Origin of the sequence: Glycomyces sp. NPDC046736 (assembly GCF_040645615.1) — a bacterium.
GTDB lineage: Bacteria > Actinomycetota > Actinomycetes > Mycobacteriales > Micromonosporaceae > Glycomyces.
In genome coordinates this window covers 1-57,671 of sequence record NZ_JBEYYO010000004.1, presented here as the reverse complement: position 1 = coordinate 57,671, position 57,671 = coordinate 1, and the positions used below count along the sequence as shown (strand labels likewise).

Below are 57,671 nucleotides of genomic sequence, written 5' to 3'. Positions count from 1 at the left end.
GCCGCGCTCCACCGACTGAGCAAGACCGAGCGGAAGGCGTGACCATGAGCAGCTGGCGCAGACGACTGGTGGCGGCCATGGGCGACGAACTCGCCCGCGCCCGAGGTGAAGCCCGCCTCCTCGCCGACCGGACCGCGGCCTCCGCCGAAGCCGAGAGGGCCGAAGCCGAACGGGCCATCAGCGAGTCCTCGCGCAAGCGAGTGCAGCTGGAGGGCATCCACGAGAAGATGATGAGCACGCTCACCGCGCGGACCGCAGCGGCGGTCCAGAGCGGACACGAAGCGGCACTGGCCGCGGCGCGGCGCGCCGCCCCGGCGGCGGCCGGGGATGGTTGGGACGACTGGCGACCGGAGTCGGTACTCGGCCGAGGCGCGGCCCCACTGCTGCGGATCGGGACGATCGCGGGCAGCGAACGTGAGAGTCGCTCCGGGGGCCCCCTCCCCCCCGCCCCCCACCCCACCCACCCTGATTTTCGCGGCGTTCCGGAGGCCGCCGCCTTGGCCTCTGGTGGCACTCGGGCGGCCGTCGCCGCCGGTGCTGAGGCTGTTGGCGCTCTTGGTTCCTCCTTTCCGTCTCGCGCTGTTGCCGGTGAGAAGAGTGTGACAGGGGGGTGTGACATTTCGGCACCCTCGGTGACCGCGATCTCACTGCCCGCGCTCGTGCCGTTGCTCGATCGGGCGCATCTGCGCATCGATGCCGATGCGGCGCAAGCACTTCCCGGGCTGCTGCTGCGCGCCGTGGGATCGGTGCCCGCCGGGCTCGTGCGGTTCCACGTGTACGACCCCGAGCGGCTCGGCCGGTCGCTTTCTGCCTTCGCCGCACTCGGGAAGGCTGGACTCCTCTCCTTTGTGGGGCCTTCGGGGTTGCGCGACGAACTCGACTCGCTTGTGGAGACCGTGCGGCGCGTCAACGCCGACGTGCTCGCCGGGGAGCACGACTCGCTCGCCGCCCTCGCCGCCGCGACCGGGCGCAGGCCCGAACCGTGGCGGGTGCTCGTGCTCCAGGGCGCCGACCTCGCCGCCTGGCCCGCCCACGACCAGGCCCAGCTCGCCCGCCTGAGGCGCACCGGGGTCGCCGCCGGGGTGCACCTCGTCATTGTCGGCGACGACACCGCCGGGCCCGCCGACCTCCCTCGCCTCACCGCCGACGCCTACTCGGGCCTGCCCGGGGCCGCGATCGAGCTCGACGGCCCCCCGCCCGCCTCCACCATCACCGCCGCCGCCAAAGCCATCGGCGAGAAGCACAGCGCCGGAAGGGAACCGGCCCGCCTGGTCGACCTCCTCCCGCCCCGGCTGTGGACCGCGTCCTCGGCCACCGGGCTCCGCGCCGCCGTCGGGGAGACCCCCACCGGCGACCTCGCCCGCATCGAACTGGGCGACAACCCGCCCCACGCGCTCGTCGGCGGGCCCTCCGGCTCGGGCAAGACCAACCTCCTCTACGCCTGGATCGCCGCCCTCGCCTCCGACTACAGCCCCGACGAACTCGCGCTGTACCTCCTCGACTTCAAAGAAGGCGTCTCCTTCGCGCGCTTCGCGTCCGGGCGCCGCGACCCCTCCTGGCTCCCGCACGTGCGCCTGGTCGGCGTCAACATCAACGACGACCGCGAATTCGGCCTCGCCCTCCTGCGGCACCTCAAAGAGGAACTGCGCCGCCGCGCCGAAGCGGCCAAAGCCCACGAGGCCACCAAGCTCGAAGAGCTCCGCGCCGCCGACCCCGAAGGGCACTGGCCCCGCATCGTCGCCGTCGTGGACGAGTTCCAAGTGCTCCTCGAAGCGCGCGACGCCGTCACCGAAGAAGCCGTGCAGCTCCTCGACGACCTCGCCCGCCGCGGCCGCAGCCAGGGCATCCACCTCGTCCTCGCCTCCCAGGACATCGCCGGCATCGAAGCGCTCTGGGGCCGCCCCAGCCTGGTCGCCCAGTTCACCCTCCGCATCGCACTCCCCAAGGCCCGCAGGGTCCTCGCCGAGAACAACCACGCCGCCGACACCGTCCCCCGCTTCCACGCCGTCGTCAACGCCGAATCCGGGCACACCGGCGCCAACACCACCGTCGCCGTCCCCAACGCCGGGCACGCCGACGCCTGGGAACCCCTCCAGCAGCGCCTGTGGGAGGCCCGCAAGCCAGGCAGCCCCCCGCCCGCGCTGTTCGACGGCGACCTCGTGCCCGAACTCGCCGACACCGCGCCCGGCCCCGAGACCGCCCTGCTCGGCCAGACCATCGACGTCGCCTCCCGCGGCGCCGAACTGGCCCTCCACCGCGCTCCCGGCCGCAACCTCGCCGTCCTCGGTACCCGCACCACCGAAGCCGCCGACATCCTCGCCACCGCCGCCCTCACCGCCACCGCCGCGGCGCGCGAAGCGGGCCAGCGCATCGGTGTCGACCTGTGCTGCCTCGAACCCGACGCCGCGCCCGCCGCGCTCGCGCTGGCCGCCGCGCTCGAAGCCGACGGGGCCGAGGTCGACTGGCACGACGACCTCGACGCGGCCTGCCGCGACTGGGAGCTGCGCTGCGACGGGACCCTGCGCCTGAACCTCGTGTACGCCGCCGACGCCGCCCGCCTCGACGCGCCCGGGCTGGCCCGCTTGCGCGCCATGCTCATCGACGGCCCCGAACGGCACCTCCACACCCTCGGCTGGTGGCGGTCCGTGCCGCGCCTGCGCGAAGACCTCGGCGGGTTCTCGGCCCGGTTCGACGCGGTCGACGCCTGGCTCGCCCTCGACGTCCAAGGCCCCGAACTCGCGCCGCTCTCCCCGGCGAGCGGCGGCCCGGCCTGGTATCCGCGCACCCGCCGCGGCCTGTATTTCGACCGGGCCCGCCACCGCGTCCCGCAGGTCGTGATCCCCTACCGGACCACCGCCCGCCTGCCCCGGCCCGAAGCCGTGCTCGACCTGCAATAGCACCGGGCCAGGGACGACACGAAGATCGGTGGCAGCCGAACGCGAGCCCGGCCGAGAAACACAGCAGAGGAGACGCCATGGCGACCGACACCGAATACGCCGACGCCGTCGCGGCCTACCTGGCCGAGCGCTCCAGCGCCGAGGAGGAGGTCCGCGCCGCCGAGACCGCCTACCGCGACGAGGCCGAACGCCTCACCGACGCGGTCGCCGCCGCCCGAGCGGCCCGCGACGAGGCCGACCGGGCCTCGGTGTCGGCGTCCACGCTCGTGGCCGAGACCGACAAGACCGTCGCCGCGCTGTGGCGGTCCCTGGGCGACTTCGTGGGCCACCGCCGCACCGGTCCCGCGCCCGAGCCCGGGACGCCCGACCCCGAGCCCGAGGCCGAACGCGTCCGGGCCCGGCTCGAACGCTCCGAGCGGCTCCTGGCCCTCGCCCGGCAGGGGGAACTGCCGATCGAGGCGCCGCGCCACACCGAGGTCACCGCCGCGCTCATCGGGGCGGGGCTCGGCACGCTCGCCGTGGCCGTCGCGCTGTGGATCCTCCGCGACGACTCGGCCGTCGGCCCGGCGTTCGCGGCGTTGACCCTGTTCGGAGGAGTCGGGGCCGGGCCGGTCGCGTTGAGCGTGTGGCTGAGCTGGCAGTACCGGGTCCGCCCGCGGCCGGGCCAGGTCCTCGCGTGCGTGGGCGCATCGGTGGTCGCGGTGTGCGCTCTGGCGGGGGCGTTCATGCGGGGCCTGTGAGCCCGCATTTGCTTCGATGGGGTACACCTGATGCGTCATAGAAACGTGAGGAGACCCGTCGATGGCCGCCAACGACGACACCGGCTCGTGGCATTACGGACCCCTGCCGTCCACTGACGACGCCCCGGCGTGGATCTACGGGATCGTCCCCGACGGCTGGATCTCGGGGCTTCCCGAGGTCACCGTCGACCGCGACGAGATGATCATCATCTGCCCGCTGCCGACCCCCGACCATCCCGCCGACGCCACCGAATCCGACCGCGCCGCGACCGAGGAGGGCCGCATCTCCCGGTTCCGCGAGGCCACGCGGGACATGCGCGTCCAGATCGCGCAGCAGCTCCAGTACCGGTACCACCGCCAGGCCTCGTGGGGGGCGCGTTGCGGGAGCACCACCATGGTGTTCACCCACCAGTCGCTGCCGGTCACGACGCGTCTGCGCCAGCCCGAGCGGCTCGTGCTCGACACGCTGGTCGGGTCGGGCGTGGCCGCGTCGCGCTCGGACGCTCTGGCGTGGTGCGTGCGGCTGGTCGAGCAGCACGCCGAGGACTGGCTCAAGGAGCTGCGCGAGGCGATGGTCAGCGTCGACGAGCTGCGCCGCCGCGGACCCTCCGTCTGACCCGATGTTTTTTTGGCCGCGGCCCTTCGGGGTCGCGGCCGTTCGTCTATCTGGCGACCAGGTAGACGATCACGACCGCCGCGATCACGAGGAGCGGCAGGCCGAGGCTGAACGCGAGGTGCTTCACCCGGCGCGGCTGCGGTTCCGGTTCACGGTGGGCCATCGTCGTCTCCAACGCGCTCATTTCTCGGGGTGACCTGTAGGGCGGGTCCGGGAACCCCCGACGGCCGTTATCCGGCCCATTCGCCCGCTCGCTTCGTTGTCGGCCTCCCGAATACAACACCGGTATTCGGAAGGCCTTCCGCCTCGCGAGCGAACGAATGGACTCGGATACCGACTCGCCGCGAGTTCCCGGACCCGCCCTAGGCATCTTCACCTACAGCACGCCGTTGTGGGCTGATTCACGTCAAATGGGCCTGTCGCTGCCCGCTCTCCGCGCACCGATCTGCTCGTGACCGCGATCTAACGCGCTCGTTTCATGATCGAAACCGATCGCGTTAGTTGAGAGCATGATGCAAATTCGGATTGTGATGCGCGAGGCTGCGCACAAAAGTGGAAACAGCCGGTAGTAGTGCTCGTTTCGAGCTCGAATGCGCAAGCTGTAAAGGATCGTTCACGGAGTGCCTGCTCAAGCCCGGTGCAATCGCGCACGAGTTCCTGCGCGAAGCCCGCCGTTCACGTAGCGTCCGAGGGGCCGGCCGCGGCACGGGCCTCGCGCCCCGCCGCTCGAACGAGCACCAAAGCCGAAGGAGCCAACGTGAGCATCGAAGCCGCCGAACCCTTGACCGGGCTGACCGATCCCCCCACCACCCACGCCGGGCTCATCGCCTGGGTCGGCGAGGTCGCCGCCCTGACCGACCCCGACCAGATCGTGTGGTGCGACGGCACCCAGGCCGAATGGGGCCGGCTCACCGCCGAGCTCGTCGCCTTCGGGACCCTCGTCCCCGTCCCGGCCAAGCCGGACTCGTTCCTCGCCCGCACCGACCCCGACGACGTCGCCCGAGTCGAGGAGCGCACCTTCATCTGCTCGCTCGACCCCGAGGACGCCGGGCCCACCAACAACTGGACCGCGCCCGACTACATGCGCGAGACCATGACCGACCTCTACCGCGGCTCCATGCGCGGGCGCACCATGTACGTCGTCCCCTTCTGCATGGGCTCCCTCGAAGCCGAGCAGCCCATGTTCGGCGTCGAGCTCACCGACTCGGCCTACGTGGCCGCCTCGATGCACATCATGACCCGCATGGGCTCGAACGTGCTCGAAGCGATGGGAGAGGACGCCGACTTCGTGCGCTGCCTCCACTCGGTCGGCGCGCCCCTGGAGCCGGGCCAGGCCGACGTGGCGTGGCCGTGCAACGAGACCAAGTACATCTCCCACTTCCCGGCCGACCGCGAGATCTGGTCCTTCGGTTCGGGCTACGGCGGGAACTCCCTGCTGGGCAAGAAGTGCTACGCGCTGCGCATCGGCTCGGCGATGGGCCGCGACGAGGGCTGGCTCGCCGAGCACATGCTCATCCTGCGCCTGACCAGCCCCGAAGGGAAGGTCTACCACGTGACCGGGGCGTTCCCCTCCGCGTGCGGCAAGACCAACCTCGCCATGCTCGAACCCACGATCCCGGGTTGGAAGGTCGAGACCCTCGGCGACGACATCGCGTGGCTGCGCTTCGGCGACGACGGGCGCCTGTGGGCCTCCAACCCCGAGTACGGGTTCTTCGGCGTCGCGCCCGGCACCGACTACGACACCAACCCCAACGCGATGCGCACCATCGCCAAGGGCCACACGCTGTTCACCAACGTCGCGCTCACCGACGACGGCGACGTGTGGTGGGAGGGCATGGGCGAGGCCCCCGAGCACGCGATCGACTGGAAGGGCCGCGACTGGACCCCTGAGTCCGACGAGCCCTCCAGCCACCCGAACTCGCGCTTCTGCACGCCCATCAAGCAGTGCCCGGTGCTCGCCGAGCAGTACGACGACCCGCGCGGCGTCCCGATCGACGCGATCCTCTTCGGTGGCCGCCGCGCCACCACGATCCCGCTGGTCACCCAGGCCCGCGACTGGGTCCACGGCGTGTACATGGGCGCCACGCTCTCCTCGGAGACCACCGCCGCCGCCAAGGGCAAGGTCGGGGTCGTGCGCCGCGACCCGATGGCGATGCTCCCGTTCATCGGCTACAACGCCGCCGACTACTTCGGCCACTGGATCGCCATGGGCAAGGCCGCCACCGACGAGTCGCTCATGCCCGAGGTCTTCTACGTCAACTGGTTCCGCCGCGGCGAGGACGGCCGCTTCCTGTGGCCCGGGTTCGGCGAGAACGCCCGCGTCCTCAAATGGGTCGTCGAACGCCTCGAAGGAAGCGCCGAAGCCGTCGAGACCCCGATCGGGTACTGCCCGACCCCCGAGGCGATCGACACGGACGGCCTCGACCTCGCCGAAGCCGACCTCAAGGCCGCCCTCGACGTCGACCGCGAGGAATGGGCCGCCGAGATCCCCCTCGTCGAGAGCTGGTTCGCCCGCTTCGGCGACCGCCTCCCCACCGTCCTCTGGAGCGAACTCGACGCGCTGAAGCAGCGCCTCGACAACCCTTAGGGCCCCTTGGGAAACCGCCGCCGACGCTCCTGGCCGGGCGTCGGCGGCGGGGCCCCGCCCGCACCCGTGCGCCCACCTGGGCCGGACCACAGGCCGTCCAGGCCTACAATTGCCGGTTGTGGGAATCTCCAACCTGCTCTACCTGATCTACGAGCGCCGGCTCGCACGCGAACTGACCGGTCAGTCGCTGCCGAGGCACATCGGCGTCATGGTCGACGGCAACCGCCGCTGGGCCCGCGACATGGGGCTCACCGACCCCAACGACGGCCACCGCGCCGGGGCCAAGCACATCGAGCGCTTCCTGGGCTGGTGCGACGAGCTCGGCGTCGAGCACGTGACCATCTGGCTCCTCTCCACCGAGAACCTCTCCCGTCCCAAGGACCAGCTCGACCCCCTCCTCGACATCATCGACGAGCTCGCCGGGGAACTCTCCGAGGACGACCAGCCCTGGCAGCTGCGCATGGTCGGGGCCCTCGACCTGCTCCCCGAAGCCCACCAGGCCGCCCTCAAAGGCGCCCAGCAGCGCACCGCCGACAAGCGCGGGATGCGCGTCAACCTCGCGGTCTGCTACGGTGGCCAGCGCGAGATCGCCGACGCCGTGCGCTCGTTCATGCTCGAACAGGCCGAGACCGGCGCGAGCCTCGAACAGGCCGCTGACGCCATCGACGCCGACTCCATCGCCCGCCACCTCTACATGACCGGCCAGCCCGACCCCGACCTGGTCATCCGCACCTCCGGCGAGCAGCGGATCTCGGGATTCCTGCTGTGGCAGTCGGCCTACTCCGAGTTCTACTTCTGCGACTCCAACTGGCCCGACTTCCGCCGCGTCGACTTCCTGCGCGCCGTCCGCTCCTACGCCTTCCGCGACCGCCGCTACGGCAAGTGACACGCCCCGAAAGCGAGGCGGCGCCGAAATTGTGAAGGAAACCTCCGATTCGGGGTGCGTCAGAACAGTGGTCGCGTTCGTGTAGTTGTTGCGGACCCCTGTCGTCACCCCGAGTCGAGGAGTTTCCATGACGCCGACCCGCGACACGCCCTCTCCACCGGAGAGCGGCGGAGCGGACCAGGTCGCGCCGCTGCGCGCGAGCCTCGAATTCGACGACTTCTACGCCGCGAACGTGCGCGCCGTGACCGCGCAGATCTTCGCCTACACCGGCGACCGCGCCGAGGCAGAGGACCTGGTCGCCGAGGCGTTCACCCGGGGACTGGCCAGATGGCGCAGGCTCCGCGACTATGAGAACCCGGCCGCGTGGGTCCGCCGCGTCGCCTGGAACCTCGCCACCAGCCACCTGCGCCGCCGCGCGGTGACCCAGAGGTTCCTGGGGAAGCAGCGCGAGACCCCGGCCGACGGCCCCGACGGGGACCGCATCGACCTCATGCGGGCCCTGGCCCGCATCGGCCCCAAGCACCGCAAGGCCGTCATCCTCCGCTACATGGCGGGCATGTCGGTCGCCGAGATCGCCGTGCAGGAAGGCGTCGCCGAAGCCACCGTCCGCTCGTGGCTGACCCGAGGAAAGGCCGCGCTCGCCGGTCGGCTTTCCGTGTACGAGATGGAGCAGCGATGACGACCCCGGACCACGCGGGCCCCGACGAGCCCCGCTTCGAAGCCGCCTTCGCCGACCTCGCCCACACCGCCGAGGCCATGGTCGACCCCGCGCCGGTCGGGGCCCTGCACCGCCGTGTGCGCCGCAGGAGGGCCACCCGCGGCGCTGCCGGGGCCGCGGTCGCCGCCGTCCTGGTCGCACTGCCCGCGCTCTGGTGGCTCCAGGCCTCCGGCCAGGCCCTCGACGCCCCGCCCGCGGGCGACTTCGGCGAGTCGGCCGTCATGGAGTCCCCGAGCAGCTTCGATCCCTCGCCGCCCACCCTGGAGACCGAGGACGCCATGGTCGGCGACGGGAGGGTCCCCACCTTCGACGACCTCCTCGGCGCGACACTCGACCTGCCCGCATTCGGCACCTCGGACCCGAGCTGCGAGACAGCGCCCGCGACGATCAGCGACGGCGTCCCCGACTGGAAGTCCCTCGAAGGCGAGAGCGAATACACCGACGCCGCGGAGACCCCGCTGCTCAAGGTGATCCACACGCCGCTGGAGAAGGGCGGACCGGTCCGGGCCGTGGCGCTCCTCGAATGCTGGAGCGGCACCCTCGACTCGCGCCAAGCGGTCGTGGTCGCCGGGGACGACGAGGGCGGCTGGATGGTCACCGAGCAGCTCCTGGTCTCGGGCGGCGAGCACGGCAGCATAGAGGACTTGGCCCCGGCCGACGGCTACGGCGTCATCTTCCTCATGCGCGAGACCGATGAGGACTTCGTCTGCTGCGAGGGCGACCAAAGCGAGATCGGCACCGAGGAGGTCTGGTACCTCCAGTCGCGGCCCCGCGACGACGAACCGCTCGTCGCGATCGACGACCCCGGGCCCGCCTCGATGGTCACCGACCTGACCCTTCACGTGAAGATCAGCCCCGACGGGGAGGGCTACCTCACGACGGTGAACGTGTCGAACACCGGCGACCGGACCTCGGCCCCTTACCTGCTGTCGCTGTGCGGCACCGAGCACGCCGGATTCGCCGGCGACATGCCCGCATGCGACAAGCCGGGCAACCAGGGCGTGCTCGTGGGCGATCCGCTCGAGCCCGGAGAGGTGTACGAGGCGAAATGGGCGATGGACATCCCGCCCAGTTCGCAATGGAACGCCGACGAACTGGGGTACGGCATCCAAGTGTCAGTGCAGGTGGAGATGGTCCGCTACAGCCAGGACGAATTGATCTTCGACCCGTACGGGGCCGACAACTACGACAGCGCCGTTCTCAGCGAAGCCGACCACAAGGGCTAGGCCAGTGTCACGCCCGCCGCTTCGAGCTCTTCGAGCGCCTTCGCGCGGGTCTCCTCGGCCACGGCCGCGGTGTATTCGAGGAGCACCGTGGTCGTGAAGCCCTCGGCGGCCGCGTCGAGGGCGGTGGCCCGCACGCAGTGGTCGGTGGCGATGCCGACCACGTCGACCGCGTCCACATCGTGGTCCCGAAGCCAGTGCGCGAGGTCGGTCTCGCCGCTGGAGCCCTCGAAGCCGGAATAGGCGGCCTCGTAGGCGCCCTTGTCGAACACGGCCTCGGCGAGCGAGTGGTCGAAGTCGGGGTGGAACCCGGCGCCTTTGGTGCCCACCACGCAGTGCGGGGGCCACGAGTCGCGGAAGTCCGGTTCGGCCGAGAAGTGCAGGCCGGGGTCGATGTGCCAGTCGCGGGTGGCGACCACGTGGTCCCACCGGCCCCGCTCCGCGCCGATCAGCTCGGTCACCGCCGCGGCCACGGCCGCGCCGCCGGTCACGGGCAGCGAGCCGCCCTCACAGAAGTCGTTCTGGACGTCCACCACGATCAATGCCCGGCTCATGCCCTCGATCCTAGTGACGCGCGGGAGCCGTGTGAAGAGCCGGTGGGCCACAGTTCGCGTCCGGGGTACGCGAAAGGCCCGGAAGCGGTCGCTTCCGGGCCTTCGGGTGAGGTCAGAGGGCTAGTGCCCCTTGACCTCCTTGACCAGGTGGCCCCACTTCTCGTCGAAGACGGGCCGCTCGGAGCGGATGCGCGGGAGCCGGTCGAAGTTGCGCAGCGGCGGCGGGCAGCTGGTGGCCCATTCGAGCGAGCCGCCGTAGCCCCACGGGTCGTTGGTCTCCACGACCCGCCCGGCCTTCCAGGACTTGAACAGGTTCCAGATGAACGGCAGCGTCGAGAGCCCGAGCACGAACGCGCCCACCGTGGAGATCATGTTCAGCGTGGTGAAGCCGTCCCCGACCTGGTAGTCGGCGTAGCGGCGCGGGAAGCCCTCGGCGCCGAGCCAGTGCTGGACCAGGAAGGTGGTGTGGAAGCCGATGAAGGTCAACCAGAAGTGGACCTTGCCCAGCCGCTCGTCGTACATCCGGCCCGCGACCTTCGGGAACCAGAAGTAGACGCCCGCGTAGACGGCGAACACGATCGTGCCGAACAGCACGTAGTGGAAGTGCGCCACCACGAAGTAGGAGTCCGAGACGTGGAAGTCCACCGGCGGGCTGGCGAGCAGGACGCCCGACAGGCCGCCCAGGAGGAACGTCACCAGGAAGCCGATGCTGAACAGCATCGGGGTCTCGAACGTCAACTGGCCCTTCCACATCGTGAAGATCCAGTTGAAGAACTTGACGCCGGTGGGCACCGCGATCAGGAACGTCATGAGCGAGAAGAACGGCAGCATGACCGAGCCGGTGGCGTACATGTGGTGGGCCCACACGGCCATCGACAGGCCCGCGATCGCCAGCGTGGCGGCCACGAGGGTCTTGTAGCCGAAGATCGGCTTGCGGCTGAAGACCGGGAAGATCTCGGAGACGATGCCGAAGAACGGCAGCGCCACGATGTACACCTCTGGATGGCCGAAGAACCAGAACAGGTGCTGCCACAGGATCGCGCCGCCGGTCTCGGAGTCGAAGACGTGGGCGCCGAGCTGGCGGTCGGCCATGACGGCGAGGAGCGCGGCGAAGAGGATCGGGAACACCAGGATGATCAGCAGGCTGGTGATGAGGATGTTCCAGGTGAAGATCGGCATCCGGAACATGAGCATGCCCGGCGCGCGCATCGTCACGATCGTGGTGATCATGTTGACCGCGCCGAGGATGGTGCCCGCACCCGAGATGGACAGGCCCACGAACCACATGTCCGCGCCGATGCCGGGGGAGTTCACGGCGTTCGACAGGGGCTGGTAGGCGAACCAGCCGAACGAGGCCGCGCCGCCGGGGGTGATGAAGCCGGAGACGGCCAGGATCGAGCCGAGCAGGTACAGCCAGTAGGCGAACGCGTTGAGGCGCGGGAACGCCACGTCGGGCGCGCCGATCTGGAGCGGCACGAGGTAGTTGCCGAACGCGAACACGATCGGTGTCGCGAACATGAGCAGCATGATCGTGCCGTGCATCGTGAACAGCTGGTTGAACTGCTCGGAGGACACGATCTGGAGGCCGGGCTGGAACAGCTCGGCGCGGATCAGCAGCGCGAGGATGCCGCCGATGGCGAAGAACGCGAAGGACGTGACGAAGTAGAGCAGACCGATCTGCTTCGCGTCGGTCGTGCGCAGTGTGCGGGCGAGCCAGGAGCCGTTCGGCTCGCGGCGCACCGGCCACGGGCGCGCGACGACAGGCGTGGGCTCCAGCTTGGGCTCAACCGTGGTCACCTGTGGGCCTCCATGTTCATTTCCAGGTAGCGAACGCAGCATAGCCCCGCGAACGGCCGCCGATGCGGAGGGGCGTTCCCTCAGCGGCGTGGCGGAGCGTGATCGGCTGCCTCTGATTGCGTGGTTGTCGCAGGTCGAAACTGCGACGCGGCGAAAGGGACGGGGCCCGGCCCGAGGAGCGGCCGGAGACCGGCTTCGAACGGGTGAGCAATGTCCTACGGACCGGTAGCGAAGGCCCCGGCGATGCGGCGCGCGGCCCGTCCGCTCCGAGCCGGTTCGGCGACGAGACGAGCGAATGGCCTGCGGCCGTGATCGTTTCGCGTCCTTGCGCCGGAGCGAGTGGGCGAGCGGCCTGCGGTCGTTCCGCTTCGCGGAGCGCCGATGTCGCAGTGCGCGAGTGGACTCGCCGCACTGCGACCATGCCGTCTGCGTCCGTTCCGGGCTAGGCGCCGGTTCGGGCGTCGGGTTCCAGCGCCGCGTAGACGCGCTTGACCAGGAGGGCGGTCTCGTAGCCGACCTGCCCGAGGTCGCAGCCGGCGTTGGCGAGGACCGCGAGTTGGGCGCGGTCACCGACGGCCATGAGGAGCAGCACGCCTTCGTCCATGTCGATCACCGACTGGCGGATGCGACCGGCGTCGAGCACCTTCGCCGCCCCCGTCGTCAGGCTCGCCAGCCCCGAAGTGATCGCGGCGAGCTGGTCGGCCCGGTCGGTCGAGAGTCCGCGGGACGCGGCGATGGCGAGGCCGTCGACGGAGACCGTGAGCGCCTCGGAGACGTCCGGCACCTTCTCCACGAAGGAGGTCAGGAGCCAGTCGAGTTCACCGACGTTACTGTCCTTGCTATCCATCTCGCTGCTTTCTATTGGCGTTGTTCGTGCGCGGCGGCCGCCGCGATGCCTGAGGCGAAACCGGCGAGCCGGTCCCGGATCTCGGCCGGGTCGAGGTCGGCTCCGCCGCTGCCCGCGCGGGGAGTGGGAACGGAGCCGGGGAGCAGCTTGGTGCCGGGCGCGCGACGGGGGAGTTCGGCGCCGTTGACCCTGCCCGAGGTTTCGAGTGCTCTGTTCACCTTCCTGAAGGTAACATCCAGCGTCTCAGGGCCCGGGCCCGCAGTGGGGCCCGAACCGTTGGCCCCATTCAGTGTTCCACCAGCTACAGGGCGTGGCTCGGGCGCCGCGCCGGCCTTCCTGGGACGGGGCACGATCGGCTCGACCGAGCTGGGCGCGGCCACTTCGGCGCCCGTGCCGGTCACCGGCAGGTTCGCCGCCCGCGCCGAGAGCGCCAGGCGCGCCGCCGAACCGCCCGCGTGGTCGGGCACGAGCCCGACCGGGTCCTCGGCGTGGGCGCTCGCGGGGATGCGCACCAGCGCGAGCGTGCCCTTGCCCATCGTGGAGTGCAGCTGGACGCTGATCGAGTGGTCGGCCGCGAGGCGTCCCACCACGAGCAGGCCCATCGTGGCCGTCAGCTCCGAGTTCAGCTGGGTGGGTTCGGCCAGGCGCCGGTTGATCGCGGCCATCGGCTCGGGGGCGAGCCCGATGCCGTCGTCGGCGATGGAGATGACGATCTCGGAGTTCGCGCGCCGCGAGGTCACCCGCACCGACTGGGTCGGCGGCGAGTACGACGCGGCGTTGTCGAGCAGTTCGGCGAGGATGCGCACGAGGTCCCCGGCGGGCTTGGTCTCCAGCCTGGCGGCCACCGGGTTCTCGACCACGATGCGCCCGGCGTCCTCGATCTCGGAGACCGCGTCGCGGATGATCGCATCCAGGGCCGCGGGGTGGTTGTAGCGCCGCTGCGGCTCGCCGCCCGCCAGGAGCAGCAGGTTCTCCTCGTTGCGCCGCATGCGGGCCAGGAGGTGGTAGACCGAGCGCCACTCGTCGGGCACGGTGTGGGTCGGCGACTCCTCGACGAGGGTCTCCATGACCTGCTGCTGGCGGCGGATGAGGCTCTGTCCGCGGCGGGCGAGGGTCTTCATCATGGCCTCGACGTCGATGCGCAGCAGGGCCTGGTTGGCGGTCTGGCGCAGGGCCTGGTGGTGCGCGGCGCTGAAGGCCTCGGCGAGGCTGTCGAGCTCGTCGGCGTAGCGCGCGTCCACGGCCAGGACGGTCTGGCGCTTGGCGGCCTGGAGGAGGCGGTCGACCTCTCCGGCGTTGTTCGCCTGCGACACGGCCGCGACGGTCTTGGGGAGGGTGTCGTACGCGGCGGTCAGGGTCGCCTCGCGCACCCCGTCGACGCGCAGCGAGATGCGGCGGGCCAGCATCGCCGCGGAGATGATCGCGGTCAGCGCCAAGACGATGACGAGCGCGAACGTGGTCAGCAGGGTCCGCGAGGAGGCGTCGCGCATCGCGTCCACATCGTCGGCCATGGAGTCGAGCACGGCGTCCTGGGCGGTGTCCAGGGCCGCCACGAGCACCCCTTGCGCCGCCGAGAAGTCCTCGGGCGAGATGGTCGGCACGTTCCCGTTGAGGTACACGCTGAGCGCGAGCATCGCCGTCTCGGCCTGGTCGGAGTCGGCCGCGCTGGAGAACGCCGCGTTGGCTTCGGCCGAGGCGTTGGCCTGGAACTCGGCGATCTGGCGCTCGTAGCCGCCCGCGAGGCGCGCCACGGTGGACAGGGTCGGGCGGCCCACGCTGAGCGAGCCCTCCTCCTTGAGTATCGCGAGGTCGGCCGCGACGGTGAACTGGATCTCGGCCGCGATCCGGCTGGCCTGCATGGCGGCCGCGAGCGAGTCGAGGTGCGCCGAGACCTGCGCGTCGTCGACCAGGCGCGGCAGGATCGCCGAGATCCCCACGATCTGGTCGGCCACACCGCGATAGGTGAGGTAGGCGTCCTCGACCACGTCGTCGGTGAACTCGGCCTCGCCGCTCACGAGCAGGTCGAAGGCCGCTCGCGCGGTCTGGAGGTCCTCGGCCTTGCCGAACAGGGATTCGAGGTCGTCCTCGATCCCGGGGAACCGGGCCACGACCGCCGGGGCGGACGCTTCGAGCCTCTCGAACGCCAGGTCGGTCTGGCGGCGCGCGATCGCGGCGTCGAACTGGCCGCCGCCGCCGTTGATCACCGAGCCCACCAGCGGCGCGGCCTCGGCCTGGTGGACGGCCAAGGCGCGGTTGAGGTCTTCGGAGAGCCCCGCGAGCACTTCGGCGTCGGTCGCGTTCTGGTACTCGTCCCACACGCTCACGGTCTGGAACAGCCCGAGGACCAGCATCCCCATCAGCGCCGCGGCGATCGGGAGCATCAACTGCATCCGGATGGGGAGACGACTGGTGCGCTGCCGGGCTTTTCGGGACATCGGGGGGCGTCCTTTCTGAGGGCGAGAACGCTGCGGCGTGCTGGTCACCATCTTCGCTTGTGCCTCCCGGGCCACAGGAGGCGGGGCTCACTCCCGGGCTCGGCCGATCAGCCTACGAGCGGCCGTCCTTCCGGGTATCGGTACAGGCGGTGGCGGGTGCGCAGCGCCAGCGAGGCCGCGAAGAGCACCGGCCCGATGCGCCCGGTGAACATCGCGATCGACAAGAGCCACTTGGAAGGCTCGGACAGGTCGTACGTGATCCCGGTCGACTGCCCGAGGGTCGCGAACGCGCTGGTGACCTCGAACAGCACCGGCATCAGCGGCAGCTCGGGCTCGAAGCGCTGCATCAGGAACACCCCGGCCGCGTTGCAGGCGATGTAGACCAGCGCCACGGTCAGGGCCTGGCGGATCACCGAGGGGTTGATGCGGTGGCGGAACACCGTGACGTCGGGTTCGCCCCGCACTTCGGCCCAGATCACCAGCAGCAGCACGAAGAACGTGGTGACCTTGATGCCGCCCGCGGTCGAGGCCGAGCCGCCGCCGATGAACATGAGGATCACCGAGGCCAGCAGCGAGTCGTCGCCCATCGCCCCGATGTCGATCGAGTTGAGCCCGGCGCCGCGCACCATCGAGGACTGGAAGAACCCGCCGAGGAGCTTGTCGTACCAAGGCCACTGCCCGAACGTGGCCGGGTTGGTCCACTCGAACGCGACGTAGGCGACCCAGCCGCCGAACAGCAGGATCGCCGAGCCGACGAGGGTGAGCTTGGTGTGCACCGACCACTGCCTGCGGCCCCACCCGCGCCGCGTCATCTCGAAGATCACCGGCATGCCCAGGCCGCCGAGGATCGTCGAGACGCACAACGGGATCGTGATCCAAGGGTCGGTCGCGAAGCTCATGAGCGAGTCGGAGAACAGCGCGAACCCGGCGGAGTTGAACGAGCTGACGGCGTGGAATACGCCGTACCAGATCGCGTCGGCCAGATCGAACCCGTACGCGGAGAACCGGATCGCCAGGACCAGTGCGGTGGCCGCCTCCACGACCAGTGAGAACACCAGGGTCCGCAGCAGTACCGACTTGACGTCGCCCAGGCTCAGGGCCTGCCCGATCTCGATGCGCGTCATGAGCTTGGTGCGCAGGCCCAGCTTGCTGGAGACCAGGAGTCCGACCAGGACGGCGCTGGTCATGATGCCCAGGCCGCCGAGCTGGAAGGACACCAGGATCACGAACTGCCCGAACCAGCTCCAGTGGACCGGGGTGTCGATCACGGCCAGGCCGGTCACCGAGACCGCGCTGGTGGCGGTGAAGAACGCGTCGGTGAAGTGCGAGGGCTGGTTGTCCGCGCGCGAGATCGGCAGCATGAGCAGCAGCGTCCCGGCGAGGATCACGCCGAGGAACAGCAGCGGGATGAGGCGGGCCGGATTCCCGAAGAAGGCCCTGACGCGTCCGATCATCTCAGGTGTGGGAGGCGAACGCCTCGACCTTGGTGGTCGCTCCGGAGACGATGAGCGTATCGCCCTCGGCGACCACGGTCTCGGGGGTCGCGTACGTGAAGTCCTCTCCGGACTGCTTGACGCCGACCACGGTCACCCCGTACTTCGAGCGCAGCCGCGACTCGCCGAGCTTGCGTCCGACGGCCTCGGCGGGGGCCTTGGTCTTGACGATCGCGAACCCGTCGTCGAACTCGATGAAGTCGAGCATCTTGCCGCTCACCAGGTGCGCGACCCGCTCGCCCATCGCCGCCTCGGGGTAGACCACGTGGTGGGCCCCGGTGCGGTGGAGGATCTGCCCGTGCTTGGCGTTGATGGCCTTGGCCCAGATCTCGCGGACCCCGACCTCCTCGCAGGCCAGGACGGTGAGCACGCTCGCCTCGATGTCGGTGCCGATCGCGACCACCACGTGGTCGAACTCGCCGACCCCGAGCTGCCCGAGGACCTGCGACTCGGTCGAGTCGGCCTGCACCACATGGGTGAGCGTCTCGGAGGCCCGCTGCACGATCCCGGGGTTCTCGTCGATCGCGAGGACCTCGTGGCCGAGCCGGGTGAGCGATTCGGCCACGGCCGAACCGAAGCGCCCGAGGCCGATCACGGCCACGGTCTCCTCTGTGGGGCTCTCGCCCCTCCCGAACAGGTTCATCGGCTCGCCTTCTGGGTGCGCGGTGGTGGAACGGAACCCGATTCTGCCACCCGGCGGCCACTGCGCGGCGCTACGCGCCCAGGACACGGGAAGGGAGGCGGCCGACCACTCCGGCCGACCGCCTCCCTCGTGTTCCTGACGCGAGCCCTATTCGGCGAGCACCGCCCGCAGGAAGTCCTGCGTGCGCGCCTCCTGCGGCTCGGAGAAGATCGCCTCCGGGGCGCCCTCCTCCACGATCTTCCCCGAGTCGAACATCATCACCCGGTTCGAGACGTCCTTGGCGAAGCCCATCTCGTGGGTCACGCACAGCATCGTGATGCTCGTGGTCTCCGCGACGTCGCGCAGCACCGCCAGCACGTCGGCCACCAGCTCGGGGTCGAGCGCGCTGGTCACCTCGTCGAGCAGCAGGATGTCGGGGTCCATCGCCAGAGCGCGCGCGATCGCCACGCGCTGCTGCTGGCCGCCCGAGAGCCGCGAAGGGTACTCGTCGGTCTTGGCCGACAGGCCCACCAGTTCGAGCAGCTCGCGGGCCTTGGCCTCGGCCTCGTCCTTGGAGCGCCCCAGGGCGTGGACCTGCGCTTCGGTGACGTTGCGCAGCACCTTCATGTTCGGGAACAGGTTGAACTGCTGGAAGACCATGCCGATGCGGCTGCGCCGCGAGCGCAGGTAGCGCTCGGAGGCGATGTGGAGCTTCCCGCCCTTCTCCATGTGGGAGTAGGGCTTGCCCTCGACCCAGATCACGCCGCCGTCCTTGTCGGGGTCGGCGGTCGGGGTGACCTTCTCCAGCGTCATGAGCAGGCGCAGGATGGTGGTCTTGCCCGAGCCCGAGGGCCCGATGAGCGTGACGCGCTCGCCGGGGTCGACCTTGAAGCTGAGCTGGTCGAGCACGGTCAGGTCCCCGAAGGACTTGTGGACGCGGTCGAATTCGATCAGCGGTCCGGGCTGGACCTCAGAAGTTCGATCTCGCAAGGCGATTCTCCAATCTCCGCATCGCGACCGCCACGGGGTAGGAGGCGGCGAGGAACAGGATGCCGGCGATGGTGTACCCCTCGACGGCGCCCGCGTAGTGCAGGCCCTGGTAGGCCTTGGCCTGGGCGATCATCTCCATGACGCCGATGATGAACAGGGTCGGCACCTCTTTGAACATGGCGATGAGCCAGTTGCCGACCGCCGCGGTCGAGCGGCGCAGCATCTGGGGCAGGATGATCGCGATCCACACCCGGTGCGCGGGCAGGTTGAGCGCGGTCGCCGCCTCCCACTGGCCCTTGGGGATCGCGTCGATCCCGGCCCGGTAGGACTCGGAGGTGTAGGAGGCGTAGTGGATGCCCAGCACGGACGATCCGACGATGAACGCGCTCCAGTCGGGGTTGATGTAGTAGCTGGTGGCCGTCCACACGATGAGGACCTGCACCAGCAGCGGGGTGTTGCGGATGAATTGGAACAGCAGCGAGACGGGGCGGCGCAGCCACGGCGGCCCCTCCCTCTCGGCCAGGGCCACCAGGAGTCCGACCACGATCGCGATGATCGCGGCCACGAGCGTGACCTGGAGGACCACGATGAAGCCGTCCCAGATGGCCGGCAGCACCGCCCAGAAGCGTTCGTTGCTCCACGAGTTCATCCGACGCCACCTCCTGCGATCTCAGGGGCCAGCACGCCCTTGATGGGCGGCTTGGGTTCGACGCCGAGGCCGCGCTTGGCACGCTGCTCCAGCTTGCGCATCCCGGTCCAGATGAGCCAGGCGAGCACGAAGTAGAACACCAGGACCACGCTGTAGTGGACGAGCCGGTCCTGCCCGGGCTCGGATCCGAGGACGCCCGCCAGCGCCGTGATGTCGGTGATGCCGATGAGCGAGACCAGCGCCGAGGCCTTGAGCAGCATGATCGCGAACGCGCACAGCGAGGGGATCATCTCGGGCCAGGCCTGGGGGAGGACCACCAGGCGCAGGCGCTGGAACGGGGTGAGGTTGAGCGCCACCGAGGCTTCGAGCTGGCCCTTGGGGACCGCGGCGATCGCGCCGCGCACGACCTCGGAGGAGTAGGCGCCGTAGTTGAGGGCGAGGGCGACGATGCCGGCGAGGATGAGGTAGTCGAACTCGATGCCCAGGATGGCGGGCATCGCGAACGCGATCCAGAACAGCTGGACCACAACCGATGAGCCGCGGATGAACTCCACGACCGTCCTCGCGGGGGTGCGCACGATGAGGTGTTTCGAACTCGTCATGAGCCCCAGTGCGAACGCGACGATGAGCGCGAGCGCCGCCGAGGAGACGGTGACGACGATGGTCACCACCAGCGGCTCGGCGTACCGGGGGAGCGATGCTATGACCGCGTCGAGGTCCATGACGACCTCCCTACTGGTAGGTGTCCGGGCAGAGGTCTTCGGCGGTCAGCCCCTCGGGGTGGTTCTCCTCGACGGTGAACCCGTACTCGGACGTCAGGCCCTCCCAGGTCGCGGTGTCGGCCAGGAGCTTGTCGAGCTCCTCGTTGACCGCGTCGCGGAAGTCCTTGTCCTTGGGCTGGAACACCGCGGCCCCGGCCCCGATGATGTCCTCGCCGGTCTCGGGGTCGACCAGCCAGAAGCCGTCGGTGACCTCCAACTCGTCGTCGGCGTCGGCGGCCAGGCGCAGGTTGGCCGAGGTCAGGCCGATGGCGTCGCAGCGGCCGGACTTGAGTTCGAGGATGAGCGAGTCCAGGTTGGCCTGGACGTTGACCTGCTCCTCGGGGAAGATCTTGGCGGCGATCTCGTATTCGCTGGTGCCGTTCATGACGCCTACGACGCCGTCGGTGTCGGCCATCGAGTTGAAGGTGGTGTAGCCGCCGGGGTTCCCGGCCAAGGTCATGAGCGCGTCGGGCATCACATAGTCGGGGTTGGCGAAGGCCACGGCCGAACAGCGCTCGGGCGTGACGTACATGCCCGCGACCACGATGTCGTGGGCGGTGCCCAGGCCGGTGATGAGCCCGTCCCATTCGGTGCGCTTCCATTCGATCTGGTCGGCCTTGATGCCGAGCTTGTCGAACAGGTAGAGCTGGGTGTCCACCGACTGGCCGCTGACGGTGTTCCCGTCAGTGAAGGCGTAGGGGGCCTCGTTCGCGTAGGCCACGCGGATCTTGCCGCCGTCCTGGGCCTTCTCCAGCAAAGAGCCGTCTTCGCCGCTGTCGGTGCGTGAGCAGGCCGCCAGTGCCAGGGCCGTGGCGCCGACTCCGGCGCCGCGAAGCAGGTTGCGGCGGTTGGTATGCAGTTCGTTCGACACGGTGGTCGCCTCCTGAGTTGGACTCCGGTACCTTGCTGACCCTAACGTTCTATTGTAAGTTTGTCGACAATCAGATGATCGACGTTCGGTAACGAAACTGTCGTGACGACTCCCCCTGCGTTCGAGATTACGGGGGACGCAACCGGAGCTGGTGACAAAGCGTGAAGTCAGGACGGCGATAAGATCCTGTCCAGGACAGTCAGAAGGGGAGCAGGCAGACGTGTCTGAGCGCAACAGCGGTACGGGCGGGCTCGCGAGCGCCCGCCAAGTGGGCCGCTTGGCCCCGGTTCGCCGCACCTCGACGGTGGACCTCATCGCCGAGCGCCTCCGCGAAGCGGTCGTCGACGGCTCACTCCCGCCCGGCGCCGTACTCGGCGAGGCCGAACTCGCCTTCCAACTCGGCGTCAGCCGCGGGCCCCTCCGTGAGGCCATGCAGCGCCTCACCGCCGAAGGCCTCCTGGTCATCCCCAGGCGGCGCGGCCTGGCCGTGCGCACCATGACGCCCGAGGACGTGCGCGACATCCACTGGCTGCGCGCCCGCATCGAACCGGAATTGGGCCGCCGCATCCTCGCCCGCCCGGCCGCCGAACGGCGCACCGTCCTGGCCGAACTGGGCGCCGAGGTCAAACGCATGCAGAAGGCCCTTCGCCGGGACGACGCGCGCGCACTGGGCGACGCCTACCTCGACTTCCACCGCGCGCTGGCCGCGTGGGGCGGCTCCGAGCGCTTGGCCCGCATGATGGGGACCCTCCTGATCGAGACGCGCCTGTGCACGTTCTCGATGTACGAGCACTTCGAGGTCCACCGCGACCTCGTCTCCGAGCACGTGGCGTTCGTGGCCGCGTTGGCGGCCGAGGACGCGGCCCGGTTCACCGCGCTCATCGAGGCGCACCTGGACGCCGAGGTCCGGCGCCTCCTGGCCGAACCCGAAGCGGCCAAAGAGGACGACGCCGACCGGCTCCTGGCCGAGACCCCGGACGAGCCGCAGCCGCTCGACCGCCTCGACCTTCCCGAAGGGCTGTAACCAGCACCGAGATCCGCCTGCGGAACCGATTGGGCCGCAGGCGGAACGCGTGCTGTCAATCTTCCGACAAATAGGGTTCCGTCGCTAGACCGTCCGTTACGGAACCGATATAAAGAGGGCCCCGACCCCGGACAAAATTCGAGACGGAGCCCAAAATGTCATACCCCCGACGAATCTCCACAATGGCCGCATCCCTAGTGGCCGCGGTGGTGACCGTGCTGGCCCTCACCAGCGGCACCGCTCAGGCCCAGACCATCGAATACGTCGCACTCGGGGACTCCTACGCCTCGGGCGTGGGCACGCGTTCCTACATCGACGACGGATCCGGTTGCAGCCGTTCGAACGCGGCCTACCCCGCGCTCCTGGCCGCCGAGCTCGGCGCCGACTTCACCTTCGCGGCCTGCTCGGGCGCCAAGACCGGCGACCTCATCGCGAACCAGCTCGGCGCGCTCTCGGCCTCGACCGACCTGGTCACGGTCACCATCGGCGGCAACGACACCGGCTGGGCCGGCATCGTGCAGCAGTGCGCCTACCCGGCTCCGTGGACCTGCGACGCCGAGATCGACGCGGCCGAGCAGTTCATCCAGAACCAGCTGCCCGGCAGACTCCACGCCGCCTACGACGCGATCGAGTCGGCCGCGCCGAACGCCGAGGTCATCGTCCTGGGCTACCCGCGCCTGTTCAACGGCGAGACCTGCAACGTGATCACCCGCATCAGCCCCGCCGAGCAGGCCCGCCTCAACTCCGCCGCCGACCTGCTCGCGACCGTCGTGGGCCAGACCGCCGCCAGCCACGGCTTCACCAACATCGACGTGAGGGACGCCTTCACCGGCCACGCGGTCTGCGACGACGCCGAATGGCTCAACGGCCTCTCCTGGCCCATCGCGGAGTCCTTCCACCCCAACACCGCCGGCCAAAGCAACGGCTACTACAACCTGCTTAGCTCGATCGTCTAGGGCACAAAGCAAGGGCCCCAACGGTTTCCGGTGGGGCCCTTGCGCTTGCGGTCTTAGAGCACGTCGCCGCAGATGACCCAGACGCCGTCCTCCTTGACGAGGTTCATCGTGTCGGGCTGCTCTTCGGGCACCTCGGTCCAACCGGTGATGGACATGCCGTCCTCGCTCATCACCGGCTCCGGGTAGTTGTAGCTGACCGTGTAGTCGACGGTGGCGGTGTCGCCGTCCTCGGTCGAGCCGGTGACCTCGTAGTCGAAGTTCACGTCGATGTCGATCGGGGCGACTTCGATGCCCAGATCCTCCATCTCGCCGCTCATGTCGAGCTCTTCGGTCATGTTGTCGATCTCGCCCTGCGTCTCGGCGCAGGCGAACGGCTTGAGGTCTTCGATGATCGACTGGGCCGCGTCGGTGTCGCCGGAGAACGCAGCGTCGAGCAGCTCGCCCATCTTCGGCAGGACCTTCTCGGCCACGTCCTCGGGGGAGTCGGAGGCCGACGGGGCGCCGCCGCTGTTCCAGGGCTGCCAGACGACCAGGCCGATCGCCAGGGCGAGGACCACCACGCCGCCCACGATGCCCGCGATGAGGCCGGTCTTGGACTTCTGCGGCTGGGGCGGCAGGCCGCCGTAGCCGGGCTGCTGGCCGTAGCCAGGCTGCTGCCCGTAACCGGGCGGCGGGGTCTGCCCGTAGCCGGGTTGCTGCGGCTGCTGGCCATAGCCGGGTTGCTGGCCGTATCCGGGCTGCTGGGGCTGCTGACCGTAACCGGGCTGCTGCGGCTGCTGGCCGAAGCCCGGCTGCTGCGGCGAGCCGTAACCCGGCTGCTGCCCGTATCCCGGTTGCCCTTGCGGCGGTTGCTGATTCGGGTCGAATCCCGGAGGCTGCGGCGGGTACGTCATGGCGATTCCTATGGCTCGAGTGCGTGTCGCGCCAGGCTAACACGACCACAAAAATCCCGGGCCCCACCAAATGGTCCACAGGCGCACCAGGCCGCTGCCACCTCGCCGCGGAATCGGATAGGATATATCCTATAGGATATACGATTTCGGGGCGCAAGTGAAACGGCGCGGGAGGTTTTGCTCCCGCGCCGTTTCGTTCATGCCGTCGTTCTAGCCGCCGCCTTCGGCGCCTTCCTCGGATCCGGTCTCGCCCGCTTCCTCGCCGCCGTCGCCCGAGTCGCCTGCCGAGCCGCCCGTGTCGTACTCGGGCATGCCCTCGGCCTGCGGGTCGAGCTGGCTTCTGGCCTCGGCCGGGTTCAGGTCCACGCCCTTGGGGATGAGGTCGAGCAACACCTGCGGGACGCCGATCGGGGTGACGTCCTTGTAACCGAGCAGGTTCTGCGTCCGGTCGGTCGTGCCCTCGTCCACCAGGCCGAACTTGTACCCGAGGGCGTCGACCAGATACGTGAAGCCCTGGATCGACTGCCCCGGCCGCGACTGCGCGTCCACCAGCGCCGCCGTGCCCGAAGGGAGCACCGGCTGCGCCGTCTGGCCCGCCACGTTCGAGATGATGTTCCCGGCGCTGTCCATGTTGACCGACTTCGCCGGGTCGGTCAGGTCCTTGGGAGCCGAAGCGAACATCTTGATCGTCATCTTCGCGTCCTCGTCGGACACCGTCGGATCGAACGCGACGCACGTCGCGGCCCGGTCGCCGGTCGCCCGCCACAGGCTCTGGCTCAGGATCTCCTGCGGGAACGGGAACTCGCGTGAACCGTACTGCGCCTGCGCGCCGGTATTGGTGATCACCGAGGTCTCGACCTCAAGCGTCTCGATCCCGTTCTCGGCCCGCAGGAGCGCCTCCTGCGTGGGGCTCATCTGCGCGAACTGGTCGGCGCCGGTGTCGTCCTTGAGCAGCACGTAGAATTGCCCGCCGCTCGCCACGGCCTGCCCGTACTCCAGCGGGGCCCCGTTGACGTTCACTCCAGAAGGCCCGCCGAAGTACGACTCGGTGTTGGGCTTCATCGGAGCGCCGGTCGGGATCGTGTTGAGCACGTCCTGGTTGATCGGCACCGCGTCCGCGGCGTTGAGCTGGATCGCGTCCAGCGCCCCGCTGCCCGCCGACATGTCGATCTCGTACTTGTAGTCGTTCCACAGCAGGTACAGGCTGGTGTTCGCCGCCTCGGAGTCGGCCACCGCGGGGCGGGCCAGCATCCACTGCTCCTCGCCGAGGAGCTCGGCGGTGTTGAGGTCCTTGATGACCAACTGCGTCAGGTAGTGGCTGGCCTTGCTGTTCGGCTCGATCGGCATCGAGCACGCGTTCCAGTCCTGGTCGTGCAGCAGCGAGTCCGGCGGCGGCGGCGAAGGCGGCGCGCCCGAGATGCCCACCGGGTAGCCGCGGGGGTACCCGTCCAGCGAGGTCGGCTTCAGCGACTGCGTCGGCACCTCGCTGTCATAGGGCTTGAGCAGCAGCAGCGCCGAGGTGTAGTTCGCCACCGGCCACAGCTTCGCCTTCGACTCGTCGTCGGAGCCGTCCGGGGTGGTGTACACGTAGATGGCGTTGGTGCCCTTCTCGAAGATGATGTGGTTCATCTGCGGAGGGTTGTTGCCCTTGCCGAACAGCGTGGCGATCGCGAAGCCGCCGAAGATCAGCGTCATCACCATCACCGAGACGAAGATCGAGACGCCGATGCGGCGCAGCGGGCGCTCGATCGAATCGGGGTTGGCCAGCACCAGCGCCTGGTTCATCCGCGAGGTGATGAAGCGGTGAGCCTCCACCTGTTCGCGGCGGGAACGCATCTGGGCCATCGAGTGTCGCCTCTCTGGGAGTCGAGTTCAGGGGGTGGTCTATCCGCGCAGGGCGAATGCGATCGCGTACAGGTTGCAGACCCAGCCGACCAGCGGCAGGATCGACACGATGAGCAGCGCCTCGATGATGTCGAGGGAGCGGCCCCAGGTGGGGGCGATCTTCTTCCCGGCCACGGCCAGGCCGTAGACCATCGCGATGAGCGTCAGCAGCGTCAAAGCGCCGAGGATCACCGTCAGGCGCACCAGGATCGAGTCGGTGCCGAAGAAGATCGCGGCCAGCGCGGCGGCCAGGCCGCCCATGCCGCCCGCGAGCATCACGATGCGCCCGGGTCGGTCCTCGACGGTCCGCGAGCGGCTGAGCAGCACCAGGCCGATGATCACGGCGAGCACCAGACCCGGGGTCTTGCCCGAGAACGCGAGGGCGATCGCCGAGCCCAGTCCCACGACGGCCGCGAACGAGTACAGGGCCTCCAGGTAGTTCCCGGCGTGCTCGGAGAGCTTGAGGATCCGCTTGCCGTCGATGGCTTCCGAGTCGCCCTCTTTGAGCTCTTCGGTGGTCGTGGGCAGCTGCGGGGTCGGGACCATCGCCAGCGACAGCGACAGGCGCGGCGCGGCCGGGAGGATCGCCAGCGCCAGCGGCGCGGCGATGCCCGCGGCCGTGGCGGCGGTCCCGCCGGGGATGATCTGCATGAGCGCGGTGGAGATGCCCAGGACCACCGCGCCGAGGATCGTCACGATGAACACCGGGGCCGAGGCCATGTCGCCCACGGCGACCATGGCCAGGACGCTGAACAGCAGGATCGCCGAGGCCGCGATGAGCACGTGCGGCGCTTCGAGCGCGCCGAGCCCGCCGTCGCCCAGGGCGATGAGCAGTCCGCCGACGCCGGCGTAGAGCACGGCGGTGACGCCGAAGTAGGTGGCGGCGCGGGAGTCGCCCACCGCGCGCGAGAGCAGCGTGGAGGCCCCGACCAGGATCAATGCGATCGCCAGGCCCACGATGGCGCTCGCCATGTGGCTGGTGAGCAGGATCGCGAGGGCGCCGACGCCGAGCGCGGCGGTGCCGACGCCGACGCTGAACCGCTTGGTCGCGAGGTGGTCCCAGCGGTTGCCGCGCTGTTCGGTGGCGGTGGCGACCGCGTCGATCACGTCGTCGAACACGATCTCGGGCTTGGCCGCGTCCGCCGGGTTGAGGTACAGCATCTCCCCGTCGCTGATCCCCAGCTGGGAGCAGGAGTGCCCGGTGTCCACGGCGTCTTCGCCGAGCCGCGCCAGGATCCAGCCGCCGTTGTCGCCGGCTTCGTCGATGTAGTACTCGCCGGCTTGGTGCAGGATCGTGGGCAGCAGGTCGGACAGGGGGACGTCAGAGGGGAGTGCGAGGTCGATCCTGGTGCGAGGACTGACGATCGTCACCCTTGAGAGAGTGGCCGACTTGGTGCTCACCGTGCGAACCTCCGGGTCGGGGTCGGTAGTCGGGGGACCTTCACAGGATAAGTCCCGTATGCAACGGCGGGTGTACCGCCCGAGTGGTGACGCGGTTCTACCCTGTTAGTGCGATACTCGACAGAGCGCACTAACAACTTTTATACGACAGCGCTAAGTTACGGCTAGCAAGCGTCCCCGTGGTAGGCGCATCCCCCGGTGAGCACAAGGACCCTCTGTGACGACCAAACTCTTCCGCAGGCCGCCCCGCAAGCGGGGACCGCAGGCACCCCGCGGTGACATCCTCCTGGAGTCGCCGCCGGACATGCCCGACCCGCAGCCCAAGAACATCTCGCAGTATCTGATGATCCTGCCGATGCTCGCCGGCGCCGCGGCGATGGCGATGATGATGATGATGCGAACCACCGGGGGCGGCTCCGGTGGGAACAACACGCTGCGCATCGCCATGGGCGCCATGATGGGCATCTCGATGGTCGGCATGATGGCCACGAGCATGGGCGGCAACCGCGCCCAGAAGAAGGCCGAGTTCAACGCCGACCGCCGCGACTACATGCGCTATCTCAACCAGGTCCGCCGCCGTGCCCGCAAGGGCGCCGAGCGGCAGTGGCGCGCGGCCCGGTGGCGCCACCCCGACCCGAAGGCGCTGTGGTCGCTGGTCGGTTCGCGCCGCATGTGGGAGCGCCGTCCCAAGGACGACGACGCCCTGGACGTGCGCGTGGGCATCGGCAAGCAGCGCATGACGATGAAGCTGGTGCCTCCCGAGACCAAACCGGTCGAGGACCTGGAGCCGATGACCTCGATGGCGCTGCGAAGGTTCGTGGCCGCGCACTCCAACGTGATCGACATCCCCCGGTCGATGAAGTACACCGAGGCGGGGCGCATGGTGCTCCGAGGCGACCGGTCCATCGTCTTGGACAACCTGCGCGCCCAGATCGCGCAGTTGGCGGTGCTCCACTCGCCCGACGACGTGCTCATCGCGGTCGTGGCCGACAACGAGCGCATGCCCGAGTGGCACTGGATGAAGTGGCTGCCCCACCTCCAGCACCCCTCGGCCGAGGACGGGGCCGGTCCGGTCCGCATGTTCTACAACACCACCACGCAGCTGGAGACCTCGCTGCGCGACCAGCTCTCCTCGCGGGGCGCGTGGGCGCCGGGCGCGGGCGCGGCCGAGGGCCAGTCCCACCTCGTCGTCATCCTCGACGGCGGCGAGGTCGACCCGACCGGCGTGATCGCCGCGGACGGCATGGCCGGTGTGACCGTGTTCGACTTCTCCGGCTACCTGCCGCGCAAGCCCGGACCGCACATCAAGCTCTACGACGTCACGGCCGAGGAGATCTTCACCGACCAGGGCGGGCGACGCCGCGTGCTCGGCAAGCCCGACCGGCTGTCGAACAACCAGGCCGAGGGCATCGCGCGTTCGCTCGCGCCCTGGCGCCTGTCGCTCAAGAACGCTTCGGGCGCGACGGAGTCCGGCGACGAGGACGCCTCGCCGCTGGCCAACCCGTCGAGCCTGCCCGAGATGCTCGGCTTCAACGACGCCGCCGCGCTCGACCCGGCCGTGCACTGGCGCGAGAAGCCGGTCAAGGACTACCTGAAGGTCCCGATCGGGCCCGGCCCCGACGGGGCGATCGTCGACATCGACTTCAAGGAGTCGGCCGTCGGCGGCATGGGCCCGCACGGCCTGCTCATCGGCGCGACCGGTTCGGGTAAGTCGGAGGTGCTGCGCACCATCATCGGCTCGCTGATCGCGACGCACTCGTCCGAGGAGCTCAACTTCATCCTCGTCGACTTCAAGGGTGGCGCGACCTTCGCGGCCTTGGACGACCTGCCGCACGTCTCGGCGGTCATCACCAACCTCGCCGACGAGATCGAGCTGGTCGACCGCATGGCCGACGCGCTCGAAGGCGAGCTGGTGCGCCGCCAGGAGGTCCTGCGCGCCAACGGCAACTTCACCAACCGGTGGGAGTACGAGAAGGCCCGCAAGGCCGGGCAGCCGATGGACCCGATGCCGACGCTGCTGATCATCGCCGACGAGTTCTCCGAGATGCTCGTGGCCAAGCCCGAGTTCATCAACCTGTTCCTCCAGATCGGCCGCATCGGCCGTTCGATCGGTGTGCACATGCTGCTCGCGTCGCAGCGCCTCGAAGAGGGCAAGCTCAAGGGCCTGGACACGTTCCTGTCCTACCGGGTGGCGCTGCGCACGTTCTCGGCGCAGGAGTCGCGCACCGTGATCGGCTCCGGCGCGGCCTACGAGCTGCCGCAGGCCCCCGGCCACGGCTACCTCCAGGTCGGCACCGAGGACCTGGTGCGCTTCCGCGCCGCGTACGTCGGTGGCTCCTACAAGCCGCCGAAACGCGTCGCCTCGCGCGCCGAGCGCATCGCGGCCGTCCAGCACAAGGTGCAGCGCTTCCTGCCCGGTTTCGTGGAGCTCCCTCCCGAGCCCGAGCCCGAGGACGAGCCCGAAGAAGAGGTGCAGGAGGAGGAGACCGAGGACGAGAAGCTCTCCGAGCTCGAAGTCATGGTCAACAACTGCCTCGGCATGGGCCGCCCGGCCCACGAGGTGTGGCTGCCGCCGCTGGCCGAGCCGCCCACCCTCGACGGGCTGCTGCCGCCGCTCGAAGTCGACCCGGTCCGGGGCCTGTCCCCGAAGGGCTTCTCGCTCAACGGGAAGCTCCACGCCGTGGTCGGCGAGGAGGACCGGCCGTTCGAGCAGCGCCGTTCGCCGTTCGTGGTCGACCTCTCCGGCGCCCAGGGCACCGTGGCGATCGCGGGCGGGGCGCAGTCGGGCAAGTCGACGATGCTCCGCGCGATGATCAGCTCGCTCTCACTGCTGCACACCCCGCGCGAGATCCAGTTCTACTGCCTCGACTTCGGTGGCGGTACCCTGCGCGGCATCGAGGAGCTCCCGCACGTCGCGGGCGTGTTCGGTCGCCAGGAGGAGGAGGGCGTGCGGCGCACGATCCAGGAGGTCTCGACCATCCTGGACGAGCGCGAGGCGTTCTTCACCGCCAACAAGATCGACGGCATGGGCTCCTACCGGCGCATGAAGGCCGATGGGCGGTTCCAGGAGGACCCGTACGGCGACGTGTTCCTGGTCATCGACAACTGGATGACGCTGCGGGAGGACTTCGAGTCGTTCGTCGACCAGGTCCGCGCCATTGGTAACCGCGGTCTGGCCTACGGCGTGCACGTCATGGTCACCTGCACCCGCTGGGGCGACATCCGCATGAACATGCGCGACATGTTCGGCCTGAAGCTGGAGCTGAAGCTCTCGGACAACATGGAGTCCGAGATCGACCGCAAGGCGGCGGCGAACGTGCCGAAGAACCGCCCCGGCCGCGGCCTCTCGCTCCAGAAGCTGCACATCCTCGCGGGTGTGCCGCGCATCGACGGGATCCGCGACGGCGACGACCTCGCGCCCGGCGTCGAGGACATGGTCAAGAAGGTCAAGCAGGCGTGGCGCTTCGAGCCTTGCCCGAAGGTGCGCCTGCTGCCCAAGCAGCTGCACGTGGCCGAGTTCCTCAAGGCCGTCGACCGCTCCAAGCCGGGCATCCCGATCGGTCTCAACGAGGCCGGGCTCAAGCCGGTGTACCTCGACTTCCAGGCCGAGCCGCACCTGCTGGTGTTCGGCGACTCCGAGTCGGGCAAGACCAACCTGCTGCGGCACATCGCCCGCGAGATCCAGGCGAACTACACGCCGCAGGAGGCCAAGGTCATCATGGCGGACTACCGGCGCGGCATGCTGGAGGAGATCTCCAAGCCGACGCTGCTGGATTACGCCATGTCCGGCAAGCAGTTCGAGAACTCGGTCAAGAACCTCAAGGGCCCGATCGAGAAGCGCCTGCCCGGGGACGACGTGTCGCCGGCCGCGCTTCGCGACCGCTCGTGGTGGACCGGTCCGGACCTGTACCTGATCATCGACGACTACGAGATGGTCGCGCAGCGCGTGAACCCGCTCGCTCCGATCGCCGAGCTGATCCCGCAGGGCCGCGACATCGGCTTCCACGTCATCATCGCCCGCCGCGCCGCCGGTGCGACGCGCGCGTTGATGGACCCGATCGTGGGGCAGATCAAGCAGCTCGAATCCCCCGGCCTGCTCATGAGCGGCCGCAAGGAGGAGGGCGCGATCTTCGGCAAGCTCCGCCCGAGCCCGCAGCCTCCGGGCCGTGGCACGCTCGTCCGCCGCAAGGACGGCGAGCAGCTCATCCAGACCACGCTGCTGCCGCCGAACGGCTCTGCGTAGTTCCTGCGTCACACGGGGCCGCCGACCGCAACTGGTCGGCGGCCCCGTGGCGTATTACATTCAGGAGGACGCGAGGCCCACTCGCGCCGCTGGAGACCAAGGGCCCGCATGGAACCACTGCTCGCACCCCCCGGCGTTCGCACCGCGCCGGTCGAGACCCTCAGTGAACCCGCACCCGCACTGCCGCCGCCGGCCGTGCGGGCGCTTCAGCTGCTCTTGATCGGCGGCGCGGCCGTGGTGGTGTGGATCTGGCTGTGGACGTGGAGCGGCGTGCAGGCCTACGCCTGGCCCGGGGTCGACAACGGCCTGACCGAACGCGGCCTCGCCTATCTCCTGGTCCTGGGCCCGGCCGTCCCGGTGAACCTGCTGGCCGCGATCTGGCTCTCGAAGGGCGGTCGGCGCGCGCAGCTCTACCTCGCCGCGGCCGGGGCGCTCGCGGCGGTCCAACTGGTGGTGCTGTTCACGCCCGCGGCGATGCCGGTCCGGTTGGCGATGACCGACGGCGGCACCGCAGTCGGCATCCGCTTCCTGTTCACCGTGGTCCCGATCCTGTTCCTCGGCATCGTGCTCGCGGCCGGGACGCCGGTGCGCGGGTGGCTCCATGAGGGGCCCGACCGGCCGCTGGGACGCGTCGTGAGCGTCGAGCTCGCCGTGTGGGGCCTGGCCCTGGTCCTCGCGCTCGGCGCGGGCACCGAAGTCCGGGCCTGGGCGAGCACCGCGGCCGAACCCAAAGCGCCCGTAGGGGACTTCACCGAGGCCGACACCTGGCAGCGCCTGGAGACGGCCGCGGGCGAGACGGTCGCGGCCCTGCCCGCGTTCAACGGCTTCGCGGCCCGCGCCCTTGAAGTCGCCCCGTGCGGCTACCACACCACCGCGGGCCTGCCCGCGTACCGCTACCTGCTCACCTACGAGTTCCGCGCGGCCGACTTCCCCACCTACGAGACCGTGATCGCCGAACGCTGGACCGGCGAGGACTACATGCTCACCTACGACGGCGCGACCCTCGAAGGCACCACCAGCATCACCGCCACCCGCACCGACGCGATCACCCTGGCCTACACCGGAGGCGACCGACCCGCCCTCCACCTCGAAAGCTCCTGCGTCGAACGCACCGACACCCCGCCATGCCTCCCACCCCAAGGCGCCCCGACCACAGACGACATCAAGGGAATCCGCTGCCCGGAGCTCATATGAGACCGATGAGCCACACCCCGACTGCGAGCAGACCGAATGACCCCACCGCGAACCCCCATCCCCGTCGAGCCCCGCCCCGGAATGTCGCCCCCGGTTGTCCACGAGATGTCCGGCCTCGGCTGGGCGGTTCTGTTCATGCCGCTCATCATCATGTGCCTCAGCCTGAACGGGAGCATGCCGCGCGACCAGTTCGTGATCTATCCCCAAGGGCTGCAAGAAGCCGTGGACGAATACCTCGCCGTCTACGAGGAGGCGATCAGCGCCGAGGACGGATCGGGCCTCACTCGCCTGTTCGAGTTGCACGGTGCTGAGGCGCAGTTCGTCCATCTGGATTCGATCGGCAAGGCGGATATTCGAGACTGGATCCGCCTACTCGCCCATGACCCGCAGGCGATGGGAATCGCCTGGGGCGTCAGCGAGGCGATCATGTACGCCGAGCTCACAGCGTTGCTCACCGAAAACCTCGACCATGTCGGCTACGACCTGCGGAATGTAGTTGAGTCGCACAGCAACCTGGCGTTTTACTTGACTGAGGGAATGCACCATTCGGTCAACGACCGCCTGGCCGACGCCGACGAGTACCAGCGAATCGCGATACCTGCCGCCCAAGAGGCGATCGCCATCGTGCTGGACCTGTTGAGCATCGGCCTCGGATCCGAGATGGTCCCCTGCGGCATCGAGTACCTCGCAGAGTGGGACGGCGGAGACTTCGAGAAGGTCTCGGATCGGATCGGGTCAGAGCGATGGGAGCCTGAGGGAGCGCTCCGCGCCGCGGGCGACCTCGTTGGGAGGCAGATCTTCGACCTACTCGCTCGCCACGGTGGCCTCGACGACGAGACCATGACCGAAACGGCAGCGACCTATGCCTCGAACTACACCGATTTCCTGTCCTACTACCGGTGAGGGGTTGTGAATTCGAGGTCGGGTTCTGACAGGGCCTGGTCGGCCATGTCGGTGTAGCGGTCGGCTTTGCGCATGACTTGCTGCCAGCGGGAGGTCTGGTCGGGGCGGGCCTGTTCGCGGCGGTGGGCCAGGGCGATGAAGTTGAAGTGGGCCGTGAGGTGGCGGGGTTCGGCGTCTACGCGAACTTCGGTCTCCTCGGCGATGCCGGTGTCGTGGTCGCCGATGCCGTCGATTTCGACGCGGAGCCGGTGCGGGCCAGTCGTGGCCGGAATCCACCAGGTGCCCCAGGCCGCGCCGAGGTCGTGGCCGTCGAGGTGGACGCGCGGCGGGGTGACCCAGTCGATGAGTTCGTTGTAGTAGAACTCGTAGGCGATGCGCTTCCTGGTGTCGCGCAAGGGGCGGCGCGGAAAGCCGATCATGTTCATGGTCCGGGGGCGCGGGCGGACGCGCAGCAAGATTCCGGGCCGGTTCGGCGGCTGCGCAGCGGCGGGGAGGATGAGCGCGCCGCCGCTCATGCGGATCGGTTCGGGGGCGAGTTCGCCGGGGTCCTTCCCGGCTCGGCGGCTTTTCAGACCGATCGCGAAGCCGCCGATGAGCCCGACGAGGGTCGCCCCTCCCAGGGCGGTCAGGACCGCTTGGGAGGGACTGAGCCCGAGCGAACTACCGGCGGCACCGACCACGCCGCGGATCACGGCCAGCGCGAGAAACCCCAGCCCGACGCCGCACCCCACGCCCATCACGATGCCTGAGTTCGCAGAGGCGAGCGCCCGTTCCACATACGGCCTGCTCCCGACGTAGAGCCGGTCCTCCCCGTTGGTGCGGTCCCGTGCGTAGCGGATGTGGAGCTCGGAGGTTTCGTTGCGCCCCAACTGGACTTGCACGGTTTCATAGGCCTGCTTGACCATGACCTCGATTTTGTGTCGCCCAGGCTGCAACGGCACCTCAATGCGCCGCAACGCTTCTCGCTCGGGATGGTCGACAACCTGCCGCCCGTTGACCCGGATGGCAGGAGCGACCTCGATACCCCGAACGGCGCCGGTGGCCGAATCGGGGGAGATGTCCTCGCTCTCCAGGGCGGGCGCGTGGAGGACTAGAAGCGCACTCACTGTGGGACTCCGGTGAGTTTCCTTAGTTCAGCGGCGTCGAGCCGCTGTGCGGGGTCGGCCCGCTGGTGATCGTCGAGGCGGATGCCGCCGTCGGTTCGCAGCCAGTCGGCCACGTTCCTGGGGCCGACGCCCTCTGGCCACCTGAACTCTCTGGCCACGGTTCCGCCCTTTTGCAGCACTCGGTAGGCGTTCTCGATGGTGCTTCTCGTCAGGAACCCTGCGACGGCCTGGGCGTTGTTCTGACCGGCAGCTTTGCCGAGTTCTCCATACGTCGTCCACCGGCCGTGGGGGAGATTCCCGAGGATCGTTTCGATTGCCTGCTTCCATCCTGTCGCCACGGGGGCGCTTGGTGCGCTTCCGTCGCTTGCGGTGAGGTTGTCCTGCGCGTTCTCGTAGCACTCGACCATCTCCGCAGCGATGGCCGACTGTGTCTTGCCGGTCGCGCGGGATGTTGCTCGGAGGTATCCGGCGAGGAAGTCCGGGAGGGTGGGTTCGTTCATGCTTACATTCCACCGCATGGGGATCGGTTGAGGGCCGGAGGCCAGGGGGCCTCCGGCCCTGCTTCTAGCCGTTGCAGTGGCGGGTGACGGTGTCCCAGACTCGGACGGCCTCTTTGAGGATGGTTTCGGCGTGGTCGTTGGCCCATTCGACTTGGAGCGGGGCGGCGACGCGGAGGCCGGGTTCGGTGGTGTCGAGGCGGATCACGGACCCGAGGATCTCGGATTCCTCCCAGGGATCGGCGAGGGTCAGGCGCAGGCGGGCCTGGGGGACGATCGCGGCGAAGTGCAGCCGACGGCCGTCCACGACGATGGTGGCGACATAGGAAGCGAAGCTCACGGCACGACCACCCCACCGAAGGTGCGGGCCGCGAGGCGACGCTCGATGCCGAACGAGTTCGACGGCAGCGAGAAGTATTGCCCGACACCCGCACTCGCGGGCCTGGCCACGACCCAAGGCCGAGGCGAACCCCCAGCTCCGGACATCGCCCACGGCCGGGGGCGGGGTGCGGTCTTGGCGGACAAGAACTCCGATCGAGAGCCGGTCGCAGTGCTCGCCACCGGTTGCGGTCGGGCCCCGTTCCCGCGCACCGCGACGGCCTGCGGTTGAGTCCGGCTCGCGGTGTTCGCCACGGCCTGCGGCCGAGTCCCGTTCGCGGGCAGCGATATCGGGCGCGATGCGGTCGCGGCCTTCGACCGGGCTTCGCTTTCGGATCCCGGTGTGGGCTTCGGGCGGGTGTTGTTCCCCGTTCCCGGCGCGGGCGTGCTGGGCGCGGTCTTGGGTGCCGACGCGGCCCAGGGTTGCGGTCGTCGCGGGGGTGCGATCGCTGCCGGGACCTTCGCTGCGTGGCGGATGCCGATGGCGCGCAGCATGAACGCCAGCGCCGCCCGCGCCGTGTGGCCGAGCTTTTCGGTGAAGCTGACCGGCTTCACATAGTGCGCCTGGTGCAGCGCAGCGGAGTCGAGGATGAAGGCGTCCCACGCCTGCTCCCGCAGCTTCCCGAAGTCGTACCGCCGCTCGGGTCCACCGCCGCCGGGCTGCCGCCGCTCACCCGCGCCGCCGCCCGGCTGCCTCCGATCGGATTCCCCTCGGGAACGCCGGTCCGACTCCGCCGCACCGCGATACGGTCGATCCGCTGCGCCATGGCCAGCCCGATCGCCGCGCCCGCTGTTTTGGCCGGGCTGCTCGCCGCGCGCGCCGCCTCGGTCCTGCCGGTCATTGCCAGCACCGCCCTGCCCGGACCTCTCGCCGCTTCCGCCGCCTGGGCCCCACCACGCTTCGACCTCGCTGCCCCGATACGGCCGTTCGGTGCCTTGGCTCGGCCCGTCTTCGCCCCCGCCGCGCTGGCCGGACCGATCCCGGCCGGTGCCTTCGCCGGGCCAGTCCTCTTCTGCGCCAGCCCCGTAGGGGCGGCCCTCTCCGGGATCGCCGCCGAAGCGGCTGGGGCGCGGTCGTGTGCTTCCAGCAGGGGTGTCCGGGAGTTCGCCGAGGCGGTGGCGGCCGGTTCGGTTGTCCTCGTACCACCTCGCGGACCCGTAGGGGCCGGGGTCGAGCGGGTCGTACGGACGCTTCGACTCGTTCTGAAGGCACGACGAATCCGCAGGCCAGCGCCCGAAAGTAGCCCCGGAATGCCTGTTCCCAGACAGCCCGAAGGCAGGTATGGTCGTTACTGCCACAGGAGGAAACTCCCTTGGTGTAAGGGCCGCCCGGTGGTGTCTAGCGCCAACTTGAAGCCACCGGGCGGCATGGATATTTACTGTGATCGCGGGTCCGTCTACAGAGACGGGCCCGCGAAGTTCATGTTGGGCCCCTTACCCAACCCCTGTCAACCCTCAACCACGGCGTGTCACCAACCCCCACCTGAAATCTTCACCACACATGCCCCCTATGAATCGAACTGAGTCGATTTATAACGATCCGGTTGCGACCACCCACTGGCACAAATCGGGGACACCAGTAGCGAAACCATCTCGCTACGATCAGTGTCAGTCTCGGTCGATGCCTACCCCCATTTGCGAGGTTGCCCGTGTCAGACAGGAAGTTCGATGCTGCCGAGATTCGGCGCATCGGTGAGGAAGTCTGTCCCAAGCTTGCCGATGAGTACGAGCACGTAGTTGACACTGCGGACAGCGCAGGGCACTACGGCAGCGCATTCGAAGACGATTCTGGTGCGATGTCAGATTTCGGTGACCTCTGGACCCAGTGCTTCAAGCTGTACTACAACGCGGCATACGAGACCGGCATCAATGTCCGAGGCTACGGTTCAGCCCTGGTCGCCATCGCCGACCAGGGCGAGATGGACGAGCACGCGATCGAACTGAGTTTCCATCGTGCTGTTGACGACAACTTGGCAGAGGGCTACAGCACTGTCGCTGAACAGACCGCGGAGCAGGGAGTCAACCCCGAAACCGATGACATCTACGACCTCGACCAAGCGCCCAACCCATACGCGGAAGACCTTAGTCCCGACCCGCACGCCGGTCCTTCCATACTCAACTGAAAGCCCAGGTGAAACTGCATGGGAGATATGGACGCCAGCCAAGCTCCATCACCGGGAGAGATCTTCGATCTGATCGAAGAGCTCCGTTCGCCGCTATACGCGGCGAAAGTCCGCCAGATCGCCAGCGGGCTCGCTGGCGATGTCGTCATCACCGAGGACTACCAAGAGATCATCGGCAACAAAGGTTCCTCGGTCGACCGGTCGTGGATCTTCGAGTACTCCGCGGCGCAATACGCGAGCTGGAACGGTTTCCTGCACCAAGACGACGCGATCAGCTCGCCACCTTGGGTTCAGCAGGTCTACAAAGTCAAGTGGTCAAACTACACCCAGTGTCCGGTCGACGAAGATTGTGGTGACCAGACGCAGTGGGGTATCAGCCAACAAGCTCAACATCAGGTTAGTGCATTGCTGACTTCAATCCATGACGAGTTCAAGGAATATATCGATGATGGCAATCTGGCGAGAATGACATTGTTGCAGTCCCGAATGGCCGCGGCCAAGGATGCCATGGTTGACCTGGTCGACACTGCGGAGGAATCCTGGTACGAGGCTATTCGCACACTCTCTGCCCCTGAAAGCGAGGTGTGGAAGGGTGATGACGCTGACGAAGCACATGAACAGTTCGGTGCGGTTATTCGACAGGCAGGGCAGACCCAGGAGGCGATGGCGCGAACCCTTGAGACCGCAGCCGCTGCTGAGGCTGCTACGAAGGCCGCGCTTCATGTTGGTTTGCATGAGGCCTTGAAAAACGCACACAACACGATCTACCAGAAGACCTACCTGGATCACATGACCACCTTCCCATTGTTGGGCACAGTGGGGTTGGTCATCGGTGCGATCACGCTGCCGGTTTCACTGGGTACCACAGTCGCAGTGGTCGGCTTCGCTGCCGGAGCCATGAACTATTTCGGGAAGGACGTCGAGATCGACATCACCGTAAGCCATGCACTCAACCAGGACGAAGCCGACGACCTAGTTGCGGATCTGCGTGAAGCGGCTCGTGAGATAAACGAAGCCCGGGTGGCATTGCGAAAGCAGCTCAAGGAAGGTCTTGAGGCCCAGTTCGACCCGTTCTTCTATAGTGCCGCAACCGGGGCGCTGGATCTGATCCCTGGTCAAAGCCTCGGAGAGGATTGATCTTGATGAAAATGCATCTGACGTCGCTCGGTACCGGTATCACTATCGCACTGATCGCCACTGGCTGCGGCACGGACTCGCCCAGTTCCGACCCCTCTGGTCCGAAAACTTCCAGCGGCGGGTCGGCTGCGATCGAGATGCAGGGGTGGACCGACTTCTGCGACAAGGCCGATCCGGATGCGATCGCTGAGTACCTCGGTGCATCGGTGGTATCGATCGATGAAGATGAGTTCACCGGCGAGAACACATTCGATGCGATCGCCTCAGGCGCTTGCGGCGGAACACTCGAATTCGAGTCTGGGAACAGCTTCCCGTTCCAAGTCGCGCTTCGTGCTTACGACTCGGCAGCTGAAGCCAGAGCATCGTTGGACGAGTGGCGCGATGCCGACGCCGGTGGGATACCGGCGAACGAAACCGGCTCAAAGGACGGCGACCTGTGGATCGTCCAGAGGGAGATGGGCGCCCTCGACAAGATTGACGGCTCGATCGCCAACGACTTCTATCGGATCACCTTCACTGTCTCCTACCCCGTATACGACGAGGCAAATGAATGCGGTGACAGCGGCCCCGCGTGCACTGAAGATCCAGTCGCCACGTTGCAGTGGTTCGAGGCGACATACCTTCCCGAACTCATCGCAAAGGTCGACGCGACCGAATGAGAAATCGACAGTGCACCGATCTCAAGCACAGTAACTGGAGTGGCTGGGCATGAGTGAGCCGTTGCGGAGGCGGAGTTCGACTTATATCTTCTTTTTTGTTGCCGGTCCGATTGGGCTGGGGGCGCTTGTCTTGATGTGTGTGCTTTCGCAGGTGTACGCGTATTTGAGCCCGGAGGGTGTCGAGGAGCCGGGACCGTTCCTCGCTCAGACCAATGCGGTGCTCGGGCTCGAGCACGCCTGCGAGTCGTTTCGGGTGCCGGAGTTGGCGGCGCTCATGGGCATCGACGCCGAGCCTTTGAGCATGGACGAGTCTTCGCCCTCGGAGTACGACAAGCACTTCTTGAACCGAGTGAGTTGCACTGCCACCTTCCCGCTGACCGCCTGCGCCGCAGCGGATGAAAGCTTCCAAGAGAAGGTCCTCATCCTTGTCAAAGTGTTTCCCAACCCTGATGACGCCTTCGCGGCCAAAGGTTACAACGTGTTCGGAGGCGAGTACGGAGGTGAAGACGACATGCACGATTCGCGCGTCTTCTCGCTCGGCGACCCGTGGCGTGAAGGCGAAGTCTTTACCTCCTCAAGGTCGCCCAACGAAGCGATCGCCGCGATCGCACTCGCCGATTTCTATCGGGTCGAGGTGCAAATCTGGCTTGGGGACCCGGCATGTTCCCCGAGCGAGCAGGACATCGCGGCGCTGCTCCGTGACGAGTATCTGCCCTCGCTTCACGAATCGATCAGTGGGTCATGAAGGCCCGTAGCGAGGTCGACGGGGAATCGGCTGCGCCGGTTCGGGTTCGAATGCGGGCTGGGTGGTTGGTGATCGCCTGGGGGGTCGGCCTGCTGGTCACTGCCGTTGGGGTTGTGGCGTTGAGTTGGGATGAGCCGGGGGGATTGGTGTTTCTCGGCACTGGGGCGGCGGTCCTGGTGTTGTCGGCCGGCTTTACGTGGCATCCGCTCGCCGAGTACGACCCCGAAACCAACTCGGTCACCGAGTTCGGGCCGTTCGGGTTGCGGGTGGTCAGATCTCCCAGCCGCGCGCCCGGGCGCGCCGGGAAGCTTGAGGCGGTAGAGACCCACATCGTGTTGCGGCGCGATGGAAACCGACCGTTGACCGTGATGTGGCAGGTGCTCGAAAACGATGACGATTTCATCGCGGTCCACCGCATGGTTCGCCAGCGCCACAGCGACACCCCCACGACCCCACCTCCGGCAGTTCCCCAGCGCGCCAAGGCGGTCATGCTCTTCATCGCCCTGCTGCCGCTCGTTGGCGTGGTCTCCGCCAACGCTTGGAGCGCTATCCGCGAGCGGGATGAGGCTCGCCTCCTGGAGTTGAGCCAGACCGTCGCCCTCGACCTGTGCGATCCCGATCGTTGGGCGGCCTTCGAGCGGACCTGGCCGGGCTCTTTCATCGAGGTCGACGCCAACCTGGGGACTTCGATTCCGAATTTCTGGTGCAGCGTCGATGCAACCCTCCCACTCGGTGACGAGGCTGAGGTTGAGCTTCGCCTCTTCCTGTACGCCATCCCGCGAGAATCCACAGGAGATTACGAAGGCAGGATCCGCCGCGGCGAGTGGATGATCGAGCTGAGTGTCTCCGTCCGCGAGTGGGGTGTGGTTGACGCTGACGCTGAACTCATAGAGCAGGCGAAAGCCAACCTGACCGAGCCGGTCGACCTCTATCCCCTGGAGTTGATCTCATGAGCTCTCATGTTCCGCGGCCTCGACCTTCGTTTGAGCATGATCGGTACAGGGAGGAATGGCGCGAGCGGTTTCCGGGCACGGTTCTGCAAATGCTGGCGGTGCTCTTCCTGGTCGCCTTCCTATCCTGCATGGCCGCCATGTTCCTCGGGTCGTCGGTCAGCGCGACCGACCTATCCGGCGATCCGGTTTCGTACGCGCCCTTCCGTCCCGCGTTGATCCTGAGCCTGTTGCTGGTCTCTGCCGCCCCGGTCTTCGGGTTCGTTCTGATCTTCAAGCGCCGCAACGGCGGGCGGGCGATCTCGTTCGTGGTCAATTTTGCGGTTCTCATCCTGTGCCTCTTCGCCTTCGCTGTCGGCTGGTTCGTGGATGAGGAGGACATGCTCGTCGACTGGTTCATCATCTACTTCGTTCTGGGCTATCTCGCGTACGCCGTCTTCTTGCCGTTCAGACGCGAAACCCGAGAGTGGTTCGCCCCGCCGCTCGGCTACTACGAAGACGAGGGTGATCGGCTCAGAGCCCAGATTCCATTTCCCCTGGCGCTCGCCTTGACCGGCCTGTGGGCCGGCATCGGTCTCATCGTGCTCGGCGCGGCGACATTCCTCGTCGATCCTGACCTGCTGCTCCTGTCCGGAGCGAATGAGTCCGACGTTCCTTTGATGCTGAACGTAGTTCGAGGCCTTCTCGCCTGGGCGATCGTTCAAGCCGTCCTGTGTCTGATCCTCTCGCGTCGCAACACGATCGCTCGAATCATGACCGCGGGTTCGGCTCTTTTGGCTGCGCCCGCCGGAGGTGTGATCGGCTGGTTGATGTGGTTCTGGACGGGATCGACCGTCCTCGGTTCTGTGAGCGGCGTGTGGATCATGTTCGGAGGACTGTGCTGCTGGATCCTCGTCACGACCCGCCGCAGCGTTGCGTGGTGCGCGAAGCTGTCAGTTTGCTGAGTGGATGGCTGCCTGGGGGCGTTGTCGCTGGTCGGGGCGGGCTGTGGGGGGCGTGGGGGTGTTCGGGGTCCGGTATGTTGTGGGGCAGAGCGGACCGCGCTGTAACGACCGGCATACGGAAGGGGTTCCACCCTATGGCCACACCTCTCACGCCAACTCCTCCGAACCCACTATCCGCCCCAGCGAAGCTCGGCCGCCGCGCCGCGATCGGCGCAGGCCTCACCGCCCTCGCCGCAACCGCAGCCATCGCCACCGCCCCAAGCGCCGCCTTCGCCCAGGATGACCAGTTCTCCTCGGACAACTCTTGGGTACCCGAAGTTGTTCAGGCCACAGGCGCTTGGGAAACGACGCAGGGCAAAGGGATCACCGTTGCGGTGATGGACACCGGCATCAGCGAGCACCCGTTTTTTGAGGGCAAGGACGTTCTGCCAGGCCATACGATCTTCGACGATGAAACTGACGGCTGGGAAGACACTGACGGGCACGGTTCCGCGGTTGCAGCCGCAGTGCTCCTGACTGCCCCTGAAGCAACGATCATGCCGGTCCGGATGGCCACGGGCGCGAACGCACTGAGCGGGGCTCAGAGTCCTGAAGCCTTGAACGCCTTCCGTGTGGCAGTTGATGAGGGCGCTGATGTGCTGGTCGCCCCCTGGGGCATCGTTGGTGCCGAACTCCAAGGTGAGTACATCGAAGTTCTGCAATACGCGATCGACAAAGGTGCCATTATTGTCGCGGCAGCAGGCAACGATCCCAATGGAGAGATTGGCTACCCCGGTGAGATCGACGGCGTCGTGACCGTCACGGGCACCACTCAGACCGGCGAGATCTGGTACGAGAACACCACTACAGGCCCGTCGGTCGAGCTGGCCGCTCCCGCCGACGAGATGACTGTTCCTCTGCCCCAAGGCAGCGCGTTGGGAACCACCGACCTTTACGGCACGGTGATCGGCGGTACGTCGATGGGTTCTGGGATCACGGCCGGCGTTGCGGCGCTGGCCTGGTCCGCTCACCCGGACCTCGACGCCAGCAATGTGATTCAGCGAGTGCTGCAAACCGCCGGGAACGGCAGCGGCGAGCGTGCCAACGATGTCGGCTACGGACTCGTCAACGCTGACCAGGCCGTCCACGCCGAAGGCATCGAACCGGTCACCGAGAACCCCCTCGGCTACCCGATGGGCGAAGCCGGTGCCAGCGGCGCGACTCCGGACGATGAGGAAGGCGCCGGAGTCCCCGAGCCCGGCGAAGAATCCTCCGCGCCTTCGGGAGGTCCCGGAACCGCAGGTGCTTCGGGCAACAAGGAATCGAACCTCTCGGCCATCATCGTGGTAGCCGCCGCCGTGGTGCTCGTGGCTGCCGCTATCGCCGTCTGGCTGGTGCTCCGCGGACGCAGCCGCAAGGCCGTCGCCCCCGCCGACCAGCAGCAGGCGTTCAACCAGGGCCCCGGGCCGGTTCCCGGTGGCTATCAACAAGGTCCGCCGAACCAGCCGCAGCAGCAGTACGGGCCGCCCCCGGGCCATGCCCCCGGCCAAGGCCCAGGTTTCGGACCGCCGCCCCCCGGCCAACCGGGCGGCTACAGCAGCCCCCCGCCCCCGCCGCAGGGCTACACGCCCCCGCCGGTCCCGGGCGAGAGCCCGCCTTGGCCGTCGAGCGACCCGAACCGGCGCTGAACCGAAGCTGAAGGGGCCCATGCGGAAACGCATGGGCCCCTTGCTTTCGGGCCGAGAACGAATCGAGGGGCGAGCGGCCAGGCCGCTCGCCCCTCGATCACTGCTCAGGCAGTAGGTCTCCCGATCAGACCGGGTCAGACTGGATCAGTCCTCGTCGTCCAGCTCTTCGCGCCGGACGTTGTTCCGACCCCAGTCGACCTCGTCGTCGACCAGCCACGTCTCGTGGGTGTAGGTCTCTTCTTCCTCGTCGTTGTAAGCGCCACCGCGAGTACCGCCGCCACCGCGCGAGTTGCCGCTGCCGGGCGGACGAGGACCGTTGCCGCCGGGGCCGCCGCCCTTGATCGCGTTCCGGCTGGCCTGCGAAAGCCCGCCGCGGTTCCCGGTGCTGCCGGGGCGACCGCCGCTGTTGGAGCCGGAGGTGCCCGGCTTGGCGTTCGAGGCGCCGGCGCGAGCCGGGCTCGATCCCGCGGTGCGGCTCGGCGTCGAACCCGCGCCGCGAGCGGTAGAGGAACCGCCGCCGCCGCCGGTCTGGGTCGGGAACAGGCCCGCACCGAGACCGGTGGTCGCGCCGGGACCGCCGCCTCCGGTCGGGCCGAGGCCGCCACCGGGGCCGCCGCCGGTGGGCAGCAGGCCGCCGCTGGCCAGACCACCGCCGTCCACGTTGTCGTAGGAGTCGTAGTTCCACCCGCCCTCGACCGGGTCGAGGTCGTCGTTCATGGTGATGGTGTCGTTCTCGTCGATGACCCCGTCGCCGTTGACATCGCTGCCCGCGGGCTGAAGCACACCGTCGCTCATGCCCGGGGCTTGAAGCGTGTCGGTCGCGAACACGCCGCCCGTGGGGGGTTGGTAGGTGCTGTTGCCGGGCATCTCGCTCGGCGGCGGCTCCGGCGGAATCTCAAATCGTGTCTCTCTGGCAGTGGCGTAGACATCGCCGAGGTCCGCAACGATCTGAGCCAGTTCGCCGTGGCTCTTGTCGAGCTCGTTGCGGTACTCCTGCTGCCACTGCGTCTTGTTGGTCTGCGCCTCAGGGCTGGAAGCGTCGACCTGCTTCTTGCTCTCGACCCAGTCCTCGTACTCGTCGATGTAGGCCGGGTTCAAAGACTCTGAGTTGGTCTGAGCGGTCTTGAGCGCATTGGCGAGGCCGGGGATCGTAATCTCACCGACCGACTTCATGCCGTTCTCAGCCTCGACGCTGTACTGCTTGATGATGTTCATGCGGCCGTCGAACTCGTCGGAGGCAGCGCCCTTCCACTGCGTGCGAAGGCCGGTCACGTGGACGTCGAGCTCTTCGCGCGCGGCCTTCATGCCGCTGGAAGCCGAGGTCCAGATGGATCCGGCGCGTTCGACCTTGTAGTCGTCGCCGGCGTGCAGCATGTCCCACAGCTGCTCGTGGGTGTAGTTGTTCTGGTAGTAGGCCCGGCCTTTGCCTTTCGCGGCCATCTTCAGCTCCTTCCTAGGGTGTCAAGTCATCAATGAGCTCGCGAGATCAAAGCGTGCGAGGCTCTTCTTCTTCACCTTCAGTGCCGGGCTCGCCGTCGTTCCCGCCCTGGTTCTCGGTTCGGATGTCCTCGACATCGCCCATCGAAGGGCCGCCACGGCTGTCGAACTCGCTCTGGATGTTCGTGACGTCAGCGGTCACGTCGCCTTCGCTGGTCAGATAGCTTTCCTTGATGTCCTGGCTGATGACCCGGCCCGTGTCGAGCCCGTGGTAGACGCGGTCGAGCTGCTCGGCTCGGGACGGGTAGTACACCGTCCGGTAGGCCTCCTGGAGCTCCAGTGCGTCGTCGAAGGTGCCGAGCTGAAGGCTGAGCGCATCGATCTCCTGGATCGCACTCGAGTTCAGGTAGTCCTGATTCCAGCCCTCGCGCAGCGTCACGACCGTGCCCTGAAGGAGCCGGTCCCTGAAGAGACCGAGATCCTGGATCGTGGTGTCCATCTTCGTGATGAACTCGTCGAAGGACTCCTCGGTCATCTGGAACGTCTGGCCGGCGGCGTTCGTGACCGTGTAGAGCTCGGTCGACTTGTTGTAGCTGGCGCTCGCCATGTCACTGGGAAGCAATGTCATCACCTCAGTCGAATGATCTGGTCAGGTCGGGGGTATTGATCAAGGACGTTCGACATCGCGCGACAGGCAGGGCCGCTCGTCAGGTCCATCCCCAAGCATACCGACTTACCACAAGATGAACCCCCGAGCCCGCCCACCCCTGGCACGATCGGGGGAGACTGGGGCGCAACGAACCTCGGCCCCCCAGCACGGTTCGCACGCTCGGTGAACGCCCTGCCGCGGGAGTGGCACAAAGTGGGGATACACGAAGCTTGTGACGCCTTGTAAACTCAAAGACGCACCGCCAACCCGGTGAGTTTGCACGGACGGGTTATGGTGACTGCGGAATCGGAACAAATACTCACTGGGATACCCCTGACGGCCTAGGTCCCTAGCGCCTCAGCCCCAGGTCTACTACTTGGAGGTGAAACATGGCCGGTGTCGCAATGGACACAGAGACAGTCGCTACAGCAGCGACTCAGACGGTCAACGCCAAGCTCTCGGTCGACGCGAACCTCGACCGACTCAAGGCCCTGTGTGACGAGCTCGCGGGCGCTTGGACCGGTTCGGGCGCGACCGCGTTCGCGAACGTGATGCTCCAGTGGGACACCGAGGCGGCCAAGCTCCTCGACGCCCTCCAGGACATCGCCGACGCGCTCGACTCGTCGGCCGCCGCCCAGGCTGAGATGGATGCCGAGTCCGGCTCCGAGTTCTCGTCCTTCGAAGGCGAACTCTAAACCCCCCAACCCCCGATCAAGGAAAGAGGTGAAACATGTCCGGTGGACGCATTGCAATGAGCTACGAGCAGCTCGAAGGTGCTACTGCTGAGATCGCATCGCAGTCCGGTGAGATGAACGGTACGCTCACTGACCTTCGTAGCCAGCTCGAAGCCCTCGACTGGGAGGGTGCCGACAAGGCCTCCTACGAAGAGTCCAAGGCTCAGTGGGACGCTGCCTTCGCGAAGATCGACGAGATCCTCCAGGCCGTCGGCCGCGCCGTGGACAACGCGAAGAACCGCTACATGGAGACCGAAGCCGCCAACAGGGCGCGTTTCTCCTAGCATCTTCGTCGCTGCACGTAAGCGAAAGGAAACCCGGGCAGGTCCACGGACCGCCCGGGTTTTCCGTTGCCCGGTGCGAGGTGCGGCCCGTGCGGCACCGCGCGTCGTCCGCGATCGTCACATCCGCGCGGCCGCAACCTGAACAGGGGAACACGAAAGGGCGGGGCCGAACGGCCCCGCCCCTCGAAGCTTCAGTCGCTCAGTCGCTCTCGACCGTCGCCAGCGCCTGCTCGCGCCTGCGGCTCCCGGGCCGCCAACCGCGCGTGCGGCCCATCGGAATGATCTTCCGCAGCACCAGAACCAGCGTGATCAGCACGATCGAACCGCCCACGCTCGCCCACGCGATCGTCTTCTCGGTGGCCAGCGGGTCGTACTCGATGTCCATCGCCGCGATCGTGGACGGGTTCTCCATCGGCCCAGCCGTCTCGTCGTCCGAGGGGCCCTCGTCAGTGACCTCGGTCGAAGCGGTCAACGCGTTGCCCACGTTCAGCACGCCGTAGCCCTGCCAGATGTTGAAGTCGTTCGTCGGCTGGATCGCCGTGTCGCGCAACCGCTGCTCGATCCACTCGGGCGAGGTGTCCTTCCCGAAGTGGCCCTTGAGCAGCGCCGCCGCACCCGCCACGAACGGCGCCGCGTAACTGGTGCCCTGGTCGGCGAACCAGCCGCCGCCCGCGTACGGGACCACCACGTTCACGCCGGGCGCGAGCAGGTCGAGGTTCTCCCCGTAATTGGTCTTGCCGTACCAGAGCCCGTCCTGGGTGTTCCCGCCGACCGCGATCACATTCGGGTAGTTCGCCGGGTAGAAGGTCCGCTTGTCGGCTTCGACGTTCGGGTCGTCCATGTTCACGCCGTCGTTGCCCGTAGCGGCCACGATCACCACGCCCGCGGCGATCGCGTCGTCAACGGCCCGTTTGAGGTTCGGGTGGTCCGGCAGGGCGATCGAGATATTGATGACGTCGGCGCCGTGCGCCACCGCATCGTCGACCAGCGATCCGACCACGCTGGCCTTCTCCGCGTCGCCGCCGGAGCTGTCGTCCACGTACGCCTTCAGCGGCAGAATGTTCGCCTTCGGCGCGACCCCGATGAACTGCGTCCCGTCCGCGCCGCCCGCCGCCAGCGCCGCGACCGCGGTGCCGTGCATGAACGCGTCGCACTTGCCCTTAGAGCTGGGGGTCCACGGGTCGAATCCGTCGAGGATCCGATCGTTGAACACGTCGGTCCGGGTGGCCTCGACACCGGTGTCGATCACCGCGATCACCACCGGGTCGCCGTTGCTGTAAGTGCCCTGGTTGTACTGGTGGGCCTCGTCGATCGCGATGAAGTCCCTGGCCCAGGAGCTCCCGCTCAGGGTATCGCCCTCATTCGCCGGTGGCGAGCAGGCGAGCTGATCCTCCTCCGGCGCATAAGGAGTGTTCCAGTCCTGCGCCTGGGCAGGAGCGGACGCGAACAGGACCGTTCCGGCCATCGCGGTCGCCACGACGGCGGAATAGAGGGGTACACGCGGGAGGAATCGCACCCGACCAGTCTAACGCCGCACCGCCAACGGGCAGGCCCGCCCGCGAGCGGGCACGACACCGCAAGGGCGGGGGACCAAGAGGTGGACTCGTCCGCTTACGATAGGTACGACCACTCACCTTCATGATGGAGACGTCGCCAATGACGATGCTTCAGGGGCAGCAGCAAGCTCGCGGCACCGCGTCCGTGCAGGCCCAGCAAGGCGGCCCGACCCAGGGCGAGTCGGTCGTGTTCACGACCCGCTCCTCGGGCAGGCTCGGCCCGCTCACCGTCGCGCAGCTGATCTCAGTCGAGCTCTCGCTGGCGACCGCGCTGGCATGCCTGGCACTGGGCATGATCCCGCTCGCCATCGGCGGCGGCCTCGCGCTCGTCGTCCTGGTCCTCACCTTCTGGCGCAAGGGCGACTACTGGTGGTACCAGACCTGGCCGCTCAAGTCGCGCATGAGACGGCGCATCCGCGCCCTCGACCCCGAACAGCTCACCGAGGTCCTGCACCGGATCGCCCCCGACCTGGGCATCACCGGCATCGAGGACCGCGACGAGAACGTCGGCATCGGCCACGACAACGGCGGCTGGTTCGCCGTGCTGGAGATCGGCAGCACCGACGAGGGCACCAAGGCCGTCCCGCTGGAGCGCCTCGAACGGCTCTTCGACGAGACCTCAGTGCCCGTCACCGCCGTCCAGCTCGTCGGCCACACCACCCCGGTCGGCTTGAGCGCCTACGACAACAGCCCCGCCTCGCGCTCCTACCGCGAACTCCTCGGCGACTACCCCGCCGTGGTCCACCACAAGGCCTGGCTCGCCGTACGCCTCGGCGCGAGGGACGCCCGCGAGGCCACCGTCGAACGCGGCGGCGAGGTCGACGGCGTGTACAAGGCGCTGGCCTCCACCTCGCAGCGCGTCAGCAAACTCCTCGGCAACGTGGGCGTGCCCAACCGGATCCTCGACGCCGAGGGCGTGCGCGAAGCGGTGCAGCAGTCGCTCGGCGTGGCGTTCGCGCCGGTCCCGGGCGAGCGCACCGCCGAGGACTGGACGCACTGGTACGCCGACGGGCTGCGGCACGTGGCCTACCGGATCACCAAGTGGCCCACCGACGCGGTGGCCCTGCACCGGACCGTGGACGCTCTGGCGGGTGTGCCCGCCGCGTTCGTGACCGTCTCGACCGTGGTCACCGCGGGCGCGAACGGCAAGGTCAACCCCGACGGCCGCGTCACCGGGCGCCAGCTCGCCGTGGACGGGATCGTGCGCCTCGCACTCGACCAGGCCTCGTGGGAGTCGGCCCAGAACCAGCTGCTGAACGTGGCCGACCAGCTCGGCGTGCGCCTGCAACGCCTCGACGGCGAGCACGGCCCCGCCGCCTACGCATCCGCCCCGACCGGAGGAGGACCCCGATGAGCGACCGGAACGGCAACGTCTACGGCGGCGGCAACTACCAGGGCGGCACGTACCAGGGCGGCGGCTACGGCGGCGGTCGGCACTCCGAGGACGAGGAGGAGAAGCAGGGCTCGGCCCCGCAGGCTCCGGTCGACGACGAGAACGGCGGCACCCTCAAGGTCAATCGCGGCACGCCCTCGGCGGGCGGCGGTTCGCCGCAGCGCCCGGGCCAGACCGGTCAGCAGGGCGCCGTCTACGGTGCCGCGCAGCCGAACCGGACGGGAGCGCAACCGCCCACTCCGCCCGGCGGACAGCCCGCCAGGCCCGCGGTCTACGGCGCCCGCGCCGGGGTCCCGAAGCCGCAGCAGTCCCCCCAGCAGCCTCCCCAGCCGCCCGCTCCGCAGCAGTCGCCGCAGCAGCAGACCCCGCGTCCGCCGGAGATGCGCCCCGCGCAGCCCCCGGCCGGTCCGCAGTACCAGCAGCCGCAACCGCCGCAGCGTCCGGCCGTGCAGCCGCCGCAGCCCCCCGCGCCGCGGGCCCAGCCGCCCTCGCAGCAGCAGCGCCCGGCGCAGCCTCCCGTGCAGCCGAGTCAGCCTCCGGCACAGCAGTACCCGGCCGGTCCGCCGACCGGCCAGCAGCCCGCGGTGCAGCCGAGCCAACCGCCCGTGCAGCCCTCCGCGGCCCCGGTGTCGGCCGCGCCCGTGTCTGCCCAACCCGTTTCGGGCCACCCGGTCTCGGGCAGCCCGAGCCCGGTCTCGGGCCAGCCCTACTCCGCGCAGCCCGCCTCGGCCCAGCCGTACTCAGGGATGCCCTACTCCGGCGCGGGCGCGAACCCGGTCACCGGCGGCCCCGTCAGCTCCATGCCGACCTCGGCGGGCCTCTTCGGCGTCTCCCAGGTCTCGGCCGGACCCACCGAAGGCACCGTCTACGGCCTCCCGGTCACCGACCGCGCCGTCGAGACCGCAAGGGACGCCGGCAAAGCGATCGAAGCGATCAAGTCCGCGCCGCAGATCCCCACCCCGCGGGCCCTGGAGCTCATGACCTCCGCCAGCCCGCCTTCGGGCCTGGTCATCGGCCGCGACGCCGAGCAGATCCCCGTCGTCGCGCCGTTCTTCCGGCCCGAGGAGACCCGCATCAACCTCATCGGCGGCGTGTACCTCGCCCGCCTGCTGGTCTTCCGCGCCTTGGCGATCGGCACCCGCGTCGCGGTGTGCACCACCCGCCCCCAGGAGTGGAACGGGCTCGGCGAGTCGGCCACCGGCCGCAACGACCGCCTCGCGGTCCTCCACGGCGACCAGCCCGTCACCGTCGAGGCCAGCCAGCACTCCCCGGCGCTCTACGTCTACGACGTGGGCGAGCAGGGCTCCCAGACCAAGCCGGTCCTCGGCCCCTGGCGCACCCAGCTCACGGTCCTGCCGCGCCTGACCAACTACGCCGACGAACTCACCGGCGAAGCGCACATGACCGTCCTCCAGCGGCTCACCGCCGAAGAGGCCGCCATCGCGCGCTCGGCGATCCGCGTCAACCAAGAAGTGCTGCAATGGCTCCAGATGCTGCACGACGACATGATCGCCATGCTCCGCAAGGGCCAGAAGGAGCGTTACCTCTGGTGCGCCCCGACCTCCATCGAAGCGCAGATGTTCGGCGCGCCGATGCGAACCTACTGAGCGACGACGCGAAAGGGGGCGGGCCCGAGGCCCGCCCCCTTTCTTAACGCCGTCAACCGCGCAGGTTGTCCAAGTACGACTGCGCCAGTTCAGAAGTCAGATCCGTCAAGCCCTGCTGGTCCAGGCCCGCGCCGTCGGCCAGCGACAGGCGCACCACCAGGTAGACGTTGTCGTCCTGCAAGTGCAGCTGATAGTTCGAGGTGCCGCCCTCCTCGGGAATCCGCACCACGGCCGCGGCCTCGTCGCCGACCTCGGGGGCGGGCTCGACCAGCGTCCACGGCGACACCATCTCGCCGATCTCGCGCGTGCTCAACTCGTAGCTGACACTCGCCCGCGCATCGGTCTCGTAGACCGTCGTCTCCACCTCGAGCAGCGCCAAGGCCTGCTCCGGCGAGCCGTACGTCAGAGCGCACGACTGCACCCACCCGCTGTTCTTCTGCTCACCGGCGGCGACGGCCTCCGGCTCGGTGCCGTCCACATACGACTCCAACGGGCCCGCGTCCACCAGCGAACACGGCTCCTCGCTGCCCGAATACGTCAGACCCGAACCGGCCTCGTCCCCAGGGCCCTCCGACGCCGGGCGGTTCATCAACCACCACACGCCCCCGCCGACCAGCGCCAGCACCACGACCCCGATCAGGATCTTCGGCCACGGGCTCGACTTGCGGGCCCGGCTGCGCACCTTCTGGAAATCCGAGCGGCGCCGCTCCTTGGGCATGTACCCCAGCCGCCCGCTCGCGGTCGAATCCGAACCGCCGCCCCACTCGCTCTGCCCGCCGTCGTCGGCGAACGCGGCCTCCTCGAACGGCTCCACCTGGTGCTCACGCGTGCCCTCCGAGTCCGGACTCGGCCGGTACTCCCTGCCGCGCCCGGGGTCGGTGCGCGGCGTCGAACCCGTCACAGGACCCGACGGCTGACGCGACTCATACCCGCCAGGCTGCGGCGACTGATGCTGCGGAGACTGATACGGACCCGGCTGCGGCCTGCCCGCCGAAGGCCCGCCCGCCGAAGGCCCACCGGCCCGAGGCGCTCCACCGGCCTGAGGCGAAGGCCGCCCCGCCTGCGGCATCGGACGCTGACCGCCCTGCGGCTGGCCGTACCCGCGGCCTTGACCGCGCTGCGGCTCACCCTGCGGACCCGGACGCCGACCCTGAGGATCGCCCTGCGGCCCGCCGGCCCGCGGCCGCCACTGACCAGTACGCGCCCCGTCTTCGGGCTGCTCGTCATAACCCGGGCCGAACGGTGAATTGGCGCTCACAATGATCCTCCGCGAATGATTCCCGGCGTGTCGACTTGACGCCGAGAGCGACACGGTCAGCTTAAAGGGGCTCCGCCTAATTCGAAGCCCGGGGGAGCGCGTCGACCAGACCCGCCGTCAGCTCCTCCGCCAACCGCCCCACCTCGGCCCCCTCCGGAGCCACCCCCGTGAAGAACAGGTTCAAGCTCACCGTGGCGTTCGAGTCCTGCGAATGCACCCGCACCTCGGTCTCCTCGCCCTCGGCCAGCACCGCCGACACCGCCTGATCACCGACCCCGCCCACCGGCGAGGTCGCGTGGCCCTCCGACGCCTCGAAGTCCAGCACCCCGGCGAACGCCGCCCGCGCCTTGCCCTCGGTCTCGAACACCTGCGTCGAAGCGAACACCGTCACCAACCGGTACGCGTCAGCGCCCGTGTACTCCGCCGAATACGTGCAGTCGAACGTGCGCACCTTCTCCTCAGAGCGCTCCGCGGGCGTGCGCGCCTGCTCGGTGTCGGCCCAAGGACCCAGCAGCTCGGGATCGACCACCAGCTCGCACAGGTCGCCGATCTTCCCCGCCTCCACCGGCGGCTCCTCGTCGTCCCCGCCCGTGAGCCAGAACAGCACCGCGCCGCCGCCCGCGAGCAGGACGATCACCACACCCAGCGCCCACCCGGCGCTGGCGAGCTGCCGCAGCCGGTCGGCACCGCGGTGCCTCCCCTGGTAGGTCGACGGCTTGCCGTCGGCCCGGGGTTCCTGGGTCTCGTCGGAGTCGATCACCTGGAGTGCGATGGTCCTCTTCCTTGTCTATGGGGCTGCTCGCGCCGACCCACAGCCTATCGAGTACATGGGACACGAGCCACGCTCCGACCGTGCCAAACACGAGACGTCGCGCTTTTCTCACCCGATCGTGCCCCGCGCCGTCCACCGGTTCTCAGGCCTGCGCAGGCGCGCCCCCACTGAGAGGGAGGGCACCAGCTTGACGACCTGTTCGGTGAATGACGCAGAGTGTGCGATACTCGACCTTGTCGTACCGCACACAGCTACGTATGGTGCGACCCGGAGATGTCCTGTCCGCGCCCCTCACGACGGCGACGGACTTGACGACTCGGCTGGGGCAGAGGTGTTTCCCCAGCGCGAGTTGAGGCTTTCAGTGCGGCCCGAACGGCATGGATCTTTACAGCGCCGGAACCAGGCTCGCGAGCCTCCTAGGCGAAGCGAGCCGGACACCGGTCTCGCCACATCGGGAGGACCGCACTGCTGATGCCGCGCCCGTGCGGCAGCGGATGCAAAAGCATCACGCGCCCGGGCGGCGGCTGGAATGGAGATTATTTCGTATGCGCGATAACGAGCCGCGCGAACAGGTGCCGCCCATCGCAGTCACCTTCATGGCTCCCCAGAAACCCAAGCCCGACGAGTCCCAGCGCACGGAGCGTCCCCGCTCCGCCGCCCCGGCGACCGCCGCGCCGATGTTCGCCCCGCCCCCGAAGGCGCAGCCCAAGGCCGCCGAGCCCAAGGCCGATTCCCGTCGCGACCACGACGACGAGCCCGAGCCCAAGCGCGCTGCCAAGAAGACGCAGGCCAAGAAGGCCCAGCCCCAGCAGGAGCAGCAGCCGTCGCGCAAGCGCACGCGCAACCGCTCCGAGAACCGGAACGCCGACAAGGGCGCCGCCGACAAGCCCGAGCCCAAGGCCGAAGCGCCCGAGGCCGAGGACTTCGACGACGAGTTCGACGACGATGACGACTCCGAGGCCGGTCGCCGGCGCCGGGGCCGTCGCGGACGCCGGGGCCGAGGCCGCGGCAAGGGCGTCGACGGCGCCGCCGACGACGAAGGCGACTCCGACGAGGACGACGCGGAGGACGAGGACGACGAGGAATCCGGGTCCGACGGACCCGAGGTGACCCGTCGCCGCCGTCGCCGTCGCCGCCGCGCCGGCTCTGAAGACTCCGACCGCTCCTCGCGCTCGGACGACTCCGAGGACGACGCCGAAGTCGTGGTCAAGGTCCGCACCCCGCAGCGCCGCACCTCCTCCAACGAGGAAGTGCGCGGCGTCTCCGGGTCGACCCGCCTCGAAGCGAAGCGGCAGCGCCGCCGCGACGGCCGCAAGTCCGGCCGCGGCCGCGTCCAGGTCGTGAGCGAGGCCGAGTTCCTCGCCCGCCGCGAAGCGGTCGAGCGCCAGATGGTGGTGCGCGTCCGCAGCGGCCGCGCCCAGGCCGCCGTCCTCGAGGACGGCATCCTCGCCGAGCACTACGTGTCCAAGTCGGGCGCGCAGGGCCTGGTCGGGAACGTCTACCTCGGCAAGGTCCAGAACGTGCTCCCCAGCATGGAGGCCGCGTTCGTCGACATCGGCCGCGGCCGCAACGCCGTGCTGTACGCAGGTGAGGTGAACTGGGACGCGACCGGCCTGGCCGGGAAGGCCCGCTCCATCGAACAGGCCCTCAAGCCCGGCGACCCCGTGCTCGTCCAGGTCACCAAGGACCCGGTCGGCCACAAGGGCGCCCGCCTGACCAGCCACGTCGCCCTCTCGGGCCGCCACCTGGTCTACGTCCCCGGCGGCAACGCCTCGGGGATCTCCCGCAAGCTCCCCGACCGCGAGCGCACCCGCCTGCGCGCGGCGCTCAAGAAGCTCGTGCCCGAGAGCGCGGGCGTCATCGTGCGCACCGCCGCCGAGGGCGCCGGGCCCGAGGAGCTGGCCCGCGACATCTCCCGACTCCAGATCGAGTGGGAGGAGATCCAGGCCAAGTCCAAGAAGAGCAGCGCCCCCGCGGTGCTGCACTCCGAGCCCGACGTGCTGATCCGCGTGGTCCGCGACGTCTTCAACGAGGACTTCAAGGAGCTCCTGGTCGAAGGCGACGAGGCGTACGACGAGATCCACAAGTACCTGGAGTCGGTCTCGCCCGAGCTCTTGCCGCGGCTCAAGCGCCACACCGGCACGAAGGACGTGTTCGCCGAGATGCGCGTCGACGAGCAGCTGCTCAAGGCCCTCGACCGCAAGGTCTACCTGCCTTCGGGCGGGTCGCTGGTCATCGACCGCACCGAGGCGATGACCGTGATCGACGTCAACACCGGTCGCTTCACCGGCGAGGGCGGGAACCTCGAAGAGACCGTCACCAGGAACAACCTGGAGGCGGCCGAGGAGATCGTGCGCCAGCTGCGCCTGCGCGACATCGGCGGCATCATCGTCATCGACTTCATCGACATGGTCCTGGAGTCGAACCGCGACCTGGTGCTGCGGCGCCTGACCGAGTGCCTCGGCCGGGACCGCACCAAGCACCAGGTCACCGAGGTCACCTCGCTGGGCCTGGTGCAGATGACCCGCAAGCGGGTCGGCCAGGGCCTCATCGAGGCGTTCTCCGAGCCGTGTGACCACTGCAAGGGCCGCGGGGTCATCGTCCACACCGACGAGATCCTGGGGAACACCCGCAAGAAGGGCAACGGCGGAGGCGGCGGCAACGCGGGCCAAGGCCAGAACCAGCAGCAGAACCAGGGCGGCGGCAAGAAGAAGAAGGACAAGGGCAAGTCCGGCCAGCAGCAGAAGAAGCAGCAGGACAAGTCCGAGTCCCCGAAGTCGGCCGCGGCCGAGACGGCCAAGATCGCCGCCTCCCGCCACGAGCACGACGAAGACGGCGTCGACATCGTCGACGAGACCGCCGAGCCGATCGCGGGCACCAAGCCGGTCGAGTCCGACCGTCCGGTCGTCGAGGCCGAGCCGGTGAACGAAGCGGCCGCGACCGAGGACGCCGTCCCCGCCGACGCCGCCGAGGTCCAGGCCGAGAACCAGACTCCCGCCGCGTCCTCTGACGAGGCGGAACCCGGAGCCGACGCGCGAGCGGACGCCCCGGCAGCCGAGTAGGCCTCCCGAGGCCGCGGACTGTGACGTTCGTGGCCTCGGGCCCGGCCCGATTCGGAAACCTGCGGGTACATGACGTACCCTAGTGAGCGGCCTATAGAGCCCTCAGCTTTTGCTCCCCGCGCACGCGGGGACGAACGCGGAGCTCGATCGGCGGGCCAGCCCAGGCGACGTTCGCGACGCCGGAGTTGGCACGGTGCGTGACACCGCGAAATTTGACAGACACCGTTCCCCTGCGGGGAACTCATTTCCCCGCACCGGGGAGGACCCAAGGAGACCGCGTCGACATGTACGCAATCGTCAAGACTGGCGGAAAGCAGTACAAGGTCGCCGAGGGAGACGTCCTCGAAGTCGAGAAGCTTCAGGGCGCCCCTGGCGACACGCTTACGCTGCCTGCGGTGTTGCTCGTCGACGAAGGCACTGTGGTCACCGACGCCTCTGGCGTCACGGTGAGCGGTGAACTTCTCGAGCACACCAAGGGCCCGAAGATCAAGATCCACAAGTACAAGAACAAGACCGGCTACCACAAGCGACAGGGTCACCGCCAGCCGTTGACCCTCGTCAAGGTCACCGGCATCACCAAGTAAGGGGTTGAAGAATGGCACACAAAAAGGGCGCATCCAGCTCCCGCAACGGGCGTGACTCCAACTCCAAGCGACTTGGTGTCAAGCGCTTCGGCGGTCAGCACGTCAGCGCGGGCGAGATCCTCATCCGTCAGCGCGGCACCAAGTACCACCCGGGCGAGCTCGTCGGCCGCGGCGGCGACGACACCCTCTTCGCCCTCGCCGAAGGCGTGGTCCTGTTCTCCACCAAGCGCAACCGCAAACTGGTGAACATCGTCCCGGCCCAGACCGAGGCGGCGTAACCACCGGGCGTTGACGCTCGAAAGCATGAAAGGGCCGGCCCCGTCGAAAGACGGGGCCGGCCCTTTTCCGTACCCACCGAGACCGCCCCCGCGCGGAGCCCCCGCCCCGCATCCGCCCTTCCCTCCTTCCTCCTTAGGTGCCGAGCGTTCATCTCGGTGCCCCGTGGATGTCGTACCCCTCCCGTAGGTTCGAACCAGGACCTCGCAAGCGCCCCGGTTCGCGGATCGGATTGCGTCGCAGCGATATCGCCGCAGCTCAACGCGGCTTCGCTCGGAAAGGGGACCCCCCTGTTCCGTGCCCTCAGAAGCCGTGTAATGTTGTCTTTGCCCGCGGGGGAACGGAACAGCCGAGAAGGCCGGTCCGGAAGCCGCCGGAGACCAGCGACAGACTCACAGAAGTTTTGGCGCGGTCCGGAAGCTGAATCGCGGGTATCTCTGAGACTCACTAGAGGCTCGATCGTGTGTGACACAGGTTAATCGACCTGAAGTTTGCAAAGCGGTCTGAGACTGTTAGAGTTGCGAGGTTGCTTCGGCGGAGAATAAATCCTTGTGTGGGTGGTTTCTTTGTGGTGGCGTGTTGTTTGAGAACTCAACAGGGTGTTTGGATGGTCAGCGTGTGGGCCGGCCAGGCGATGAGGCGCTAGGTCGTCGAGTGGTTTGGTTGGTA

At 68.5% G+C, this 57,671-nt stretch carries 48 protein-coding genes and 1 pseudogene (1 of these 49 running past the window's edge); 27 read left to right on the top strand and 22 right to left on the bottom strand.

What is annotated here, in order from left to right:
• The 8 genes from AB0B28_RS05710 to AB0B28_RS05675 form a co-directional block, all read left to right on the top strand.
• Positions 1–42: the 3' end of a hypothetical protein gene (locus tag AB0B28_RS05710; RefSeq protein ID WP_360117094.1), read on the top strand. The gene continues 729 nt to the left of window position 1, outside the view; the window shows 42 of its 771 coding nt (coding positions 730–771); the start codon falls outside the window, past its left edge; it ends in the stop codon at positions 40–42.
• Between the two features lie 2 nt (positions 43–44).
• Positions 45–2,897, top strand: coding sequence for an FtsK/SpoIIIE domain-containing protein (locus AB0B28_RS05705; RefSeq protein ID WP_360117091.1), 2,853 nt, complete (start codon positions 45–47; stop codon positions 2,895–2,897).
• 77 nt (positions 2,898–2,974) lie between these two features.
• Positions 2,975–3,637 carry a hypothetical protein gene (locus tag AB0B28_RS05700; protein WP_360117088.1) on the top strand — a complete coding sequence of 221 codons (663 nt, stop codon included), beginning with the start codon at positions 2,975–2,977 and terminating at the stop codon, positions 3,635–3,637.
• Positions 3,638–3,698: 61 nt separating this feature from the next.
• The gene (locus AB0B28_RS05695; protein WP_360117085.1) at positions 3,699–4,253 is read left to right on the top strand and encodes a hypothetical protein; all 555 of its coding nucleotides are present in this window, start codon (positions 3,699–3,701) and stop codon (positions 4,251–4,253) included.
• A 763-nt stretch (positions 4,254–5,016) separates the two neighbouring features.
• A complete protein-coding gene (locus tag AB0B28_RS05690) occupies positions 5,017–6,840 on the top strand; it encodes a phosphoenolpyruvate carboxykinase (GTP) (RefSeq protein WP_360117762.1) in 1,824 nt (607 codons plus the stop codon).
• Between the two features lie 118 nt (positions 6,841–6,958).
• Positions 6,959–7,726: an isoprenyl transferase gene (locus tag AB0B28_RS05685; protein WP_360117082.1), complete on the top strand. Its 768-nt coding sequence runs from the start codon at positions 6,959–6,961 to the stop codon at positions 7,724–7,726.
• A 127-nt stretch (positions 7,727–7,853) separates the two neighbouring features.
• Positions 7,854–8,405 carry a sigma-70 family RNA polymerase sigma factor gene (locus tag AB0B28_RS05680; protein ID WP_360117079.1) on the top strand — a complete coding sequence of 184 codons (552 nt, stop codon included), beginning with the start codon at positions 7,854–7,856 and terminating at the stop codon, positions 8,403–8,405.
• Complete coding sequence (locus AB0B28_RS05675; RefSeq protein WP_360117076.1) at positions 8,402–9,670, top strand: hypothetical protein; 1,269 nt, start codon at positions 8,402–8,404, stop codon at positions 9,668–9,670. The genes AB0B28_RS05680 and AB0B28_RS05675 overlap by 4 nt, the downstream gene beginning before the upstream one ends.
• On the opposite strand, the gene AB0B28_RS05670 is transcribed toward AB0B28_RS05675, so the two are convergent.
• From AB0B28_RS05670 to AB0B28_RS05625, 10 genes are all read right to left on the bottom strand, one after another.
• The gene (locus AB0B28_RS05670) at positions 9,667–10,221 is read right to left on the bottom strand and encodes an isochorismatase family protein (RefSeq protein ID WP_360117073.1); all 555 of its coding nucleotides are present in this window, start codon (positions 10,219–10,221) and stop codon (positions 9,667–9,669) included. The two genes, AB0B28_RS05675 and AB0B28_RS05670, sit on opposite strands and share 4 nt — an antisense overlap.
• 120 nt (positions 10,222–10,341) lie before the next feature.
• Entirely contained in the window at positions 10,342–12,018 is a 1,677-nt protein-coding gene (ctaD, locus tag AB0B28_RS05665) for a cytochrome c oxidase subunit I (protein WP_360117070.1), read from the bottom strand.
• Positions 12,019–12,460: 442 nt separating this feature from the next.
• Positions 12,461–12,865, bottom strand: a complete 405-nt coding sequence (locus AB0B28_RS05660) for a roadblock/LC7 domain-containing protein (RefSeq protein WP_360117067.1) — start codon at positions 12,863–12,865, stop codon at positions 12,461–12,463.
• 11 nt (positions 12,866–12,876) lie between these two features.
• The gene (locus AB0B28_RS05655) at positions 12,877–15,300 is read right to left on the bottom strand and encodes a sensor histidine kinase (protein ID WP_360117064.1); all 2,424 of its coding nucleotides are present in this window, start codon (positions 15,298–15,300) and stop codon (positions 12,877–12,879) included.
• A 107-nt stretch (positions 15,301–15,407) separates the two neighbouring features.
• Positions 15,408–16,754, bottom strand: a complete 1,347-nt coding sequence (locus AB0B28_RS05650) for a potassium transporter TrkG (RefSeq protein ID WP_360117061.1) — start codon at positions 16,752–16,754, stop codon at positions 15,408–15,410.
• Position 16,755: 1 nt separating this feature from the next.
• Positions 16,756–17,436 carry a TrkA family potassium uptake protein gene (locus AB0B28_RS05645; RefSeq protein ID WP_360117058.1) on the bottom strand — a complete coding sequence of 227 codons (681 nt, stop codon included), beginning with the start codon at positions 17,434–17,436 and terminating at the stop codon, positions 16,756–16,758.
• 147 nt (positions 17,437–17,583) lie between these two features.
• Positions 17,584–18,405: an ectoine/hydroxyectoine ABC transporter ATP-binding protein EhuA gene (ehuA, locus tag AB0B28_RS05640; RefSeq protein ID WP_360117055.1), complete on the bottom strand. Its 822-nt coding sequence runs from the start codon at positions 18,403–18,405 to the stop codon at positions 17,584–17,586.
• Positions 18,386–19,054 carry an amino acid ABC transporter permease gene (locus AB0B28_RS05635; protein WP_360117052.1) on the bottom strand — a complete coding sequence of 223 codons (669 nt, stop codon included), beginning with the start codon at positions 19,052–19,054 and terminating at the stop codon, positions 18,386–18,388. The genes ehuA and AB0B28_RS05635 overlap by 20 nt, the downstream gene beginning before the upstream one ends.
• A complete protein-coding gene (locus tag AB0B28_RS05630) occupies positions 19,051–19,776 on the bottom strand; it encodes an amino acid ABC transporter permease (RefSeq protein WP_360117049.1) in 726 nt (241 codons plus the stop codon). The genes AB0B28_RS05635 and AB0B28_RS05630 overlap by 4 nt, the downstream gene beginning before the upstream one ends.
• 10 nt (positions 19,777–19,786) lie before the next feature.
• Positions 19,787–20,686, bottom strand: coding sequence for a transporter substrate-binding domain-containing protein (locus AB0B28_RS05625; RefSeq protein WP_360117046.1), 900 nt, complete (start codon positions 20,684–20,686; stop codon positions 19,787–19,789).
• A gap of 220 nt (positions 20,687–20,906) precedes the next feature.
• Between AB0B28_RS05625 and AB0B28_RS05620 the strand changes: the two genes are divergently transcribed.
• Positions 20,907–21,710: a GntR family transcriptional regulator gene (locus AB0B28_RS05620; protein ID WP_360117043.1), complete on the top strand. Its 804-nt coding sequence runs from the start codon at positions 20,907–20,909 to the stop codon at positions 21,708–21,710.
• Between the two features lie 182 nt (positions 21,711–21,892).
• A complete protein-coding gene (locus tag AB0B28_RS05615; RefSeq protein ID WP_360117040.1) occupies positions 21,893–22,666 on the top strand; it encodes an SGNH/GDSL hydrolase family protein in 774 nt (257 codons plus the stop codon).
• 53 nt (positions 22,667–22,719) lie between these two features.
• Here AB0B28_RS05615 and AB0B28_RS05610 read toward each other — a convergent pair whose 3' ends face one another.
• From AB0B28_RS05610 to eccD, 3 genes are all read right to left on the bottom strand, one after another.
• Positions 22,720–23,559, bottom strand: coding sequence for a hypothetical protein (locus AB0B28_RS05610; protein ID WP_360117037.1), 840 nt, complete (start codon positions 23,557–23,559; stop codon positions 22,720–22,722).
• Between the two features lie 210 nt (positions 23,560–23,769).
• Complete coding sequence (eccB, locus tag AB0B28_RS05605) at positions 23,770–25,404, bottom strand: type VII secretion protein EccB (protein ID WP_360117034.1); 1,635 nt, start codon at positions 25,402–25,404, stop codon at positions 23,770–23,772.
• Positions 25,405–25,443: 39 nt separating this feature from the next.
• Positions 25,444–26,844: a type VII secretion integral membrane protein EccD gene (eccD, locus tag AB0B28_RS05600; protein ID WP_360117031.1), complete on the bottom strand. Its 1,401-nt coding sequence runs from the start codon at positions 26,842–26,844 to the stop codon at positions 25,444–25,446.
• Positions 26,845–27,061: 217 nt separating this feature from the next.
• On the opposite strand from eccD, the gene eccCa reads away from it, so the two are divergent.
• From eccCa to AB0B28_RS05585, 3 genes are all read left to right on the top strand, one after another.
• Positions 27,062–31,087 carry a type VII secretion protein EccCa gene (eccCa, locus tag AB0B28_RS05595; protein WP_360117028.1) on the top strand — a complete coding sequence of 1,342 codons (4,026 nt, stop codon included), beginning with the start codon at positions 27,062–27,064 and terminating at the stop codon, positions 31,085–31,087.
• A 108-nt stretch (positions 31,088–31,195) separates the two neighbouring features.
• Positions 31,196–32,281 (top strand): hypothetical protein, encoded by a 1,086-nt coding sequence (locus tag AB0B28_RS05590; protein ID WP_360117025.1) that lies wholly within the window; start codon positions 31,196–31,198, stop codon positions 32,279–32,281.
• Positions 32,282–32,416: 135 nt separating this feature from the next.
• A complete protein-coding gene (locus tag AB0B28_RS05585) occupies positions 32,417–33,184 on the top strand; it encodes a hypothetical protein (protein WP_360117022.1) in 768 nt (255 codons plus the stop codon).
• On the opposite strand, the gene AB0B28_RS05580 is transcribed toward AB0B28_RS05585, so the two are convergent.
• The 3 genes from AB0B28_RS05580 to AB0B28_RS05570 form a co-directional block, all read right to left on the bottom strand.
• On the bottom strand, positions 33,175–34,089 hold the full coding sequence (locus AB0B28_RS05580; RefSeq protein WP_360117019.1) for a hypothetical protein: 915 nt from the start codon (positions 34,087–34,089) through the stop codon (positions 33,175–33,177). The two genes, AB0B28_RS05585 and AB0B28_RS05580, sit on opposite strands and share 10 nt — an antisense overlap.
• Before the next feature lie 197 nt (positions 34,090–34,286).
• Positions 34,287–34,790, bottom strand: a complete 504-nt coding sequence (locus AB0B28_RS05575) for a hypothetical protein (protein WP_360117016.1) — start codon at positions 34,788–34,790, stop codon at positions 34,287–34,289.
• 64 nt (positions 34,791–34,854) lie between these two features.
• Positions 34,855–35,127, bottom strand: coding sequence for a hypothetical protein (locus AB0B28_RS05570; protein ID WP_360117013.1), 273 nt, complete (start codon positions 35,125–35,127; stop codon positions 34,855–34,857).
• 282 nt (positions 35,128–35,409) lie between these two features.
• On the opposite strand from AB0B28_RS05570, the gene AB0B28_RS05565 reads away from it, so the two are divergent.
• From AB0B28_RS05565 to AB0B28_RS05530, 8 genes are all read left to right on the top strand, one after another.
• Positions 35,410–35,724: a hypothetical protein gene (locus AB0B28_RS05565; protein WP_360117010.1), complete on the top strand. Its 315-nt coding sequence runs from the start codon at positions 35,410–35,412 to the stop codon at positions 35,722–35,724.
• Between the two features lie 1,090 nt (positions 35,725–36,814).
• A complete protein-coding gene (locus AB0B28_RS05560) occupies positions 36,815–37,288 on the top strand; it encodes a hypothetical protein (protein ID WP_360117007.1) in 474 nt (157 codons plus the stop codon).
• Between the two features lie 27 nt (positions 37,289–37,315).
• On the top strand, positions 37,316–38,425 hold the full coding sequence (locus tag AB0B28_RS05555) for a hypothetical protein (protein ID WP_360117004.1): 1,110 nt from the start codon (positions 37,316–37,318) through the stop codon (positions 38,423–38,425).
• A 5-nt stretch (positions 38,426–38,430) separates the two neighbouring features.
• On the top strand, positions 38,431–39,084 hold the full coding sequence (locus AB0B28_RS05550) for a hypothetical protein (protein ID WP_360117001.1): 654 nt from the start codon (positions 38,431–38,433) through the stop codon (positions 39,082–39,084).
• A gap of 49 nt (positions 39,085–39,133) precedes the next feature.
• On the top strand, positions 39,134–39,829 hold the full coding sequence (locus AB0B28_RS05545; protein ID WP_360116998.1) for a hypothetical protein: 696 nt from the start codon (positions 39,134–39,136) through the stop codon (positions 39,827–39,829).
• 65 nt (positions 39,830–39,894) lie between these two features.
• Positions 39,895–40,782, top strand: a complete 888-nt coding sequence (locus tag AB0B28_RS05540) for a hypothetical protein (protein WP_360116995.1) — start codon at positions 39,895–39,897, stop codon at positions 40,780–40,782.
• Between the two features lie 89 nt (positions 40,783–40,871).
• Positions 40,872–41,723 carry a hypothetical protein gene (locus AB0B28_RS05535; protein WP_360116992.1) on the top strand — a complete coding sequence of 284 codons (852 nt, stop codon included), beginning with the start codon at positions 40,872–40,874 and terminating at the stop codon, positions 41,721–41,723.
• 134 nt (positions 41,724–41,857) lie between these two features.
• Entirely contained in the window at positions 41,858–43,390 is a 1,533-nt protein-coding gene (locus tag AB0B28_RS05530; RefSeq protein WP_360116989.1) for a S8 family serine peptidase, read from the top strand.
• 144 nt (positions 43,391–43,534) lie between these two features.
• On the opposite strand, the gene AB0B28_RS05525 is transcribed toward AB0B28_RS05530, so the two are convergent.
• Both AB0B28_RS05525 and AB0B28_RS05520 read right to left on the bottom strand, forming a co-directional pair.
• Positions 43,535–44,830: a hypothetical protein gene (locus AB0B28_RS05525; RefSeq protein WP_360116986.1), complete on the bottom strand. Its 1,296-nt coding sequence runs from the start codon at positions 44,828–44,830 to the stop codon at positions 43,535–43,537.
• A 46-nt stretch (positions 44,831–44,876) separates the two neighbouring features.
• Positions 44,877–45,455 (bottom strand): hypothetical protein, encoded by a 579-nt coding sequence (locus tag AB0B28_RS05520; protein ID WP_360116983.1) that lies wholly within the window; start codon positions 45,453–45,455, stop codon positions 44,877–44,879.
• 425 nt (positions 45,456–45,880) lie between these two features.
• Here AB0B28_RS05520 and AB0B28_RS05515 point away from each other — a divergent pair, with 425 nt between their 5' ends.
• Positions 45,881–46,171 carry a WXG100 family type VII secretion target gene (locus tag AB0B28_RS05515; RefSeq protein ID WP_360116980.1) on the top strand — a complete coding sequence of 97 codons (291 nt, stop codon included), beginning with the start codon at positions 45,881–45,883 and terminating at the stop codon, positions 46,169–46,171.
• 35 nt (positions 46,172–46,206) lie between these two features.
• Positions 46,207–46,494: a WXG100 family type VII secretion target gene (locus AB0B28_RS05510; RefSeq protein WP_360116977.1), complete on the top strand. Its 288-nt coding sequence runs from the start codon at positions 46,207–46,209 to the stop codon at positions 46,492–46,494.
• Positions 46,495–46,693: 199 nt separating this feature from the next.
• Here the strand turns inward: AB0B28_RS05510 and AB0B28_RS05505 are convergent, their stop codons facing one another.
• Complete coding sequence (locus AB0B28_RS05505; RefSeq protein WP_360116974.1) at positions 46,694–48,010, bottom strand: S8 family serine peptidase; 1,317 nt, start codon at positions 48,008–48,010, stop codon at positions 46,694–46,696.
• Between the two features lie 140 nt (positions 48,011–48,150).
• On the opposite strand from AB0B28_RS05505, the gene eccE reads away from it, so the two are divergent.
• Positions 48,151–49,404: a type VII secretion protein EccE gene (eccE, locus tag AB0B28_RS05500; RefSeq protein WP_360116971.1), complete on the top strand. Its 1,254-nt coding sequence runs from the start codon at positions 48,151–48,153 to the stop codon at positions 49,402–49,404.
• Positions 49,405–49,714: 310 nt separating this feature from the next.
• Here the strand turns inward: eccE and AB0B28_RS05495 are convergent.
• The 3 genes and pseudogenes from AB0B28_RS05495 to AB0B28_RS05485 all read right to left on the bottom strand — a co-directional run.
• A pseudogene (locus tag AB0B28_RS05495) lies at positions 49,715–49,921 on the bottom strand (hypothetical protein); the annotation flags it as partial.
• Between the two features lie 1,181 nt (positions 49,922–51,102).
• Complete coding sequence (locus AB0B28_RS05490) at positions 51,103–51,951, bottom strand: hypothetical protein (RefSeq protein ID WP_360116968.1); 849 nt, start codon at positions 51,949–51,951, stop codon at positions 51,103–51,105.
• A gap of 433 nt (positions 51,952–52,384) precedes the next feature.
• Positions 52,385–53,068, bottom strand: a complete 684-nt coding sequence (locus tag AB0B28_RS05485; protein ID WP_360116965.1) for a hypothetical protein — start codon at positions 53,066–53,068, stop codon at positions 52,385–52,387.
• 557 nt (positions 53,069–53,625) lie between these two features.
• On the opposite strand from AB0B28_RS05485, the gene AB0B28_RS05480 reads away from it, so the two are divergent.
• The 3 genes from AB0B28_RS05480 (at position 53,626) to rpmA (ending at position 57,004) form a co-directional block, all read left to right on the top strand.
• On the top strand, positions 53,626–56,142 hold the full coding sequence (locus AB0B28_RS05480) for an Rne/Rng family ribonuclease (RefSeq protein WP_360116962.1): 2,517 nt from the start codon (positions 53,626–53,628) through the stop codon (positions 56,140–56,142).
• Between the two features lie 284 nt (positions 56,143–56,426).
• Positions 56,427–56,726 (top strand): 50S ribosomal protein L21, encoded by a 300-nt coding sequence (gene rplU / locus AB0B28_RS05475; RefSeq protein WP_030144752.1) that lies wholly within the window; start codon positions 56,427–56,429, stop codon positions 56,724–56,726.
• An 11-nt stretch (positions 56,727–56,737) separates the two neighbouring features.
• Entirely contained in the window at positions 56,738–57,004 is a 267-nt protein-coding gene (gene rpmA / locus AB0B28_RS05470) for a 50S ribosomal protein L27 (protein ID WP_360116957.1), read from the top strand.
• Positions 57,005–57,671: the final 667 nt, after the last annotated feature.

What these genes read in the sequence shown, in the direction of transcription:
- AB0B28_RS05695 (WP_360117085.1), top strand. Translation starts at nt 3,699, where the DNA reads ATGGCCGCCAACGACGACACCGGCTCGTGGCATTACGGACCCCTGCCG.
- AB0B28_RS05520 (WP_360116983.1), bottom strand. Translation starts at nt 45,455, where the DNA reads ATGACATTGCTTCCCAGTGACATGGCGAGCGCCAGCTACAACAAGTCG.
- AB0B28_RS05530 (WP_360116989.1), top strand. Translation starts at nt 41,858, where the DNA reads ATGGCCACACCTCTCACGCCAACTCCTCCGAACCCACTATCCGCCCCA.
- AB0B28_RS05660 (WP_360117067.1), bottom strand. Translation starts at nt 12,865, where the DNA reads ATGGATAGCAAGGACAGTAACGTCGGTGAACTCGACTGGCTCCTGACC.
- AB0B28_RS05575 (WP_360117016.1), bottom strand. Translation starts at nt 34,790, where the DNA reads ATGAACGAACCCACCCTCCCGGACTTCCTCGCCGGATACCTCCGAGCA.
- AB0B28_RS05650 (WP_360117061.1), bottom strand. Translation starts at nt 16,754, where the DNA reads ATGATCGGACGCGTCAGGGCCTTCTTCGGGAATCCGGCCCGCCTCATC.
- AB0B28_RS05555 (WP_360117004.1), top strand. Translation starts at nt 37,316, where the DNA reads ATGGACGCCAGCCAAGCTCCATCACCGGGAGAGATCTTCGATCTGATC.
- AB0B28_RS05615 (WP_360117040.1), top strand. Translation starts at nt 21,893, where the DNA reads ATGGCCGCATCCCTAGTGGCCGCGGTGGTGACCGTGCTGGCCCTCACC.
- AB0B28_RS05680 (WP_360117079.1), top strand. Translation starts at nt 7,854, where the DNA reads ATGACGCCGACCCGCGACACGCCCTCTCCACCGGAGAGCGGCGGAGCG.
- AB0B28_RS05610 (WP_360117037.1), bottom strand. Translation starts at nt 23,559, where the DNA reads ATGACGTACCCGCCGCAGCCTCCGGGATTCGACCCGAATCAGCAACCG.
- AB0B28_RS05590 (WP_360117025.1), top strand. Translation starts at nt 31,196, where the DNA reads ATGGAACCACTGCTCGCACCCCCCGGCGTTCGCACCGCGCCGGTCGAG.
- AB0B28_RS05705 (WP_360117091.1), top strand. Translation starts at nt 45, where the DNA reads ATGAGCAGCTGGCGCAGACGACTGGTGGCGGCCATGGGCGACGAACTC.
- rpmA (WP_360116957.1), top strand. Translation starts at nt 56,738, where the DNA reads ATGGCACACAAAAAGGGCGCATCCAGCTCCCGCAACGGGCGTGACTCC.
- AB0B28_RS05545 (WP_360116998.1), top strand. Translation starts at nt 39,134, where the DNA reads ATGAGTGAGCCGTTGCGGAGGCGGAGTTCGACTTATATCTTCTTTTTT.
- AB0B28_RS05535 (WP_360116992.1), top strand. Translation starts at nt 40,872, where the DNA reads ATGCTGGCGGTGCTCTTCCTGGTCGCCTTCCTATCCTGCATGGCCGCC.
- AB0B28_RS05510 (WP_360116977.1), top strand. Translation starts at nt 46,207, where the DNA reads ATGTCCGGTGGACGCATTGCAATGAGCTACGAGCAGCTCGAAGGTGCT.
- eccB (WP_360117034.1), bottom strand. Translation starts at nt 25,404, where the DNA reads ATGGCCCAGATGCGTTCCCGCCGCGAACAGGTGGAGGCTCACCGCTTC.
- AB0B28_RS05645 (WP_360117058.1), bottom strand. Translation starts at nt 17,436, where the DNA reads ATGAACCTGTTCGGGAGGGGCGAGAGCCCCACAGAGGAGACCGTGGCC.
- AB0B28_RS05550 (WP_360117001.1), top strand. Translation starts at nt 38,431, where the DNA reads ATGAAAATGCATCTGACGTCGCTCGGTACCGGTATCACTATCGCACTG.
- AB0B28_RS05630 (WP_360117049.1), bottom strand. Translation starts at nt 19,776, where the DNA reads ATGGACCTCGACGCGGTCATAGCATCGCTCCCCCGGTACGCCGAGCCG.
- eccE (WP_360116971.1), top strand. Translation starts at nt 48,151, where the DNA reads ATGACGATGCTTCAGGGGCAGCAGCAAGCTCGCGGCACCGCGTCCGTG.
- AB0B28_RS05515 (WP_360116980.1), top strand. Translation starts at nt 45,881, where the DNA reads ATGGACACAGAGACAGTCGCTACAGCAGCGACTCAGACGGTCAACGCC.
- rplU (WP_030144752.1), top strand. Translation starts at nt 56,427, where the DNA reads ATGTACGCAATCGTCAAGACTGGCGGAAAGCAGTACAAGGTCGCCGAG.
- AB0B28_RS05700 (WP_360117088.1), top strand. Translation starts at nt 2,975, where the DNA reads ATGGCGACCGACACCGAATACGCCGACGCCGTCGCGGCCTACCTGGCC.
- AB0B28_RS05580 (WP_360117019.1), bottom strand. Translation starts at nt 34,089, where the DNA reads ATGGTCAAGCAGGCCTATGAAACCGTGCAAGTCCAGTTGGGGCGCAAC.
- AB0B28_RS05525 (WP_360116986.1), bottom strand. Translation starts at nt 44,830, where the DNA reads ATGGCCGCGAAAGGCAAAGGCCGGGCCTACTACCAGAACAACTACACC.
- AB0B28_RS05635 (WP_360117052.1), bottom strand. Translation starts at nt 19,054, where the DNA reads ATGAACTCGTGGAGCAACGAACGCTTCTGGGCGGTGCTGCCGGCCATC.
- AB0B28_RS05480 (WP_360116962.1), top strand. Translation starts at nt 53,626, where the DNA reads ATGCGCGATAACGAGCCGCGCGAACAGGTGCCGCCCATCGCAGTCACC.
- AB0B28_RS05675 (WP_360117076.1), top strand. Translation starts at nt 8,402, where the DNA reads ATGACGACCCCGGACCACGCGGGCCCCGACGAGCCCCGCTTCGAAGCC.
- AB0B28_RS05655 (WP_360117064.1), bottom strand. Translation starts at nt 15,300, where the DNA reads ATGTCCCGAAAAGCCCGGCAGCGCACCAGTCGTCTCCCCATCCGGATG.
- AB0B28_RS05670 (WP_360117073.1), bottom strand. Translation starts at nt 10,221, where the DNA reads ATGAGCCGGGCATTGATCGTGGTGGACGTCCAGAACGACTTCTGTGAG.
- AB0B28_RS05585 (WP_360117022.1), top strand. Translation starts at nt 32,417, where the DNA reads ATGCCGCTCATCATCATGTGCCTCAGCCTGAACGGGAGCATGCCGCGC.